Annotated in this window: 37 protein-coding genes and 1 pseudogene (1 of these 38 running past the window's edge); 11 read left to right on the forward strand and 27 right to left on the reverse strand. The window is 35.6% G+C overall.

What is annotated here, in order from left to right; translation table 11 throughout:
- Positions 1–425: 425 nt before the first annotated feature.
- The 9 genes from tyrS to VB264_RS18390 all read right to left on the reverse strand — a co-directional run bounded on the left by tyrS (position 426) and on the right by VB264_RS18390 (position 6,893).
- Positions 426–1,727: a tyrosine--tRNA ligase gene (gene tyrS / locus VB264_RS18350; protein WP_323251666.1), complete on the reverse strand. Its 1,302-nt coding sequence runs from the start codon at positions 1,725–1,727 to the stop codon at positions 426–428.
- 153 nt (positions 1,728–1,880) lie between these two features.
- Entirely contained in the window at positions 1,881–2,543 is a 663-nt protein-coding gene (locus tag VB264_RS18355) for a response regulator transcription factor (RefSeq protein WP_309914665.1), read from the reverse strand.
- A 65-nt stretch (positions 2,544–2,608) separates the two neighbouring features.
- Positions 2,609–3,376, reverse strand: a complete 768-nt coding sequence (locus tag VB264_RS18360; RefSeq protein ID WP_323251669.1) for a sensor histidine kinase — start codon at positions 3,374–3,376, stop codon at positions 2,609–2,611.
- A 14-nt stretch (positions 3,377–3,390) separates the two neighbouring features.
- Positions 3,391–3,531 (reverse strand): hypothetical protein, encoded by a 141-nt coding sequence (locus VB264_RS18365; protein WP_309914659.1) that lies wholly within the window; start codon positions 3,529–3,531, stop codon positions 3,391–3,393.
- A gap of 165 nt (positions 3,532–3,696) precedes the next feature.
- Positions 3,697–4,371 (reverse strand): hypothetical protein, encoded by a 675-nt coding sequence (locus tag VB264_RS18370; RefSeq protein WP_323251671.1) that lies wholly within the window; start codon positions 4,369–4,371, stop codon positions 3,697–3,699.
- A 41-nt stretch (positions 4,372–4,412) separates the two neighbouring features.
- Positions 4,413–4,751, reverse strand: coding sequence for a hypothetical protein (locus VB264_RS18375; protein WP_323251673.1), 339 nt, complete (start codon positions 4,749–4,751; stop codon positions 4,413–4,415).
- A 444-nt stretch (positions 4,752–5,195) separates the two neighbouring features.
- Positions 5,196–5,684 carry a hypothetical protein gene (locus VB264_RS18380; protein ID WP_323251675.1) on the reverse strand — a complete coding sequence of 163 codons (489 nt, stop codon included), beginning with the start codon at positions 5,682–5,684 and terminating at the stop codon, positions 5,196–5,198.
- A gap of 197 nt (positions 5,685–5,881) precedes the next feature.
- Entirely contained in the window at positions 5,882–6,169 is a 288-nt protein-coding gene (locus VB264_RS18385; protein WP_323251677.1) for a hypothetical protein, read from the reverse strand.
- 139 nt (positions 6,170–6,308) lie between these two features.
- Positions 6,309–6,893: a riboflavin synthase gene (locus tag VB264_RS18390; RefSeq protein WP_323251679.1), complete on the reverse strand. Its 585-nt coding sequence runs from the start codon at positions 6,891–6,893 to the stop codon at positions 6,309–6,311.
- 262 nt (positions 6,894–7,155) lie between these two features.
- Here VB264_RS18390 and VB264_RS18395 point away from each other — a divergent pair, with 262 nt between their 5' ends.
- Entirely contained in the window at positions 7,156–7,776 is a 621-nt protein-coding gene (locus tag VB264_RS18395; RefSeq protein ID WP_323251681.1) for a DUF1684 domain-containing protein, read from the forward strand.
- 128 nt (positions 7,777–7,904) lie between these two features.
- Here VB264_RS18395 and tnpA read toward each other — a convergent pair.
- The 3 genes and pseudogenes from tnpA to VB264_RS18410 form a co-directional block, all read right to left on the reverse strand.
- Positions 7,905–8,365: pseudogene (tnpA, locus tag VB264_RS18400) on the reverse strand (IS200/IS605 family transposase).
- Between the two features lie 380 nt (positions 8,366–8,745).
- Positions 8,746–10,557 (reverse strand): acyl-CoA dehydrogenase, encoded by a 1,812-nt coding sequence (locus tag VB264_RS18405; RefSeq protein WP_323251685.1) that lies wholly within the window; start codon positions 10,555–10,557, stop codon positions 8,746–8,748.
- 397 nt (positions 10,558–10,954) lie between these two features.
- Entirely contained in the window at positions 10,955–11,311 is a 357-nt protein-coding gene (locus VB264_RS18410) for a DoxX family protein (RefSeq protein ID WP_407654664.1), read from the reverse strand.
- Between the two features lie 325 nt (positions 11,312–11,636).
- Between VB264_RS18410 and ubiE the strand changes: the two genes are divergently transcribed.
- Positions 11,637–12,359, forward strand: a complete 723-nt coding sequence (gene ubiE / locus VB264_RS18415) for a bifunctional demethylmenaquinone methyltransferase/2-methoxy-6-polyprenyl-1,4-benzoquinol methylase UbiE (RefSeq protein WP_323251687.1) — start codon at positions 11,637–11,639, stop codon at positions 12,357–12,359.
- Positions 12,308–13,060, forward strand: coding sequence for a type IX secretion/gliding motility protein PorT/SprT (gene porT / locus VB264_RS18420; protein ID WP_323251688.1), 753 nt, complete (start codon positions 12,308–12,310; stop codon positions 13,058–13,060). The genes ubiE and porT overlap by 52 nt, the downstream gene beginning before the upstream one ends.
- A 384-nt stretch (positions 13,061–13,444) precedes the next feature.
- Here porT and VB264_RS18425 read toward each other — a convergent pair whose 3' ends face one another.
- The 9 genes from VB264_RS18425 to VB264_RS18465 all read right to left on the reverse strand — a co-directional run bounded on the left by VB264_RS18425 (position 13,445) and on the right by VB264_RS18465 (position 34,854).
- A complete protein-coding gene (locus VB264_RS18425; protein WP_323251690.1) occupies positions 13,445–16,849 on the reverse strand; it encodes a VCBS repeat-containing protein in 3,405 nt (1,134 codons plus the stop codon).
- A 176-nt stretch (positions 16,850–17,025) separates the two neighbouring features.
- A complete protein-coding gene (locus VB264_RS18430) occupies positions 17,026–20,343 on the reverse strand; it encodes an FG-GAP-like repeat-containing protein (protein WP_323251692.1) in 3,318 nt (1,105 codons plus the stop codon).
- Between the two features lie 44 nt (positions 20,344–20,387).
- A complete protein-coding gene (locus tag VB264_RS18435) occupies positions 20,388–22,457 on the reverse strand; it encodes a glycoside hydrolase family 97 protein (RefSeq protein WP_323251694.1) in 2,070 nt (689 codons plus the stop codon).
- A gap of 150 nt (positions 22,458–22,607) precedes the next feature.
- Positions 22,608–25,856, reverse strand: coding sequence for a VCBS repeat-containing protein (locus tag VB264_RS18440; protein ID WP_323251696.1), 3,249 nt, complete (start codon positions 25,854–25,856; stop codon positions 22,608–22,610).
- An 82-nt stretch (positions 25,857–25,938) separates the two neighbouring features.
- Positions 25,939–27,087 carry a DUF4249 domain-containing protein gene (locus VB264_RS18445; RefSeq protein ID WP_323251698.1) on the reverse strand — a complete coding sequence of 383 codons (1,149 nt, stop codon included), beginning with the start codon at positions 27,085–27,087 and terminating at the stop codon, positions 25,939–25,941.
- On the reverse strand, positions 27,084–29,483 hold the full coding sequence (locus VB264_RS18450; protein WP_323251699.1) for a TonB-dependent receptor: 2,400 nt from the start codon (positions 29,481–29,483) through the stop codon (positions 27,084–27,086). The genes VB264_RS18445 and VB264_RS18450 overlap by 4 nt, the downstream gene beginning before the upstream one ends.
- Positions 29,484–29,531: 48 nt before the next feature.
- Positions 29,532–30,113, reverse strand: coding sequence for a hypothetical protein (locus VB264_RS18455; protein ID WP_323251701.1), 582 nt, complete (start codon positions 30,111–30,113; stop codon positions 29,532–29,534).
- 89 nt (positions 30,114–30,202) lie between these two features.
- Positions 30,203–31,735, reverse strand: a complete 1,533-nt coding sequence (locus VB264_RS18460) for a RagB/SusD family nutrient uptake outer membrane protein (protein WP_323251703.1) — start codon at positions 31,733–31,735, stop codon at positions 30,203–30,205.
- A gap of 83 nt (positions 31,736–31,818) precedes the next feature.
- Positions 31,819–34,854, reverse strand: coding sequence for a SusC/RagA family TonB-linked outer membrane protein (locus VB264_RS18465; RefSeq protein WP_323251705.1), 3,036 nt, complete (start codon positions 34,852–34,854; stop codon positions 31,819–31,821).
- 511 nt (positions 34,855–35,365) lie between these two features.
- Between VB264_RS18465 and VB264_RS18470 the strand changes: the two genes are divergently transcribed.
- The 3 genes from VB264_RS18470 (at position 35,366) to VB264_RS18480 (ending at position 42,833) form a co-directional block, all read left to right on the forward strand.
- Positions 35,366–38,374 (forward strand): FAD-binding and (Fe-S)-binding domain-containing protein, encoded by a 3,009-nt coding sequence (locus VB264_RS18470; protein WP_323251707.1) that lies wholly within the window; start codon positions 35,366–35,368, stop codon positions 38,372–38,374.
- A gap of 246 nt (positions 38,375–38,620) precedes the next feature.
- Positions 38,621–41,158 (forward strand): phosphocholine-specific phospholipase C, encoded by a 2,538-nt coding sequence (locus VB264_RS18475; protein ID WP_323251710.1) that lies wholly within the window; start codon positions 38,621–38,623, stop codon positions 41,156–41,158.
- 223 nt (positions 41,159–41,381) lie between these two features.
- Positions 41,382–42,833 carry a hypothetical protein gene (locus VB264_RS18480; RefSeq protein WP_323251712.1) on the forward strand — a complete coding sequence of 484 codons (1,452 nt, stop codon included), beginning with the start codon at positions 41,382–41,384 and terminating at the stop codon, positions 42,831–42,833.
- 886 nt (positions 42,834–43,719) lie between these two features.
- Here the strand turns inward: VB264_RS18480 and VB264_RS18485 are convergent.
- The 5 genes from VB264_RS18485 to VB264_RS18505 all read right to left on the reverse strand — a co-directional run bounded on the left by VB264_RS18485 (position 43,720) and on the right by VB264_RS18505 (position 47,732).
- Positions 43,720–44,850, reverse strand: a complete 1,131-nt coding sequence (locus VB264_RS18485; RefSeq protein WP_323251714.1) for a helix-turn-helix domain-containing protein — start codon at positions 44,848–44,850, stop codon at positions 43,720–43,722.
- 94 nt (positions 44,851–44,944) lie between these two features.
- The gene (locus VB264_RS18490; protein WP_323251716.1) at positions 44,945–45,658 is read right to left on the reverse strand and encodes a metallophosphoesterase family protein; all 714 of its coding nucleotides are present in this window, start codon (positions 45,656–45,658) and stop codon (positions 44,945–44,947) included.
- Positions 45,659–45,662: 4 nt separating this feature from the next.
- Entirely contained in the window at positions 45,663–46,745 is a 1,083-nt protein-coding gene (gene arsB, locus VB264_RS18495) for an ACR3 family arsenite efflux transporter (RefSeq protein ID WP_323251718.1), read from the reverse strand.
- A 2-nt stretch (positions 46,746–46,747) separates the two neighbouring features.
- Positions 46,748–47,359, reverse strand: coding sequence for a low molecular weight phosphatase family protein (locus tag VB264_RS18500; RefSeq protein WP_323251720.1), 612 nt, complete (start codon positions 47,357–47,359; stop codon positions 46,748–46,750).
- A gap of 40 nt (positions 47,360–47,399) precedes the next feature.
- The gene (locus tag VB264_RS18505; protein ID WP_323251722.1) at positions 47,400–47,732 is read right to left on the reverse strand and encodes an ArsR/SmtB family transcription factor; all 333 of its coding nucleotides are present in this window, start codon (positions 47,730–47,732) and stop codon (positions 47,400–47,402) included.
- A 282-nt stretch (positions 47,733–48,014) separates the two neighbouring features.
- Between VB264_RS18505 and VB264_RS18510 the strand changes: the two genes are divergently transcribed.
- Positions 48,015–49,973: a M1 family metallopeptidase gene (locus tag VB264_RS18510; protein WP_323251724.1), complete on the forward strand. Its 1,959-nt coding sequence runs from the start codon at positions 48,015–48,017 to the stop codon at positions 49,971–49,973.
- A gap of 148 nt (positions 49,974–50,121) precedes the next feature.
- Positions 50,122–50,751, forward strand: a complete 630-nt coding sequence (locus tag VB264_RS18515) for an NUDIX hydrolase (protein ID WP_323251726.1) — start codon at positions 50,122–50,124, stop codon at positions 50,749–50,751.
- 96 nt (positions 50,752–50,847) lie between these two features.
- Here the strand turns inward: VB264_RS18515 and VB264_RS18520 are convergent, their stop codons facing one another.
- Positions 50,848–51,324 carry a hypothetical protein gene (locus tag VB264_RS18520; RefSeq protein WP_323251728.1) on the reverse strand — a complete coding sequence of 159 codons (477 nt, stop codon included), beginning with the start codon at positions 51,322–51,324 and terminating at the stop codon, positions 50,848–50,850.
- A gap of 351 nt (positions 51,325–51,675) precedes the next feature.
- On the opposite strand from VB264_RS18520, the gene secA reads away from it, so the two are divergent.
- The 3 genes from secA to VB264_RS18535 all read left to right on the forward strand — a co-directional run.
- On the forward strand, positions 51,676–55,044 hold the full coding sequence (gene secA, locus VB264_RS18525; RefSeq protein ID WP_323251730.1) for a preprotein translocase subunit SecA: 3,369 nt from the start codon (positions 51,676–51,678) through the stop codon (positions 55,042–55,044).
- A gap of 374 nt (positions 55,045–55,418) precedes the next feature.
- Entirely contained in the window at positions 55,419–55,904 is a 486-nt protein-coding gene (locus tag VB264_RS18530; protein ID WP_323251731.1) for a GyrI-like domain-containing protein, read from the forward strand.
- A 418-nt stretch (positions 55,905–56,322) separates the two neighbouring features.
- Positions 56,323–57,671: the 5' portion of a hypothetical protein gene (locus VB264_RS18535; protein WP_323251733.1), read on the forward strand. It continues 982 nt past the right edge of the window; only the first 1,349 of its 2,331 coding nucleotides appear in the window; its start codon is at positions 56,323–56,325; the stop codon falls past the right edge of the window.

Here is a 57,671-nt window from a genome sequence, read left to right on the forward strand (position 1 = left end):
ATAAAGAATCAATAACAAAAAACAACCTGTCTATTAAAAGCTAATTCTATTAATCATTTCTATCAATACATCAAAGAACTCTTTAACCTAAAAATTACCGTTGTAACCCTTAAATCTCGCTAGTAATTATCTTCCTAATTACTCTAACTCTTTCCCTTTTCTCAGCCCGTTGGCGTCGTTTGGGAGTGCAAAGATGCAAGCTTTTTTTTTAATAACAATACCTTAATCAAAACTTTTTTTGAAGTTTTTGAAAAATAATCCGCAACTGTACTGTTTTTCAGGAACTTAAAAGACGAAAAAAAATTAAAAAATTTTAAAGAATTTATTCAACCAATACTTTACCCTTCAGAAATCAACAATCACTTTACAAAAAAATAGCCCTGAAATTACCTTTCAGGGCTGAGTTACTATGTATTTCAGTAGATTTAAGCCACCGTTATCAAGTGATTTTTCTTCCCTTTGCCTACTAATAGGTACTTTCCATTCAATAATTCAAAATTAGCTGAGTGATTTGGATCCGCTATTCTAGTTTTATTAATGCTTAATGCGTTTCCTTGTATCGCTCTTCTGGCTTCACCTTTTGAAGGATAAATTTCAGCATTGGTTACAACTGATACTAAATCTGTCACAGTAGCACTGCTTTCAAAGTCAGTTGTGCTAATAGTTGTTTGGGGTACGCCATCGAACACTGCTAATATATCTGCATCGCTCATTCCTTGAAGTACTTCTAGCGTACCTTTTCCAAAAAGGATTTCAGAGGCTTTCACGGCAATATCATAATCTTTTTCAGAGTGTACTCTGGTTGTTACATCTTTCGCCAATGCTTTTTGCATAATACGCAGGTGCGGTGCTTCGGCATGGTCGGCCTCTAGCTTTTCTATTTCCTCTTTGCTAAGCAAGGTAAATACTCTTAGCAAACGGCTACAATCGGCATCAGTGGCATTCAACCAAAACTGGTAGAATTGGTAGGGCGTTGTCATGGTTCTATCTAACCAAACATTGCCTGATTCAGACTTACCAAATTTTGTTCCATCGGCTTTAGTAACTAAGGGAGTAGTAAGGGCATAAGCTTTGTGCTCAATTTCATCGGCACCTCCTTCTTTACGTCTGATTATTTCTGTACCCGTGGTGATGTTCCCCCATTGGTCAGAGCCTCCCATTTGCAAACGAACGTTTTTATTTTTGTACAGCCAGTAAAAATCGTAGCCTTGTAATAACTGATACGAGAATTCGGTAAATGAAATTCCTGTTTCAAGGCGTTTCTTTACTGAGTCTTTAGACATCATGTAATTTACCGAAAGGTATTTCCCTGCTTCGCGAAGGAATCCTAGAAAACTAAAATCTTTGAACCAATCGTAGTTATTAACAAGCTCTGCTGAATTTTCGCCACAATCAAAATCTAAGAATTTAGATAATTGTGCACGAATACCTTCTTGGTTAAATCGTAGAGTTTCTTCGGAAAGAAATGATCTTTCTGATGCTTTGAAAGATGGATCACCAATCATCCCTGTGGCTCCTCCTACTAATGCTATTGGTTTATGTCCACACAATTGAAAATGTTTTAACAACATAATCGTTGCTAAATTACCGATATGTAATGATGCTGCTGTAGGGTCAAAGCCGATATAAGCGGCTGTCATTTCTTTTTGAAGTTGCTCTTCTGTTCCAGGCATTGCATCCTGAAGCATTCCACGCCAACGAAGTTCCTCTATAAAATTGGTTTTCATTTCTTGATTAATAAGTAGTCTCTCTAATAATTTTACGCAAAGTTAGAGATTGTATATTGATATTTCACTTGTCAGGCTGGGATTCCTGCCATGTAGGGAAAGTTATAGTAAGATAATTATCAATAAAGGAAGGTGGTGGTTTAAAGTATTTTCTTAACAAACGCCATTGCGAACAGCCCATGCTACTAATCCTGCCACATTTTTTGTACCTGTTTTTTCCATTATTCTATTCCTATGTCCCTCCACGGTTCTAGCACTCAAACATAGCATATCTGCAATGTTCTGGGTAGTGATGCCCTGACAAATGTGTTCTAGTACTTCTAGTTCTCGTTCTGAAATACCTGCTTGTAAACTTAAAGGAGTTGGATTCTTTTTCTCAGGCTTATTGATGAGCCTATTATGCATTACTTTAACCAGAAAAGGTCCATAATAGTAGTCTTCATTAAAAACAGTATAAATGGCATTTTCTACTTCATCGGGATGTGCATCCTTTAATAAATAACCGTTGGCACCAATAGACATCAGATGTGAAACAAATTTGTCTTCGTCGTGCATTGAAATCACGATTATTTTCACTTTAGGAAACTGTATTTTTATCCTTTCAGTGGCTCTGATACCATCCAATACAGGCATATTCAAATCCATTAAAACGACATTGGGAAGTGATTGGGGAATATTATCAATCAACTCTTGTCCGTTTGATGCTTCAAGTACTACTTCAAAATCATCATTGTGACTTAATAAAGACACTATACCACGACGAAAAAGAGCATGGTCGTCGGTGACGGCAATTCTAATTTTAGTTGTATTACTCATTAATGGTTAGATTTATATATAAAATTAATGCTAGAAATCGCCATTAAACTTGAATCAATCCCTATTTAAATCGGTACATTGATAATAAAAGTAGAGCCTCGGCCAATTTCTACATCAAATTTAATACGTCCTTTGATAAGACTCATACGACTTTCAATATTTTTTATTCCAATACCCCTGCTAGGTTGATTAATAGCCACTAAATCAAACCCTTTTCCATCATCACTCACTTGCAGAATAAGTAGGTTTTTATCTTCTTTCAAGGAAATTTTGATTTCTTTCGCCTCCGCATGCTTGATGGCATTGTTGACTAATTCTTGGGTAGAGCGGTATAAGGATAACTCTATTTTGGGGTCGTACCTTTTATTGAGATTATCGTGGCAGAATTGAATAGGAAGATTGGTATGGAGGGTCATTTTTTGTGAGAAGTCTTTCAGGGCTTCAATCAACCAAAATTCATCTAAAGTACTGGGCATTAAGTCTTTAGAAATTCTTCTAACATTAAAGAGGGCTTCGTTGAGTAGTTCTTCGGTTCTGACTAAAAGTACCTTTCGTTTAGATTCATTATCAGCAAACTTATTCATTTGCGAAAGGCTCATTCTAGTAGCAGAAAGCAACGCCCCAATTTCATCGTGAAGGTCACCACCGATTTGACGACGTACTACTTCTTGTGAAACCACACTGGCTTCGAGCATTGCTTCATGAAGGGCTTCTTCGTGGGCAGCTCGTTGTATACGTTGGCGTCGGTAATAGAGTATAACAAAAAATATAATTGCCGAAACAGGCAAAAGCATGGCTATTGTACCAAGTATAACGATTTTAACCTCACTCATTCAATTATGCATATTTATAAGCTACCATATTTTTGTTTAATGAGGCGTTCGTGTAACACATACACTAAAACAATAATACTAGTAGCAAATGTAAGCATAATCGTCGTTCCTATTTCGATAATGGCTTTAATTGTAGAGGGGTCTTGCTGAAACATAAACCTATTCCTAAAAGGATTCTAAAGATGAAAAGTAAAACGTAATATATTTTATTCCAGAGTTGTTTGTAAAACTTTAGTTCTTTTTGAAAATAATCACGTCACTGTAAAGAAATATAAAGAGGTACCTTAAAAAATTGACTAAACAGCTCATCCTTATCCAATTTAATTTGAGAATGATTTACTTAACTGAAAAGCTGTTTTACTAAACCATAAACCTACGGCTAAAAGAACTCTAAAAACAAAAAGTAATATATAATAAATACTCCAGAGTTGAAAATATAATACTGGCTCTTTTTGAAAAAGAATTGTATCACTATAAAGAAATATAAAGAGTGTTCCAGAAAAATACAACAAACATCCTACACTTATCCAAAATAAAGGTAATGTGTAGAGTTTAATTAATTGAAGGGTTTGCAACAATTGATAAAAATATATTAAAACCCATGTAATTATTAAAAGACAAGAGATGGTATTAACCGTACTATTAAACTTAAAAAAACCATCTGGCATCATAAATAGATATATACCGACTATTGTATAGATGCTCATTAGAACTAACACAAATGTCTTTAATTTTCTATCTATAAAAGCCTCTCTAAAAATAAAACTGATTAAAAGACCTTCAGACAAAGCAAAGGTATTCAATATAAAATGATTAGGGTAATGTAGTACCCTTCCACAAAAAGTGCCTAAAACCTCACAACTAATTGAAGCTATTACGTACAAAAAAAGTATTTTTAAATCTTTCGTCAGGTATTTTTTCCTAAGAATACAGATTATCAAAGGAAACAATACAGCAGAAGAAGACGTATAAATAAGTATATTGTCTATCTTCATTTGCTTTATTAAAGGTCAACTATTTATTCTTAATTTAATGCCTAAGGTATTTGTATAGATGGCTTACCATACCATAAACCTACTGCTAACAGAACTCGATGAATAAAAGTTAAATAGTCTTTAATATCCCAGTAAATGGATATAGTTCTGTCTTTATTAAAAGTAATGTATTCAGCAAAAATATTGATAAAGAAAATACCAGAAAAATAAATCAAAACTGCCACTGCTATCCAAAACTGAGGATAAATAAATAAATTGCCTATTTCTAAATTATTCAATAATTGATAGAAAAACATTAGTGCTATCGTAATTAAGGTAATATTAGTAATACTTTGAGCAGAAGAATTTATTTTATTATAATCAGCTCCTATGTGCGACAACGTAACTAAAATTAATGCTATACTTACCAAACCTATTAATGCATATCTTAGTGATTTAACCTCTATGATTTTATAAAAATAATATCCCCAAAAAATAATATCTGTGTAGGAAATTGTATTACTAATAAAATGGTTCCTCCAACCATTTAAAGCATATACCCAAGCTAATATATCATAAATACTATGTAGGATACAGTACGTATAAATAACTTTTAACGGGGACAGCTTAACCTCTTTGATATTAATACCTCCAATTATTAAAGGTAGTATTAATATCAATGAAGAAAAATATACAATAAGACTATATCTTAGCAATATCATTTCAATCATGATAGAACATTTATCTTTATCATCACTACCTCATTTCAAGTTGAGAGACAATATGATTAATTATCCTAGTATAAATAACATCTCTAATCTTCATTTAATTAAAAGTATAAGCATTTAAGCCACTTTTTTAGAATTACTTAACTGCAAAGATGGTTTACTAAACCATAAGCCTACGGCTAAAAGAACTCTAAAAACAACCAATAGAATATCATATATAATCCAAAGTTGTTTAAAAAGTATAGCATCTTTCTGAAAAAGAATTGTTTCTCCATAGAGAAATAAAAACAAAGTCCCCGAAAAATACAATAAACAAGCTACACTAATCCAGAATAGAGGTAAGGTAGAAAGTTTAATACTTTCAAGCGTTTGGAGTAACTGATAAAAGTAAATAAAAACCCCAATAATTATTAAAATACACGATATTGTATTGACAGTACTATTAAACTTTTGAATACTTAATATCTCCGTAAAAATTGCAATTGCAATTAGTACAAAAATACTAATTGCAATTAGTGAGAATGCTTTTAAAACCTTTCCAATAAAAACTTTTCGATACATCAAACTAATTAATACACACTCCGTTACAGCAAAGATATTAATCATATAATGATTAGGTCTGTGCAATATATGAGCCCAAATACTTGCGAAAATCTCGATAGTCAAAGAGGCTATTATATATAAGAACACGATTTGCAATTCATCTTTTATATATTTCCTCCTAAGGATGCATATAACCAAAGGAAAAAATACAGAAAAAGAAGAAATATATGATAAAGATTTAATGGTCAGCATTTTATAGATTACTCAAAATCAACTTTACAGTTAGGTGGACAAGGAGGAACGTCTGTAACACATGTACTAGATACTATCTCTCTATCCTTGTTTACTCCACTAATTACTAAACTATGAACATTGTTTTCATCATAGGCATGTTCAATCTTTAGCCCTACAATGTCTGGATTCTCTTCAATTAACTTTTGTAATACGGACACACTTAGGTGGTGTGCATGAACATCGTTTTTCTCTTGATAATTGGCAATTTGTTGTTTAATGTTTTCAGATTCTGGGTTGGTTAGTTTTCCCGCCATTTTTTTATAAATTATTTAAATTGTTAATCGTGGTGTAGTATAAGTTTCAAATGTACAAACTTACTCCTTCCACTACTATAAATATACGAAAAAATGGGTAAAAATACAACAAAATAGGGTATAAATACGCTACGTTTCCTCAAATATTTATCATCTTTTTGATGTATTTTCCAACGATGTCAAACTCTAAATTTACCACATCCCCGACCTGTAAAGTATGGAAAATAGTATGCTCGTAAGTGTAAGGAATAATGGCAACTCTGAAGGTATTTATGCCTGAATTAAACACCGTTAGGCTAGTTCCATTGATACAAATAGAGCCTTTTTCTACCGTTACATTTTGACCATCACTACTATACTCAAAGTCGTATAACCAAGAACCATTTTGTTCGATGATGTTGGTCACTATTCCTGTTTGATCTACGTGTCCTTGAACAATGTGACCATCAAAACGACCGTTCGCTGGCATGCATCTTTCAAGGTTTACTTTAGAGCCTATCTGTAAAGCACCCAAATTGGTTTTCTTCAAAGTTTCGTCGATAGCTGTGACGGAATATTGCTCTCCATCAATCGCTATTACTGTTAAGCACACGCCATTGTGTGAAAGACTTTGATCTATTTTTAATTCGTTTGTAAATGGACAAGTAAGGGTAAATGTAATGTTTGTTCCTTGGCTACTGAGTTCTTTTACTTCGCCAATGGCTTCGATAATTCCTGTGAACATTTTTGTATTGATAAATTGTGGAAAAGTTTTATTTTGGCTTTCGGATGTCGGCTTTCTGTCTTCAGATGATGATTCTTTTTTGACACCTAGCTCAGCCACTAATATTTTATATTTACAACAAGTAATAATAATATGTATTAAATAACTAAAAATCGATGACCGAAAGCTGATAGCCGATAACTTCTATCGATTTCGCAAGTTAATTTACTAAATTTGCTTCTCTATCAAGAACAGGTATGTTCCTATTAAAATTCCTCAGAAAATGTTCAAAAATAAATTCTTCCTTGTTTTTACCAGTGTAATTCTAGTAGCTATCATTATTTATTCGTTTGTAGATTCGCAAGAAAAACCTGCGGAGCTTCCGAAAAGTGACGATAATTATGCAAAAACTATTCAGCAAATAAGACTTGAAAAAGACCAAGCTTTTAAAGAGGAAAAAGAGTCGCCTATTGAAAAAAAGGCAGAATTTAAGGGATTACATTATTTTGAGGTAAATCCAGCTTATAAAGTAGTGGCAACAATGGATATGCTAACGAGCGGACAAAATATAAAAATCAACATGACGGGTGGTGAAACAGAAGAATATGAAGCCTTTGCCAATGTTAAATTTGAGATAGACGGGAAGAAATGTGCCTTGAAGCTATTTAAAACGCCAGAGGGAAACTTGTTTTTACCTTTTCGTGATTTGACTACCAATAAAGAGACTTATGGGGCTGGCAGATATATTGATTTGAAGCTGGAAGATATTAAAGACAAAACGATTAAAATTGATTTCAACCTTTGTTATCAGCCTTATTGTGCCTATAATCCTACTTATACTTGCCCTGTGCCACCAGCAGAGAATTTTTTAAATGTGGCATTGAAGGCTGGGGAGAGGATGTAGAGACATTGGCTTTTATATCGAATATATCTACTATCTCAGATTCTTGAGGAAGTCAGTGGTTAAAGCTGTATTTGTTAATTTGTAAGGGAAATTATAATCTCCCTCAATTATAGAATTCTCTAAATTTATTAGTCAAGCCAGTCGAACAGATATTTATCCTCAAATTCAACTTCAAATTTTTTCAAAAAATTATAATACTCTTCTTTAAATGTTTGTTTTTTATGGTGCGCATCTTGATTGAGAATGTAATCATATACCGCAGAAACGTGTGAATGAGAATATGTAAATGCTCCATATCCTTCTTGCCATGAGAATTTGCCTCTTACTAATCTACGTTCATTAATATAGTTGGAGGAATTGTTTTTTATATCACGAACCAAGTCAGAGATTGCCATTGAAGGTTTTAAGCCAATAAAAATATGTATATGATCGGGCATGCCATTGACGATGATTGGCTTTTGATTTTTACTTTGATGATTCCAGCAATGTATTTATACAAATCACATTTCCAAGTTTTATCAATCAAATTCTCTCTACCCTTTACAGCAAAAACAATTTGAATATACATTTGTGAGAACGTGCCAGCCATATTTTGATTTAGGTTTGAACCATGTTTTATTAGATTGAATTTAATAAATTATTAAATATAGTAAAATCCCGAAGGGATGACAGGATTATAGAAAAAATTAAAAAAAAGGAATACAACCCCAAAGGGGTGTTAGGATTATAGAAAAAATTAAAAAATGTCAACATACAAACCCCGAAGGGGTGACAGGATTCGCACCGACCTATTTATGTCACCCCTTCGGGGTTTAATAATTTTGTTTTTAATTTTTCCTATAATCCTAACACCCCTTCGGGGTTTGGACACTGATTTTTTTCAAATATATCTCAAATCACATTCCACAAAAAAATCCCCACTTAAAAAGCAGGGATATGAGTTTGTTTTGATGTATGTGTAATTTGATACTATTGAAAAACTTGTTGCTTTTCTGAATCGACAGTCAATAATGTTGGATCTGTCAAACGAGTAGCTAGGGTTAATGTTTTTATTAGTTCATAATGATAGAAGAATTTCATCGTATGAATTTTAGATTCATAAAATGCCAATTCACTCCCTTCGTGATTTTGCGTAATTAATGCCTTTTTAGCTACGATACCTTGTTTGAGCCATACCCATGCTACGCTGACGATGCCAAAGAACTCCATGTAAAGGTTTGCATCAGCCAAGAATACTTCGTTATCACCTTTGGCAGCGTTGCTTAATAGATACATCGTTACTTTTTGTAAACGCCCTAATTCTTTTTCTAGCTTTTCGGCATAGGGTTTTAGGTCATCATAAGTATTTGCTTGCTGAATAGTTTGCGTTATTTCATTAAAAAGCAACTGCGGGGCTTTGCCATTATTCATCGTAATACCTCTACCCAAAAGATTCAAGGAATGAATCCCCGTAGTTCCTTCGTAGATTGACATAATCCTGACATCGCGCGCCATTTGTTCTAAAGGGAAATCTTCGGTGTAGCCATAACCACCAAATACTTGTAACCCTTCATTTACTGCTTTGATGCCCATTTCGGCGGGATAGGTTTTGGCCACGGTCGTCATCAAATCAAGCATTAACTGATAAGGTTTGGACTCTTCCGAGGTTTTCCCCAAGGCATGAATCATATCTTGCCAATGATAACATTCTAATAGCAGTCCCAAAGAGCCTTCAACAACGGCTTTTTGAAACAATAGCATACGTTTTACGTCTGGATGGTTAATGATGTACGTCTGTTCTTCTTCTAAATTTTTATTTTTCAATTTTCGTCCTTGTGGTCGTTCTTTGGCATATTCTAATGAAGCATAATAGGCAGCAGAAGCGATGTAAGTCCCTCCCATACCTACACCCAAACGGGCTTCGTTCATCAACTGAAACATATAGTTCAGCCCTTTGTTAGCCTCCCCCACTAAATATCCGATGGTATTGTCTTTATCCCCAAAGGTCAAGTGCATAGCGGGCGTAGCTTTTTGTCCCATTTTATGATAGATTCCTGTAGAAATCACATCGTTATCCACTGTGAAGCTACCGTTTTCCTCTCTAAACTTTGGCACTACAAATAATGAAATGCCTTTTGTGCCAAGTGGTGCACCTTCTATTCGGGCAAGTACAAGGTGAATAATATTATCGGCAATGTCATGGTCGCCAGCAGAGATGAATACTTTTTGTCCTTTGATTTTAAAAGTACCATCACTTTGTGGCTTGGCAGTAGTAATCACATCTGATAATGAACTACCAGCCTGAGGTTCTGTCAAGCACATAGAGCCTGTCCATTCCCCTGTAATCATTCTTGAAGCAAACTTTTCTTTTAATTCAGCCGACCCAAAAGTAAAAATCAAATTAGCCGAACCTGCGGTCAGTCCTGTAAACATGACGAATGCGTTGTTGGCGGCACCCCGAATCATTTCGGTTGCGGCTTCTACCATGGTAGGCAATTGTTGTCCACCATTTTCATAAGAGAAAGTCGCTCCAATCATGCCAGCATCGCCCATGGCCTTTATATAGTCTTTTACGGCGGGATGTACTTTTACTTGCCCGTTTACTAATTGAGGCTGATTTCTATCGGCATCACTATAGGCATTTCGAAGGATTTTCTCAGCAATTTCTTCAGAAGTATCCAAAACCATATCGAACATATCGGGGGTATAGTCTTGAAAGAAAGGATATTTAGTAAGTTCTGCTATTTGCAGTACTTCTTTTAACATAAAATCAAGGTTCCGACGAGAATATTGCTGAGTCATGGCTAATGGTTTGGCTTGTTATTATGCTTGCATACAATAAAATGTAAAAATAATAATATTAAAATTATTATGCAAGCATACTGTTTTAATTTAAGGCATAAAAAAAGTTGCCTGTCTTACGAGGCAACTCTAAAAAGTTAAACGGATTTATCGGTTTAAATTTCTTATTGTTGAGCAATTATTGATGATTGCTTGGTCAGTTTGCTATAATAAAATAGAGTTATTCTATAAATATACTTATCGAGTCGATGAAATAATATCACTTAAATATAAGTTTTTTTATTTTTATAACCAAATGGAATTCAATGATTTAATCGTGAAAGTCGTTCTTTAGAAATATTATTTTTTTTAGCGTTAATACTCCTCTTCTACATTCCTCAAAACAAGTAATATTAACTTATCCTTTGGTGTATAAATAAGCCCACCAAATCAAAAAGAACTGTAAGGGAAGACGAAGCCAAAGAAGCCATTCAGCGATTTTTGAAAATTTCCCCGAAGTCAGCATATACACATTGGCAGGAAAAATAGCGATTAACAGTAATATAATACCCCAAGCTGCCCACGGACGAGTAACAGGAGAAAGCAACCCTAATCCCAACATTATTTCGGCAATACCACTCAGCATCACCATCAATCCATGTGCAGGAATGTATGGTGGCATAATGGCTAAATACATTTTGGGTTTGATAAAATGATTGATGCCTGCAAGGGTATAAAGGAAGGACATCAGGTAAAGGCCTATTTGCTGTATCATCTGGTTTTTGTTTTAGAAGCTGTTTAAACTTTCCGTTTCTTAGGTGAAAGTATTGTGTTTTTGAATTGATTTTTTCAACATTTACGAAGCATAGCATCGCTACGTTGAGTAAATTTTGGAACAAGCTATTCTAAAAGACTTAGTTTAACCGAAAGGGAAAGCTTAAACAGTTTCATCGTAATAATACTCATTATTCCGACAAGGTTTGTGATATATTAGAAACAATATTTTCAAACAAGATGTTATTTCAGGATAGTATGGTAATTTTGTAAAATTATTAAGATAGAATCAATCCGACGGACAAGGCTGTCCGCATAGCAACATAATGAGCGTAGTTCCTTACAAAGAGCAAAGTGCAAGCAAAAAAGAGCAGGTAGCTCAGATGTTTGATAATGTTTCACCCAAATATGATTTCTTAAATCATTTGTTGAGCGGTGGTATTGATATTTTATGGCGTAAAAAAGCCATTAAATTATTGAAAAAATCAGCCCCTAAAACTATTCTGGATATTGCCACAGGGACAGGCGATTTTGCCATTGAAGCATTGGCACTAAAACCTGAAAAAATTGTGGGTGTAGATATTTCAGAAGGAATGCTAAGTGTGGGACGTGAAAAAATAAAGAAACTTGGTGTTGATAATATCATCGAATTACAAAAAGGGGATTCTGAAAGATTAAACTTTGAAGACAATACTTTTGATGCCGTTATCGTTAGTTTTGGTGTGCGTAATTTCGAGAATCTTGAAAAAGGTCTTACAGATATGTGTCGCGTTATGAAAAAAGATGGCACTTGTATTGTCCTTGAATTTTCGAAGCCATCTGCTTTTCCATTTAAACAGCTATATAATTTTTACTTTAAATATATCTTGCCCGTAGTTGGTAAAATCATTTCAAAAGATACCTCTGCTTATACATATCTGCATGATTCAGTACAAGCATTTCCAGATGGAAACGATTTTATCCAAGTATTCCAACGTGCAGGTTTTAACAGAACCCAATGCTTACCACTCACTTTCGGAATAAGTACTATTTATATCGGCAGAAAGTAATACTTTTTGTAGTAATTGCCTGTGTAGCTACGTTGAGCACTATCAACAAAGCACAGGCACAACGTTATGACTACAAGCGTGTTTACGATGAATTTTACGATGATAAAGCCGTACACTTCGGCTTTTTATTTGGTTTTGGTTCATCCAGATTCAATATATCCCATAGCGCAAATTTTAAGGCCCCAGGTGATAGTGCTGTAACGATTGTTTCGCCTGGCAACTTTTCTTTTCAAGTTGGGGGATTAGTAAACCTTAAATTGAATGACCGATTTGATTTAAAATCGGGAATTAATATTGCGTTGTATGGTCGTCAGTTGAATTATCGTTTTACCAATTCTCCTGATTTTCCACCAGAATTACGAGAATCTACTTGGCTGGAAGTACCGATTTTATTGAAATATAAATCGATGCGGAGGGGGAACTCTAGGATGTATGTAGATGCTGGGGTAAAAATTGGGATGGAAACCAACGTCAGAAAAAATGCTAACTCAACCAGAAAACTGGATACTAGAACAGCCGACCTTTCGCTAGAATATGGTATTGGCTTCGAGCAGTTTTTTAAGTACTTTAAATTTACGCCTGAACTCAGATTCTCGCATGGATTAACCAATCTGTTTATTCCACCAAGTGTGAATAACTATGCAAGAGACATCCAAGGATTGAATGCTCATAGTGTTACTTTGTATTTGATGTTTGAGTAGTTTTTAGTTAGTGATTAGTGATTAGAGTTTTTAATTGTGAGTTAGTGAATTAATGTAGTTACCATAAATTCCGAAGGGATGATAGGATTATAACAAATCAATAATAATAACACAAAAACATGAGTCATCCCGAATTTTCTCATAAATCAGTAAATTTTAAAAGATTTCAGAGATTTTTGGATTTATACTCGACCTTACTTTTTGCCTTGATGCAAAAAGTAACAAAAAAATCAAGAATTCCTAAACTCGCTATCGCTCAAACAGTAGGAATTCGTTGTTCATCAATCATAAAAAAGCGGTCGAAATTAGTTTTTCGACCGCTTTTTTATGATTTTGAAATTCGGGATGACTCATGTTTATATTTAAAATTCTAATCACCAATCACTATTTACTAATCACTCCAGAAGACAATACCATCATTTTTTCATTATTCCTTACCACTAAAAACACCTTTTCTTTACCTACCTTAATACTTCTGATGCGTTTTACTTGCCCTTTTATTTGGATGCCGTTCAGTTGTTCAGCCTCAAATTTACAATTGCCTTTGTTAATCAAAACCGTTCCATAATCGGCATCACATCTACCCATCTGGATATTACAATCATAGAAATTCCCAAGCATCAATACATCTGGCAATTTATCGCCATTGGCATCAATGATTTGCGCTGCGTAAAAAGGGGCATACTGTGCTTTCGCAGGAAGCGACTGTAAACTAAAATTTCCTTTGCCATCATTTACCAAAATGGCATTATCAAAATAATTGGCTTCAAAAACCTTAGCCGAAGCTAGTTCACTTTGTCCTACAATATCTGCAATGCTGGCTTTAGCAAAATCTTTGGCTAATAGGAATTTCTTTTTTGTAAACGGAAATTGCTTCTGAGTTTCGGACTTATTGGCAAACATTACTTCTGTACCTCCCAAATAATAGCTCAATACTTGGTCGGTCGTGCCATTTTTATCAAAATCACTCACATACATTCTTATAGGCTCATCAACACTTGCCTTTAATCGACTGTTACGTCCGAGATTGCCTGCCAGAATATCCAAATCTCCATCATTATCAAAATCAAAAGGCATCACAAAATTCCACCACCCTTTTTCAGTAGTCAGCATTTTCTTGACAAATTTTCCTTGTTGGTTTTCCATCTCACAGATTCCGTCCCATTCCAAGGCTAATAGTAAATCTGGGTCACCATCCTTGTCTAAATCTTGTACCACTGCATTTTTCACCAAACCTATGGTCTTCAATTCTTTCGCATATTTATCAGTTACATCTGTAAATTTTCCTGTGCCATCGTTTTGCAAAAGGTACGATTCGGGAATTTTCCCATACGAAAACGGCACCGACCTAGCACCTATAAACAAATCTATTTTACCATCTTTGTTAAAATCAAGCGGAGTAACTACTGAAGCCGATAGGGCAATATCTTTACTAAAAGCATCTTCTTTTATGGATAAATTGCCTTTGCCATCGTTCAGATAAATTCTAGGAAACAAGAAATTAGATTTACCATCAAACTCATTTCCACCTTCGGCCACTACCAAATCCAGATGTGTATCATTGTTTACATCTGTCCAAATAGCATCTACTTCTTCATAAACACTATCTTTTTGGAAGGCTGGCTGAATACTTTCTCTGAATTTCCCATTAGTATTTTGTAAGAATAAATGAGGTAATGAATTTCTAGCAGAACCTATAAATATATCCTCTAAACCATCATGATTAATATCTGCTACGGCCAAAGCAGGGCCTTCTGCCGACATTTTATGCGGAATTAGGGCTTCACGTTCAAATTCATTAAACTCGTTTTCTTGATGTTTTACATCTAAATTCAGGTCATGGGCTATATCGGAAAACGTGGAGGTTTGAGATGATTTACGTTTAAAATGTTCGTAATCAAATACTGGCAGATTTTTCCGATAAGTAATCGATAAAGAATCCTTTTCAGAATTAAGGTTAATTTTCTGATAGGTTCTATCTGGCCAAATCAGATACGTAGAATCTATATCAGCTTTGTTTCCTAACCCGATATTCAACGGGATTTCCATGCTCGCTTGGAAAGCCCTAACAGGAAATTTCTCGTAAGCTATGGTCTCTCCTCCTTTTTTGAAAACTAATACTTTTGCTCCGATAGCATTCAGGTTTTTCTCCGAACCTTTCAAGTAGACACGTACATGAGCATTATTTGGAGCATATTCATTGGCTTTGTTTTCGTAGATAAAAGCCTTTTGATTGATATTATTAGTAACAATATCCAAATCGCCATCATTATCTAAATCTGCATATAACGCTCCGTTTGAATAGGAGTTTTGATTATTGCCAATCATGGCCTCGGCATCACGATATTCTAAGGATTTATTATTGATAAAAAACTTGTTCGGAATTTTGATTTCGGGTAATTTATCAGTCAACAAAATATCGTTTTCATCTAACGTTTTTAATTCCATCTTGCGTTGAATTTCTTCATTCGAAATAAAGTTGATGTAATCAATATCATTCATCCGCTTAGGAATACCATTGGAAACGAATAAATCTTTTTGTCCATCGTTGTCAAAATCGACGAACAAAGGCGACCAAGACCAGTCTGTAGCATAGACTCCTGAAAATAATCCTATTTCTGAAAATGTGCCATTGCCATTATTCAACTGCAAATTGTTTTTAGAAAACTGGTAGTTATAGCCATAACTCAGTTTATAACGAAAGGTATTATAAGAATCCTCTCCCTCCGACCGCTTCAAAATCTCACGGTCATACGGAAGCATATCTAACGAAATAATATCTGAGTAATGATCATTGTTGATATCGGCTAAATCAACCCCCATCGAAAACTGACTGGTGTGCATCATCGAACTTTCTATGCTTTCCAGAAAAGTACCATTTTTCTGATTGATGTATAAATAATCATTTTCATGAAAATCGTTGCCGACATACATATCTGGATAACCATCAAAATTGACATCGCCCAAGCCTATACCCAAGCCATAGCCTAGGGCATCTCTTTTTACGCCTACTTTTTCCGCTACTTCTACAAATTTACCATCGTCATTTCTAAAGAATTTATCACCTGCCAAAGGATGGTAAGTACCTTGAAAAGCCTTTCTAACACCAAAAGTACCATTTTGATGGACAGAATGATTGAGTTGGAACATATCCAAATCGCCATCCAAATCATTATCAAAAAAGGCAGCTTGTGTGCCAAAACCCACTAAATCTAAGCCATATTCTTCCGCTTTTTCTTCATAAACTGGAATACCTTCTTTAGTGATTTCTTTACAAACAAACAGTAAATTATGCCCCTGTAAGCTCTCGAAATCTCCCACCTGACTCACGTAAATATCCAATTTACCATCTTGATTAATATCTACGACAGATACTCCATTCGACCAACCTTTATCACCTTTAAAATTTGCTTTTTCAGTAATGTCTTCAAACTTCATTCCTCCTCTATTCAGGTAGATTTTATTGTCTTTCAAGTTGGCTGTGAAGCATAAATCCACCAATCCGTCATTATTAAAGTCCCCAGCCCCAACGCCTCCGCCATTATAGAAATACATGTAGGTAAATATGTTTAGGTCTTTAGTAGGCGTAAGATCATTTGAAAAATCTATTCCTGTTTTTTCAGCTTCCAATAATTCAAAAGCATAAGGCTCTTTTTTGGTGCAGGAAGAGACGATGGTTAGGAGTAATAGGAATGCGATTAATTTAATCCGTAATGGCGATGCTAAAAATGAAATGATATTTTTATAAAATAGCTTTTTTAATAATGTTATTTCGCCAGTCTTTATCACTAGCGAGGGACTTAAGTCCCTCGCTAGTGATAAGAATTTGAACTTAACACCTCTACTCTCCGAAGAAGAAAGACTACAATTAAGGTTCTTTATTAGCTTTGATAGAAATGTAAAAAAATATATTTGTTTATTATTACGTTTTATCATCATTCTTGGATTTATAACAGGGTAGCGGATTACTTAAATTTAAAAATCTTCGGCACATCATTATTCAACAACGTCAAGAAATTTACTTTACCCTGAATCTTGATAGGACTGATTTGTTTTACTTCCCCATTCATCACGAAACCGCTTTGTTGGTTTGTTAATGCCTTGAATTGTCCTTTGCCTTTGTTCAATAATACATTACCACGACTAGCATCAATCATCCCTAATTGCGGAATAAAACCTGTGTAATTACCTCCTAGCATAATATCTTGCAAACCATCATGGTTGATATCATAGCACTCAATGGCATTTATGCAAGATAACTGTACTACCTCTGGCAATTCTACCAACGTAAATTTCCCCTTACCATCATTAATCGCCACTACCGATTTACAATACTTTACTGTTTTCACCAAGGCATTTTCCAATACATCGCTTGGGAATAAATCTGTAATAGCCTTTTTGGCATATTCTGAGTGTCTCAAAATTTGTTTTTTCAAGGCTGGGAATTGCTCTGCCATTTCTCTTTTTAGAAACACGGGCTTATCTTTTCCTTCAATAGTCTTCGTCATGATTTTATCGACTGTACCATTGTTATCAAAATCTTTTACCCAAATTTTCAGCGGAGCATCTAGCGAAGCTTTTAGGGTGAAATTCTCGCCCATATTCCCCAATATCAAATCATTATCACCATCATTATCAATATCTGTCACTTTTAAAGCTCCCCAGAAACCTGTGTATTCTTCTAGTCCTGTTGCTAATTTCTCTAGCTTTTTTCCTTTCAAGGTAAAAATCAGTGGAGACATCCAGTCGCCTACTACGATTAGTTCTTTCTTTTTATCTCCATTGACATCTTCCCAATAAGCATCTCGAATCATTCCTAATTCCGTCAATTCAGGATTGACTGCCTGAGCAATGTTTTTAAACTCTCCTTTTCCATTATTTTCATAGAAGAAACTCGGAGGGTTTTTACCATATTCCATTGGGTAACTTCTACTTCCTACAAACAAATCAACATCACCATCGCCATCAAAATCATAAGGAGCAATTATAGCAGTATTGGTAGTATTATGAGGAATCGCTCTGGAATTGAAAGTAAAATTCCCTTTGCCGTCGTTTACATAAAGTTTGTCAATCAATTCTCTTTCGCCAAAATGTACTTCGTTTCCTCCACTTCCAACATATAAATCTAAATCGCCGTCTTTATCAGCATCAAAGAACAATACAGCTGTTTCTTCAAAATAGGCAAAATTGTTAAACACTTTTTGAGGAGATTTCTTGAAACCAGCAGATGTTTGAAGATATAACTGACCTGCTTGGTCTTTAGCTCCACAGATATATACATCTTCTAAGCCATCGCCATTTACGTCTCCAATAGCTGCTTTGGGGCCTTCTTTAGATAATAAGGCTGGTAAGTTTTTTTCTTGATAAAAATCTACGTATTCATCTTCCTGATGTTTATCAAAGCTTGAATTGACCGCCTCAAAATATCCCGCAGGAGTAACCGCTTTAGCTTTCGTTTTTTCAAGTTTAGCATTTTTGATAGAACAGGTAAGCAGTTGATCAACCTTAGGGTTTTTCACAGTACTTACTCGTAAATCTGGCCAAGTGATTTTGATAGAATCTATTTTAGTAATGTTCCCCAACCCAAAGGTTAAGTTATATTCCGTACTTGATTGAAATCCTCTTGAAGGAATCACTGAGCGAGTTTGCACCATCCCTTTGGTATATACATCTGCTTTAGTACCTATCGCAAAAGTATTTTTCCCTTCTCCTTTAAAATTAAGTTTTAGGTAATGGCTTTTTTCAACTTTTTTGTCAGCATTATTTCTATAGACAAAACAAGGCATATTTACATTGTTCACTACTAGATCTAAGTCGCCGTCATTATCCAAATCTGCATAGGTAGCTCCATTTGAAAATGAAGGTTCAGCCAAACCAAACTCTTCGCCTTTTTCTTCAAACTTCAAGGTTTTGGTATTATGAAAGAAATTATTGGGAATAGGCACTGAAGGAATTTTTTCTATGATGGTATTAATATTTTTCTTCACGCCACTAGCTTCCATTCCTTGAATCAATTCGTTGGCAAAGAAATCGATAAAATCTTGGTCTATTACATCATTATAAATTCCGTTGCATACATAAATATCGTTGTAACCATCATTATCAGCATCAAACATCAAAGCACCCCAACTCCAATCGCTCCCTGCTACGCCCGCATAATTAGCGATTTCGCTAAAAGTACCGTCTTGATTATTCAATTGAAGACTATTCTGCTGAAACTGATTATAAAATCCTCTGTCTTTTTTCAGTTTAAACACATAATGATTATCAAAAGAAGAAGTCGTTTTCAAACGGTATTCTTCTCTTGGAAGCATATCTGTGGTAACAATTTCCGAGAAACCATCATTGTTTACATCAGCCATATCTGCACCCATCGATGCCAAGCTAATGTGTTTCATCCGTTGCTCTATTTCTTCTTTAAAAGTACCGTCATGTTGATTGATATAAAGGTAGTCTTTCTCATAAAAATCATTTGATACATAAATATCAGGGTAATTATCATTGTTAGCATCGCCAATGGTTACTCCCAGACCAAAGCCAATTAAACTACTATAAATACCTGCATCTTTTGAAACATCATGAAAATGTCCATCATCATTACGCATCAGCTTGTCTCCTCCGCCTTTCAAGAAATCTTTTACTGGCCAATCTTCCGCACGCATATCGCGGTTGTTGGCATAATTGAGGGTATTTACAGGAATAAAACTGTTGTTAAGAATATAACAGTCAAGGTCGCCATCCATATCATAATCAAAAAAGGCCGCATGGGTAGTATATCCGCCTTCATCTAAGCCATATTTAGCCGCCGATTCTGTAAAGGTCAGGTTTCCATTGTTGATAAAAAGTGCATTTTTTTGCTGTTTCACAAACTTTTTTACCCCAGCATTACATACATAAATATCTAACAGACCATCATGGTTAATATCCACCATTACCACACCCGTATTCCATTTGTCGGCTTCTTCAATTCCTGCTTTGGCAGAAATATCTTCAAATTTAAACCCTCCCTTGTTGAGGTATAATTTATTACTCCCCATGTTCGAAGTAAAAAATACATCTTGCAGTCCATCATTATTGATGTCGCCCACGGCTACCCCTCCACCGTTATAGAAATTTCGATAATTGAAAATGTTGAATTCTTCGGTATTTTCAATCTTGTTATTAAAGCCAATTCCTGTGTCTTTCTCATCCATCAGCTCGAACAAAGTATTTTTGTCTTTGCTTGAACAAGCAAGGCATATGTATAAAAAAGTTATAAAAAATAATCTTTGAAAAATTTTCATTGATAATAATGTTTTTGGATATGTTAGATGGTTAAACGTCAAACTTATTTGAATATACTGATTGCACAGCCTCCGCCTTTTGCTAAATTAATGCTTAATATACTATTGCTATCTACCATTACTTTTTCGATGATATAAGCCTCTGGATTGGTGTTCCAGTCGGCATTGGGTGCATCACGATAAATAATGGCTTGATACTTCGTTCCTTTGTCAAGGAAATTGAAGTTGATAGTTGCTTTATGGGTATTTTCATCACTTACAGCTCCTACAAACCAATTGTCTTTCCCTTTTTGTTTACGCGCAATCGTGATATAATCCCCTGGTTCTGCCTCCAGAATTTTAGTATCGTCCCAATCCACAGGTACATCTTTAATAAATTGTAATAAATCAGGATGAACATTGAAATTCTCAGGTAAATCGCCCGCCATTTGCAAAGGACTATACATGGTTACATACAACGCCAATTGTTTGGCGATAGTCGTTCTTACCCTAGTTTTGCGTTCGGGTACAAACTGATTCAAGTGCATTCTGAAAAACCCTGGTGTATAATCCATCGGGCCACCCATCAGTCTGGTAAATGGCAAAATGGTTTCGTGTTCGGGTACTAAGCCTAAGGTTGGGGCATTGTTAAACTCGTTTCCACGGGCAGCTTCATTCGCTAACCAGTTTGGATATGTTCTATGCAAACCCGTAGGACGCACAGACTCGTGTGCCTCTAACATGATTTTATAATCTATCGCTTTGTCCGCTACTCTGTTATAATGATTCACCATCCACTGACTGTCATGGTGTTCACCTCTCGGAATAATTTTACCTACATAGCCTGTTTTTACGGTATTGATGCCCTTTTCGTTCATCAACTGAAAGGCTTTGTCAATTCTTCGTTCATAGTTAGTAGCCGAACCTGATGTTTCATGATGCATAATTAGTTTTACACCCTTTTGTTTAGCATAGGCTAGCAATTCGTCTAGGTTATAATCAGCGTATGGCGTTACAAAATCAAATACTTCTTCTTTCCAATTCCCAAACCAGTCTTCCCAACCTTCATTCCAGCCTTCTACCAAAACGCCATCAAAGCCGTTTTCTGATGCAAAGTCAATATATTTCTTCACATTAGCTGTATTAGCACCATGTTTTCCACTGGATTTTTCCCAAGTCGCTTTTCCTACGTGCATTTCCCACCACATACCAATAAATTTCTGTGGCTTTATCCAAGATGTATTTTCGATTTTAGAAGGCTCGTTCAGATTCAAAATCGTTTTGGATGCCAAAATATCTGTAGCCTTATCGCTGATAATGATGGTTCGCCAAGGGGTTTTGGCAGGCGTTTGCAAATACGCTTTGTTACCTACTGCATCAGGAGTAAGATGCGTAGTGAGTTTAAAATTCTTTCTATCAGCCAGTAGATGCATTACTGGATAATTCACCAAAGCGGCCTCGTGTATGTTTACATAAATTCCTTCTGGCGTTTTCATCATCAAAGGCGTTTGGATAGCATTATCCGCTATTAATGACTGTAGGGCTATATCTTTTTCCTTATGTGCTGCCGCAAGTGCGTGTATATCACTAAACTTGGTGGTATTATACAAATATTCATTGGTATCATAGTCTCCCGGAATCCAGAAGGTTTTGTTGTTTCCTGCCAAATTAAACTGTGTTAATTCTTCATCAACCACAAAATGTTTAAAGTTAGCTTGTTCAGGAAATTCATAGCTAAACCCTACGCCATCATTAAACAGTCTGAACACAATTTGCACAAGTACGTTACCTGCATTGACCGATTTCAGATTCAATTTTACTTCTTTGTAATGATTAGTAATGGTTTTGACTTCGCCCCAAACGGGTGTCCACGTATCATAATGGGTGGAGGTATCTACAGAAACAATCTTGAAATGATTGAGTAATAAAGCAGGTTTGCTTAGCCTAAAACCTAGTGAAGAAGGTTTTATAATAGCATTATTTTTAAGGAGAACACTGTATGTAACTTCTCCGTTTTGCTGAAGCGTAACATTTAGTCTAAGGCGACTATCGGGCGAATTTACTTCGATTGTTTTTTGTGCTAAGCCTATAAACGAGACGCAAAGCACCATCAGAAATGTGCCTAAATACTTCATTGAATATAATTTTATTATTGATAAAAATGGTTAACTTTTTTTGCTTTATGCGATAGGCTGTAAGCTGTAAGCAATTGTAATTTAATTATTTATGTCGTTATAGCCGTAACGCGCAAAAAGCCTAAAGCTTATAGCCTACTGCTTATAGCTTTAAAGCTTAAATACTCTCAACTTATCGTTGTTTACGCCAACAAACAGAAATTTATCTACAGCTTTGGTTTCTCTAACATCGCCTCGTAAGTACAAACCTGATTTTGTAACGGGCAGGGTTGTAAAGCTAAAATTGCCTTTGTTCAACAAAACTACGCCATAATTGGCATCTACCTTACCAATTCTCAATCTAAATTTACTGTTGTTTCCTGCCAACAATAAATCTTTCTTTCCATCATGGTCAATATCTTCTATCGAAATAGCGTATACGGGTGCATATTGTGCTTGAAGCGGTAATTCATGAGCAACAAACGTACCTTTATTGTTTTCAAGGACGATGGTTTTTAAATTAACGATTTCCTTCTTATTTGCTTTTGCTAACTGATTAGCATCAAAGAAATCCTCCATTTTAGCTTCCGAGAAAACCTGATAATTAGGAAACTTCTTCTTCAAGGCTGGAATCTGCTCCGCCATTTCATCTCTTGAACAGGCTGGATACGGTTGCCCTTGAATATAATAATTCAAGAAGAAATCCATTGTTCCATTCTGGTCAAAATCATCATATATTAAAAAGGCTGGTTCCGCTTGAGATGCCCTTATTTGGGTATTTGTTCCAAGATTTCCCAACACCAAATCTTCATCACCATCGTTGTCTAAATCTGCCTTTTCGATTCTGTAGTTCCAACCAGAAGGTATGCCCAAACTTACCTGAGTAAAACGAAAGTTCTTGTTATTCTTTAATAATACTGGCGACATCCACTCTCCTACTACAATTATTTCATCAAAACCATCTTTGTCTGTATCTATGATAGTAGCATCTGTCACCAATCCTAAAATGCCTAAAGACACTTTGGTAAAATGCGCCTTCCCATCATTTTTCAATAAGAAACTTTCTTCCTCCGTTGGAAATCTATTGGGTTTGATATGCCCACCTACAAATAAATCGATGTCACCATCTTTATCAAAATCAGCGGCTTTTACACATGAGCTATTGGCTTGGTCTTCAAAAGAGATACTCTTCTGAAAATTACCTTTCCCATCATTTATCCACAGCTCGTCGTTTTGTTCTTCATACTGAGCATTCCCGTAATTGCCATTCGTAATGTACAAATCTGGAAATTTATCTCCGTTAAAATCTGCGATTACGGCATCCTGATTAAACTTTGGGGCAAGATTCGGCAATTCTTTTTTAGTAAAACTGCCGTTAGTATTTTGTAAGAAAAATGCTCCAGCCTGTAGTTTTGTACCACAGATAAATATATCCTTTTTCCCATCTGCATTCACATCTCCTACTGCCATTCTTGGCCCAGTGTATGAATAATGAGTGGGCAACATTACCTGTCTATCAAAATTATTAATCGGATTTATCTCTGGGAAAAATACTGGCGATTCAGTCGCAGTGAATAAAACATCTTCTGTTTTTGATACTGGTTTAGATGCCGTTACAGCATTTTTCTCCTCCACTACCAACGTTTGATTTACTACAGGATTTGTAATTTTCTGTGATTTGCCATTACTCCACACAATGATTACTTCTAAAGGCTTTGTTGTTTCGGCTATGCCAAAAAGCAAATCCGTTATCACACTTGACTGAAACCCATGGGTCGCTGTGACTTCTTGAACCTGTACATTTTCACCTGAACGGATACTTACTTTAGCGCCAATGCCAAAAGGATTTAGCACATTCCCTTTTAAGTGAATTTTCAAGAATTTAGCATTAGTATTTTCTTCAATCCTTCTGTTGTTGTAGATATGGGCTATTTCATTTAGGTTATTCGTAATGATTTCTAAATCACCATCGTTATCTAAATCTGCATAAATTGCCCCGCTTGCTACTGTGGGCGTATCGAAGCCCCAGTTTTTTTGCTCGTTAGAAAAAGTGAGGTCATGATTATTCCTAAAAATATAGTTCTTCGTTTGGCTCGTGGGCATTTGTTTTAAATGCTCTAGCATAGGCTTTTTAACACCATTTTCTTCTTGTTCGCTAAAGTATTTAATAAAATCGGCATTGGTATAGTCTTTCCCCAGCCCATTGCTCACGAAAATATCTTTGTAGCCGTCTAAATCAAAATCTGCCAAGAGCGTTCCCCAACTCCAATCTGTATTCGATACGCCTGATAATTGTCCAATTTCAGCGAATGCTCCATTTCCCAAATTCATTTGCAACATATTGCGCATATTCTCATGCCAAAAGCCATTTCTCAACTGTGCATCGTAGGTATTCCAACTATCCGACCATAATAATAATTTTTGGCGGGCATTGTCTTCTGGCAACATATCCAGTGTAAAAATATCTGGCAATTCATCATTGTTCACATCAGCAATATCAACGCCCATCGCAGAATAGGCAGTATGCTCAATTCTATCTCTCAATTCATCTTTGAATGTTCCATCTTTCTGATTGATGTATAGGTAATCATCTTCTACATAATCGTTGGTCACATAAATATCTGGATAACCATCTTGATTCACATCCGCCACAGAAACGCCTAAACCAAATCCCAAAGGGTTGCCCTTGATACCTGTTTGGATAGAAACATCTGTAAAACGGGGTGCTTCCCCTAGTTTAGTATCATTTCTGAATAATTTATCTCCTGCGTTTTCATCTCGTGCATTCCGCATTACAGCGGCCTCTTTGCGTTGATACCCTCCTAAATTATGATTGATAAGAAAGCAATCTAAATCACCATCCAAATCATAGTCCAAAAAAGTAGCCTGCGTTGAATAGCCAGAATCGGCTAACCCATATTCCTCCGCTTTTTCCGTAAAAGTAAGGTTATGGTTATTAATAAAAAGTTGGTTTTTACGTAAATCAGTATCTCTAAGTCCAGAGTAACACACGTAAATATCTAGCCAACCATCGGCATTAATATCAACAATACTTACGCCTGTTTTCCAACCTCCCTTTCTTCCCGTTACGCCCGCTTTGGTCGTAATGTCTTGAAAACTCAGCTTATTATCTTTAGTTGTGTTGAGGTATAATTTATTGTCAACTTGATTGCCCGTAAAATACAAATCCGTTAATCCATCATTATTAAAATCTCCAGCAGCTACCCCACCACCATTATAAAAATATTCGTAATTCAAGATATTTTCCTTCTCAGATTCTTGAACATTATTAGCGAATTGTATGCCAATTTCTTCAGCATTTACTTGTTCAAAAAGTGTTTTATCTTTTTTACAAGCACTAAAAAATAGTAGACATAAACACCCTATCGTAAAGGAATATATATTCTTTTTTTTGTTCATATAAAATGTCAAGTATTTGTTTATCAGCACTGTTGTTTTCAACAGAACTGATTGCTAATGACTCAAAGCAATAGCTACTTAGTTATTCTTTAAAAGCCTCTGGCTCAGTCTTGGTTCTGTATTTTCCTTCTACACAGTAAGCCTTGGGACCACTGATAGCACCTGGTGGAGGAGGCAATACTCTTCCCTGATAAACAACCAATACAGGCGAGTAATTTAAAGTGCCTATTTGTCTATCCACATAAATAATCTTTTCTTGTGAACCAAACACCTGAAAAGCACCAAGAATTTTCTCGTTAGGGTCGCTCAAGGAAACCATATTCGGACTAAATTGTGTTTCGGCTGGTACGTCAAAAAGTGTTCCAGAACCTTGGGTAACATCTTTGATACTCCTAAAATACCGAAACATCTTTTCAGAAATAGCTCGTTGTTCTATTTTCAGATAATAGATACTTTTATTGTTGTATGGCACACGTGCAATCGGATAATTGGTTACCTGCTGTCCATTCATTAGTTTATCCGACAATATATTATACGTTTCATTGAACGAAATATCAAAACAGGTTTCATTACATCCATAATTTATCAACTCTGGAAAAGTTTGCCCTTGTGGAAAATTCTGTTCTATACTACATTTCTTAAGAGAATAGTCATAACCACGTTCGCAACTGGCACAAAAGACGGTACGTTCATAATGCGTCCATTTCCACTGATAATAATTATCAGCTTCGGGCGAATCCTTGAAATCAAGCGTTACATCGAATCCTACACTGCGGGAATCCGTTAATGGGTAATTATCTTTTACGCTAAATTGATACTTAACGGTATCAATGGCTGGTGCAGCTTTTAATATTTCAGGACTAGATTCATATTTTTTCCCATTGGACAAATTAATGTGTAAGGTATAAGCATTGCCCACAACTCCCTGATAAGTAGCCGAAGTGACATAAATACCATTATCGGTTTCGCTAAGTGTCTCTCGTCCTCCTTTATCGTCAGTAATAAATACTTGTGCATTTTTTACAGGCACATTATCCACATTAATCTTAATGCTAGGCGACGAAAAAGAAAGTACTACTTTATGTGGTCCTTTTTGGTTCGACAGCGTAGCCTCTACCGTCAGAAAAGCGGCACTATCTATCTGTTCAAAGTCTCGTATTTCAGTAATACAAGACCAAAAACCCACTGAAAATAGTAAAAAATATATGATAAAACGCTTCATAGCCATCATTTGAATTTGAAATTATAAGCTAAAGAAACCAAAGGACTTGCAAAAACACTTAGCTGATATACCTTTGTTCCATCTTTACCGTTGGTAAAAAATACGGAATAAGGGTTCGAACGTCCGTAAATATTATATATTGTAAAAATCCAACTTCCCTCCCACCGTTTCTCTTTCATACTTGGGTTGGTAATCGTCCAAGAAAAATCTAGGCGATGATAATCAGGAATTCTATCATTATTTCTACTCAAATACAAAGGCAACTGTTGACCGTCGAGTGTATAAGTACCTGCTGGCGACGAAAACGGTCGACCAGTATTATAGGCAAAAATAAACGAGAAACTATTGTGTTTATCAGGCGTGGCATTAAACACAATATTAACAGTATGGGGCTTATCATAATTAGCAGGATACCAATTACCTCCATTAATTCGCTGTTCTGGATATTGCCCTGTAGTTTGTATAAACGACCTCGCATAAGTATAACTAATCCACCCTGTTACCTCTCCTTTCTTTTTAGTAATCATCAATTCCGCACCATACGAACGCCCTTTACCTTTCAGTAGTTGTGTTTCCAAGGTTTGGTTCAACTGTAAATTCGCCCCCGACACATAATCTACTACATTGTTAATGTTACGGAAATAAGTTTCTAAAGATGCTTCCCAAACATTATCATTCCATGTTTTGAAGTATCCAATAGAAGCAAAATCGCTTATTTGTGGTAATACGTTTTCATCTGAAATTTTCCAGCGAGAAGTTGGTAAAGGAGTGGTATTATTAGAAATTAAATGTAAAAACTGTTGCATTCTATTATATCCAAACTTGAGGCTAGTAGTAGGGTTAAACACATACAGCATCGTTAATCTTGGTTCAAAGCCTCCGTAGCTTTTGGCAACACCACTTTTTAGTTCTGTCGAAATCAGCGACACGGTAGATTTTGGTTCGCCTTCCAAATACTTCCTTACTTCAATAGGCCCTATATTCAAAAATTGGGTATAACGCAGGCCATACTGAATGGTTAATTTATCATTCAATTTATATTCATCATCGGCAAAAATGGCCAATTCTAATGCTTGTTCTTTTTCTAATTCAACTTTTGAGATTTTCGATACAATGTCTCTGTTCAAGCTCCCCGGGCTTAAATCATATCTAACAGCACTAAAGCCAAAATTAGCTTTGTGTTTTTCAGTAAAGGCGTAATCGAGGTTAGCTTTGAAGTTTTGGTACTGGATACTATTCTTTAAATCTATTCGGTTAAGTGAATCGGGTGACTCTGTAGTTGTTTTATAGTGACTAAAAGCAGCTATCAGTTCAAAACTTGCTTTAGGACTGATGTAATGATTCCACTTCAAAGATGCATTCTGATGCCCATACCTAAATTGTGATTCTTTGGCAATTACGTTTTCTAAACTAAATAATGAATCTACTCGATAATAATCATGACTTAGGTAAGTCATCAACGAGATGGTATTGTTTTTATTAGGCTTATAAAACACCTTAGTAGCTATGTCATAAAAATTGGCTCTGGTATTTTTGATGTTATCAGGGGCAAATACTTTGAACCAAAAGTCATTATAAGACACCCGTCCTACAGCTAAGATAGACAATTTGTTTTTTACGATGGGTACATCTAACAATAATCTATTAGATATTGGTCCTATTCCGCCTTCGATTTTAAATTTATCTAGGCTTGGGTCAAGCATTTTAATATCCAACACTGAGGCTGTTCTCCCCCCAAAACGAGCAGGTACTCCGCCCTTGTATAGTTCTAATTCTCGGATACCATCTGAAGCAAAAATTGAAAACAATCCAAAAAGATGGGTTGGGTTGAAAATGGGAGTATCATCAATGAAAATCAAATTTTGGTCAACAGCTCCACCACGCACGTTCAAACCATTTGCGCCTTCCCCTACCGACGACACCCCTGGCAAGGTTTGAAGGCTACGCAGAATATCTACTTCGCCCATCATAGCAGGAATTTTCTTGATACCTTTCATGCTGAGTAAAGAAACCCCCAACGAAGGCGTAAGGATATTTTTTCGGGTGGCAATACTAGAGACAATAACTTCTTCTAATTCCTTAGTAACATCTTGAAGTTGTATATCAACTACTGTATTTTTATTGAACTTAACATATAACCTAAAAGGTTTATAGCCCAGATATGATACCTTCAATACATATTCGTCTTCAGGAATACGAAGAAAATAATTACCCAGTGAGTCCGTTAAAATACCTGATTTCTTAAAATCTATCGAAATAATAGCGCCTACCAAAGGCTTACCTGTTAGTGCATCTGTTACATTTCCTTTTAATGAATATACTTTTCTTTGTTGTGCTAGTAGCGTACTTGAGAAAAGTATAAATATCAACAAAACAATAAACTTATTAGGCTTTGCTAAAATCATGTCTAAAACAATATTTAATATGCTTGACGATGAAAAGTTATAATCATTTTAGTAGTTACTGTAGAATGCTTTTTTCTCATCAATATCCAAGAAATCGATTTTAGGTTGTTTACAAACTACCAACCCTTGAACATCATAAGTTGGGCTATCAATATCAATTTTAGGGTACTTCTTTGCTTTGCCCTCAATTTTTATTATTATTTTTTCTTTGGTAAGTGATTTAAAAGTAATTGTTCCTTCTGACATCAAATAGCCTTCGCCAAGCTTATTTGCTTTATCCTTTATTCTACCAAACATTACGTTAGAGTAACTACTGGCTAGTTTTATAGGTATTTTAATGGGTCTGCCTTTATACCAGTCTATCCCACTAAAATGTATCATCGTATTTCCTTCAAATTGATCAAAGAAATTGATTGTAAAAGAGCGTTCGACAATTTCTAAATGTCCAGTAAAGACACTTTCAGCTTGATAGAAATTTGCTCCATTTAATTTAAAGATAAACTTAGATTGATTATTCTTTAATGATTGATAAATTTCTTCTTCTCTTTTATCAGCAGAGCAAGCCATTAAAAAAAAGCAAGGAATGAATACTATAAATACTTTAGATAATAAATGAATACGTTTAATCATGCTATTTTAAAAATTTATTGACAGATGAGATTAATAAAAAAATGCTCGTATGTACGAGCATTTTTTTATTGCATTAAAATTCAAATCTTCTAGTAACCAAAGTTTTGCGTCAAGTTAGGGTTAACTTCCAATTCTCTTTGTGGAATTGGAAATACAACACGGTAATCAGGTGAAGTAGCTGTACGGTTATCAACTGGTGCTAAGAATTTACCAAAACGAATTTGGTCATTTCTTCTCCAGCCTTCCCAGTACATTTCACGTCCACGTTCTGCTAATAAAGATGCTTCTGTTAAAGTAGCTAATGGATCAACGCCACGAGTAGTTCTCAAGCTATTAACAATTGTTAAAGCTCCCGAAGTATTTCCACCTCTAAACAAAGCTTCAGCTTTCATTAATAAAACATCTGCATAACGGAAGAATACATAATCATTGGCTGGTGAATCTATATCAGTGATATCTGGTGTGTATTTAATTACACGAATACCTGCTCTTTCATTGGCATTTTTAAGGTCAACTTCAGGCGTGAAAACCAATGGTTTACCTTCTCTATCCAATAATGTAACACCATTTAATCCATATTGTTGTCCAACCAAGAACCCAGCACGAACACCGCCTTTATCAGTTAAGCCTGGAATCGCTGCACCTGCACGGCTATCTTTCTGGTCAAAACTGTTATAGAAATCAGCTAAAGTAGTAAAACCATTCCATCCACTAGGAATAGTACTATAGTGAGACGTCATATAATAACGGTTTCTTACAGAAGAGTTATTCAAAAGACTAGCTCCTTTTTCATTCGGAATCACGAAAATCAATTCTTTTGATTTTGTACTATTGTCTGGGTGGAAATTGTCAAAGTAGTTCGCAGTCAAACTGTATTTTCCTGAATTGATTATAGCATCAGCATACGTAACCACAGCATCCATATCAGCTTTAGCAAAAGTAAACGGACCAGCTGGCTTAGTTGGATCTTGTGCAAATACAGCTTTGTTCAAATATACTTTAGCCAAAAGGAATGAAACTGCCTCTTTAGTTGCTAAACCTGTATTTGTTGCAGAAGCATTATCCAAATCACCAATTACGGCTTTTAAATCAGCAATAATTTGATCAGTCGCTTGAGTACGTGTTAATGCTAATGGTAAATCATTTGGCTTAGCTAAATCTTTAAATGCTACTTTACCAAAGATATCTACTGTATAAAACATATAGAAAGCACGTAAGTATTTAGCTTCAGCAACTTGTTTTTTAGTTGATCTAGTATCAGCAATAACTTCATTAGCTAAGGCATGACCTTTGTTTAAATTATTCCAAGCATTCAATACATCATCACTTTGGTTTGTCCAAGTATGCGTATGAAGATTTCGCCATCTACCATTATCATCCCAGTCAGCTCCTCTAGTTGGGCCTTGCATCTCATCAGATGGATGTTCTGTCAAAGCATAGATTGCAGCTTGGTCAGTGAACGTTCCTAAACTTTGATAAGTTGCTTTAAGTAATAAGTCAACTGCAGTATTCGATCTATCAGTACGATCAAGCACTGCATCATCTAATGAACTACACCCAATCGTTCCAGTCATTAATACAGTGATTAATGAAGGGATTAATATTTTTCTTATATTTTTCATTTTTGTATTTCAGATTATAAAATAATAGTACTATTGCAATAATTAACAAAACTCTTTTATTGCAAATTAACACTAAAATATTCTTAGAAATTAGCACTAAGACCAATAGTAAATGCTCTTGCTTTTGGATATGATATATAATCAATACCTAAAGTAGGAACTCCATTTCTAGTAGCCGCTGGGTTCGTAATTTCAGGATCTAAACCAGTATAGTTAGAGATTAACAGTAAGTTTTGTCCTGTTAATGAAATATTAAGCGATTTAGCATAGCTATTTGCTGGCAATTTCACAGTATATCCTATTGACAAGTTAGATACACGAATAAAATCAGATTTTTCTAGAAAAAACGTAGAAGGCACTGGAGCATCTCCATAAGCTTGACCTGTCGTACTTGAAACTGTCTGATATGTTACGTTATTCCCTTGTTTCAATGAAGCTCTGTTCAATACAGCGTTGGCAGTATTGTTGTAAATATATCCACCCGACTGACCGTTGATGAAGATACTTGCATTCCATGCACCATAAGTAAAGTTGTTAGTTAAACCCCAAGTCATAGTAGGGAATGGACTTCCTTTGTATGTTTTCTCAGCACCTAAAATAGTATTACCATTAGCATCATATCCTTTAAAATCCTGTAAGAAGAAACCATATAATGGATACCCTTGAGTAATTGGTTGAATATAAGCACCTGACAAACCTTGTCCGTATAAATTACCTGTTTGTATTGTTGTAGCACTCAATTTAGCTACTTCATTTTTCAAGAAAGTACTGTTAACCATTACTTCCCAATCCAATTTCTTACCTGATAAGATTTGGTAATTCAAACTAAATTCAACACCTGTGTTTCTAATATCAGCAGGAATGTTATCCCATCTGGTTGTAGCTGTTTCAGGCTGAGCTGCGGCAAAAGGGAACAATAGATTATCAGTACTTTTATTGAAATAATCAACCGTACCCGATAATTTACCCTTCAATAAAGCAAAGTCAAGACCTACCCCATAAGCAGTAGTTGTTTCCCATTTAATATTTGGGTTAGGAACATTTTCTTTAGATACATTTCCTCCTCCAGAATTAGGAGCATAAGTAGCCACAGAAGTATTAGTTGGGAACTCTTGGTTACCAGTAATACCATAACCTGTTCTTAATTTTAAATCAGAGAAAATCTCTTTTGGAATAAATGATTCGTTAGATAAACGCCAAGCAGCACCAAAAGATGGGAAATAACCGTATTTGTTATTGATACCAAATTTAGATGAACCATCCACACGAAGGGTAGCTGTTAACAAATATTTGTCGTTGTATGTGTAATTTACACGTCCAAAATAAGACTGTAACTCACTTTGTCCTTTACCTGAACCTCCTGTATATGCCTTATTTGTTCCACTATTATCAACAAAGCCAATATTATTTGTTAAATCACTACCAGGAACAGCAATAAAGTAATTTGCTTGTACATAATTGCTTTGGTTTTCGAATTTCTGATATGAGAAACCAGCAAGAGCATCCAATTTAGATTTTCCTAATACAGTTTTGTAATTTAAAGTATGCTCGATAGTAGTAGTAGTGACATAACGGTTAGCAATTCTAGCATAACCTTGGTTACCAGCAATACTGTTTGCAAAACCTATAGCACCTGGTAGAACCGCTGTTCTACTTACTGCATCTGAATTATCTAAACCAAAGTTAGCTTTGTAAAATAAATCTTTAGTAATGTTCCATGTTCCACTGAAGTTCATCAAAGTTCTTCCTGTATTAGCACCAATGCTGATTTGATTCAATAAAGCAACTGGGTTACGGAAAGCAGGCGTACCATTTGTAAAGAATGAACCGTCAGCATTGTAGATAGGATACGTAGGGTTTGTTTGAATCGCTCTACTGATTACGTTACCTTCAAAACCGATGTCACCACCAATCGCAGCACTTTTATCTTTGATTCTTGAAGTAGTCATTGCTACTGCTAAAACCACTTTGTTATCAAACAATTTGTGAGTAGCATTGATACGAGCAGTAAGCTTGTTCATTGCTGTTCCTTTTACTGTACCTTGCTGGTCGTTATAACCTAAAGAGAAGAAATAGTTAGTATTATCGTTTCCACCACCATAACTCAAGTTATAGTTTTGTGTGATAGCTGTACGATAAACTTCTTTTTGCCAGTCTGTAGTAGCACCACCATTAATCAATTTACTAGAAACATCTAAGCCAGCAGCTGTAGCATTTTTCAAGAAATCAGTTGGTGACATTACATCATAATTCTTGTAATTATTTGAAATAGAAGTATTTGCCGAGAAGTTCAAATTACTTTGTCCAGACTTTCCTTTTTTAGTTGTAATCAATACAACACCGTTTGCACCTCTAGAACCATAAATAGCTGCCGCAGAAGCATCTTTCAATACTGAGATATTTTCAATATCGTTAGGGTTGATAAAGTTCAATGGGTTTTTAGCGGCTGCATTACCGAAACCAGCACTACCGTCAGCACCATCAGTTGTACTTGAACCATCCAAAGGAATACCATCTACAACATATAATGGACCATTACCAGAACGGATTGAAGTGGTACCACGAATACGGATGTTAATACCAGTACCTGGTTCACCACTGTTTGGTGTCATTTGAACACCCGCAGCACGACCTTGTAATAATTGTTCTGGAGAAGCGATAACACCTTTGTTGAAATCTTTAGAAGTTAAAGCTACAACACCACCTGTTGCATCCTTTTTAGTAGTTGTACCATAACCTACTACCACTACTTCGTCTAAAGCTTTCGTTTCAGAAACTAATTTTACGTTCACTTCAGATTGGCTTCCTACTGCAATTTCTTGCTTTGCGAAACCAACAAATGTAAATACCAATGTTGCATTGCTAGGCACAGAAATTTTATAAGCTCCGTTAACATCTGTTTGAGTACCTCTACTTGTACCTTTTACTGCAACTGATACACCTGGCAATCCTGAACCGTCTCCTGATTCTGTTACTTTACCAGTTATAGTCCTATCTTGAGCATTTACGCCCATAGATACAAACATAGCAACAGCCATCATAACTACTTTAACTAGCGAGTTTGATGCTGCACCTTGTCGCACAGAGCGACAGAACCATCTGTAAAAATGATTATTCATAAGGTTTTGTTAAGATTTGAAAATGGTTAATGAAATCAAGAGAAACTTCACATAGTTTTATGACGAACGAAAGGAATGCTACCGAGTTAATTAAGTTTCAAAAAGAATGGATGTAAAATATGAAACTTTGGTATTTTCGCAATAAAAAATGTAAAATTGCTCTAATAAATCACTGCAAAGTAGAGGAAAAAGTTTCTATAATTCAATTTTTTTAGGAAAAAATTTAATTATCTGTTTTTTAATTTTCATCATAAAATTGTACTTATACCTATTTAAAAAACTCAACCAATATCATTGTTCTTGACAAAACTGTTCAAATAAAGTGCTTAAAGGCTCTTTTGTTAAAAAATGTTAAATTTTCAATTGACATTCTATTAATGTATTTTTGTACTTTTTCAATACAAATATCTTAATAAAATATTTTTCTAAGTTTCAAATTGATTTTATTGGTAAATTTGAAGTCTGAAAAAAGAACTTAGAAAAACTATATTATTCTTTGTAAAATCCAAAAATGACCAATCCAAACATTCTTACTCAACTTGCCAGTCAATTAGAAGGTGAACTCTATTTCGATACCGTCATGCGTACACTCTACGCAACTGATGCTTCGGCCTATAGAGAAATGCCCCAAGCTGTGGCACTTCCGAAAACGATTGAAGATATTAGAAAATTAATAAATTTCGCTCGTGACAATAAGACCTCCATTATTCCACGAACAGCTGGTACTTCGTTGGCGGGCCAAGTAGTTGGAAACGGCATCGTTGTAGACGTCTCTAAGAATTTCACTAAGATACTGGAAGTCAACAAGGATGAACATTGGGTAAGAGTACAACCAGGGGTAGTACGCGATGTACTGAATATAGAACTTAAAAAACATGGTCTGTTTTTTGGACCAGAAACATCCACTGCCAACCGTGCCATGATTGGCGGGATGGTGGGTAATAACTCTTGTGGGTCAAACTCGGTAGTGTATGGTTCTACCCGCGAGCATTTAATGGAAGTAAAAGCTATTTTAGCGGATGGAACTGATGTGGTTTTTAAAAGTGATAGCTTAAACGAGTTTAATGCTCTTGTGGAGTCAGCACGAAGTAAAAATGGGTCGGCTACTTTGGTGGATAAAATTTATTTGAAAACCAATCAGGTACTTTCAGATGAAAAAAATCAGGCGGAAATCAAGAATGAATTTCCGAAACCAACCATTGAAAGAAGAAATACAGGCTACGCCTTAGATATGTTATTGAATTGCGAGCCTTATACTGAAGGAGGCAAACCTTTCAATTTCTGTGAATTGATTGCTGGGTCAGAGGGTACACTTTGTTTTTTGACAGAAATCAAATTGCATGTAAACGATTTACCTCCTAAAGAAATAGGGTTGGTTTGTGTGCATTTCAATAATGTGGAGGAGTCTTTAAGAGCTAATTTGATTGCCTTAAAATACAAACCTTCAGCTTCGGAATTGATTGACCATTATATTCTGGAATGTACTAAAGCGAGTGTAGAGCATAGTCAAAACAGATTTTTTGTTCAAGGCGACCCAGGGGCTTTATTGGTAGTAGAATTGCGTTCGGATAATAAAGAGGAAATTGAACAACAAGCTAAAGCGATGGAAGCAGAAATGCGTGCGGCTGGTTTGGGTTATCATTTCCCTGTAATATATGGCGAAGATACCAAAAAGGTATGGAATCTTAGAAAAGCGGGATTGGGCTTATTGTCTAACCTTCCAGGGGACGAAAAAGCCGTCGCTGTCATTGAAGATACTGCGGTTGATGTAAACGATTTGCCAGATTTTATCCGTGAATTCAATGAGATTCTGACTGCTAATAATATGTATTCGGTACATTATGCCCATGCAGGTTCTGGCGAAATTCACTTACGTCCGATTATCAATTTAAAGACTGTTGAAGGGAACAAGCAATTTCGTTTAATAGCTGAGCAAATTGCTACTTTGGTAAAAAAATACAAAGGTTCGCTTTCGGGCGAACATGGCGACGGACGTTTGCGTGGTGAATTTATCCGCCAAATGGTGGGTGAACATAACTACGAGTTGATGAAGGAAGTAAAGCGTACTTGGGATCCATACAATGTGTTTAACCCCAACAAAATTGTGGATACACCGCCCATGGATACTTTTTTACGCTATACTCCGGGGCAACAAACACCTGAGTTTAAAACTACCTTCCGTTTTCAAGACCAAAATATTTTACAACATGCAGAGCAATGTAATGGCTCAGGCGATTGTAGAAAAACGCCTGCTTCGGGCGGAACGATGTGTCCTTCATACATGGCAACACGTAATGAAAAAGAAACTACCCGTGCTAGAGCCAACATTCTTCGTGAGTTTTTAACGCATTCGGACAAAGCCAACCGTTTCAATCACGAAGAAATCAAGGAAGTATTTGATTTATGTTTGGCTTGTAAAGGCTGTAAAGGCGAATGTCCATCAAATGTGGATGTAGCGAAATTGAAAATGGAATTTTTGCACCAATATTATAAAGAAAATGGTGTACCTATTCGTAGTCGCTTAGTGGCGAATTTCTCATCGCTTTCAAAGGTGGCATCTTATGTACCATGGGCTTATAATTTTATTTTTGATACGCCTGCTCTTCGTAAAATTGCGAACACTGTAGTGGGTTTTCACCCTGACAGAACGATGCCTTTGTTGGCAAATACTACTTTGAAGAAATGGGCTGAGAAGAACCTCACCCCCCCTGCCCCCTCTCCTTCAGAGAGGGGGGGAAACTCTTCGATAAAAACTCCCCTCTCTGAAGGAGAGGGGGCGGGGGTGAGGTTAAAAACTGTTTACCTCTTTATCGATGAATTCACTAATTATAATGATGTTGAAATCGGTATTACAGCTGTAAAATTGTTAAATCGTTTGGGTTATGAAGTAATTATTCCTAACCATGCAGAGTCTGGCCGTCCTCAGTTATCAAAAGGCTTGTTAGATGATGCTAAGAAATTGGCGAATAAAAACGTTAGCCTTTTAAAAGATGTCATTACGGCAGAAACTCCTTTGATAGGTATTGAACCGTCGGCAATTCTAACTTTCCGTGATGAATATCCTGATTTAGTCGATGATGATTTAGTGGATTCAGCAAAAGCTTTAGCCAAAAATGTTTTTATGATTGAAGAGTTTTTAGCCAAAGAAATTGATGCAAAGCGTATTTCTAAAAAGGTATTTACTACCGAAAAACGTTTGATTAAACTACATGGGCATTGTCAGCAAAAAGCATTGTCTAGTTTAGTGCCAGCGAAGAAAACCCTTTCGTTGCCAGAAAACTATGAAGTACAAATTATTCCTTCGGGATGTTGTGGTATGGCGGGTTCTTTTGGTTATGAGAAAGAACATTTTGAATTATCAAACCAAGTAGGTGAACTAGTACTTTTCCCAACCATTCGTCAGCAAGGTGAGGATGTAATCATTGCGGCTTCTGGTACAAGTTGCCGTCACCAAATTCATGATGGTACTGGCAGAACGGCTAAACATGCCGTTGAGATTTTGTTTGAGGCTTTGGTGTAGAGATTATTCTTTTATCAACCAAAATCAATTATTTATAATATGTAGCGGTAGCCCTTGCGGTTACCGTTTGCATTTTAAAGGGTTTTCTATTTCCTTAACAAAGCAATAATATACCAGTACAGTTTAATCCTCGTCTCTACTTTATCTTTGTAGCCATATCAACTTATCTATTTAACAGAAGCGGTTTGGTGAATCTTTTCAGATTCCCGACATACGAATTCTGATAGTCAATAACAAAATCAACACATGGAATCAAGAAGAGAGTTTATCAAAAAAGCGTCAGTATTAGCCAGTGGAGCAAGTTTTCTAGGGATGTTACCTGCTTCTATTCAAAAAGCTATGGCCATTAACCCTGCCGAAGGAAGTACTTTCTGGGATGCCGAGCATGTCGTGATTTTGATGCAAGAAAACCGTTCGTTCGACCATTGTTTTGGTACTTTACAAGGAGTCCGTGGTTTTAACGACCCACGTGCTATCACTCTCCCTAGTAAAAATAAAGTATGGTTACAACAAAACGAAAAAGGTGAAACCTTTGCTCCTTTTCGCTTAAACCTGCGAGATTCTAATGCCACTTGGATGAGTTCATTACCACACTCTTGGGAAAACCAAGTGGATGCTCTGAACGGTGGTAAAAATGACAAATGGCTTCATGTAAAACAATCTGGACATAAAGAATATAAAGATTTACCCCTGACACTGGGTTATTATAATCGTGAGGATATTCCTTTTTATTATGCTTTGGCAGATGCTTTTACGGTATGTGATCAAAATTTCTGTTCTTCGTTAACAGGGACAACGCCTAATCGTTTATACTTATGGACGGGTACGATTCGTGAGCAACAAGATTTTTCTTCAAAGGCAAACGTTAAAAATGAGGACGTTGATTACGGCAAATGGGCTAAATGGAAAACGTTCCCTGAACGCTTGGAAGAAAACGGTATCTCGTGGAAAATATATCAAAATGAAATCAGTTTGCCTACGGGCCTAGAGGGTGAAGGCGATGCTTGGTTAGCTAATTTTACGGATAATCCTATTGAATGGTTTGAGCAATATCAAGTAAAATTTTCGCCAGAATACTATCGCTATATTCAGGAGGTAGTGAAGTTTTTACCAAAAGAAATTGAAAAACTGACTAGCGAAATCCCTACGCTTGCTGTGGGTAGCGATGCTTTGAAAAAAGCTGAAAGGACTTTGGCACAGAAGAAAATGTACTTAAAAATTGCTCAGGAAGATATTGTTAATTATACACCAGAGAATTTTGCAAAGCTTTCTGCTTTCCAGAAAAACATTCACCAGAAAGCATTTACTAATAACCGCAACGACCCACATTTTCACGAGCTTACGTCATTAGAATATACTGATAATGGTACAGCCCGAAAGCTAGAAGTTCCTAAAGGAGATGTATTGCATCAGTTCCGACAAGATGTAACTAAGAACCAATTACCGGCTGTCACTTGGCTAGTTGCTCCTGAAAACTTCTCTGACCACCCTGGTGCTCCGTGGTATGGTGCGTGGTATTTATCAGAAGTGATGGATATTCTTACGCAAAATCCTGAGGTTTGGAAGAAAACCATTTTCATTTTATGCTATGATGAAAACGATGGTTATTTCGACCATATTCCTCCTTTCCTTCCTCCACATCATAAAATAGCTAATACTGGCAAAGTATCTTCGGGCATTGATGTGTCGGTAGAACAAGTAAATATTAATGATGAGAAAAAGCGTGGTTATAAAAATCCAGAAACCGAAACACGTGATGGTGCTATCGGTTTAGGTTTTAGAGTACCTTTAGTAATCGCTTCGCCTTGGAGCAGAGGAGGCAATGTATGCTCTGAGATATTCGACCATACTTCTATACTACAGTTTTTAGAGAAATTTCTGAGTAAAAAAACGAAGAAAAATATCAAGGAAGAAAACATTTCGGAATGGAGAAGAACCATCTGTGGAGATTTAACCTCGGTGTTTAAACCTTACAATGGCGAGAAAATAGCGCTCCCTACTTTTGTTGAAAAAGAACCTTTTATTCAAAGCGTACATAAAGCTAAATTCAAGAATGTACCATCTAATTTCAAGGCTTTATCGGCTACAGAAATCAGCGAAGCTAATACAAAAGGCACTGCATCTGACTTAATGCCTAAACAAGAAAAAGGTATTCGTAAAGCTTGTGCTTTGCCTTATGAATTATACGTAGAAGGTAGTTTGAGCGCTGATAAAAAATCCTTTGAGATTACTTTTTCGGCTGATAATAAAGTATTTGGTACAAAATCAGCGGGGGCTGCCTTTATAGTTTATGCTCGCCAATCGTTATCCCAAAAAGATGAATTACATACACGCAATTACGCTGTAAAGGCTGGCGATATATTAAAGGATAGTTGGCAATTAAGTGATTTTGGTGATAATCAATATCATATAGAGGTCTACGGCCCGAATGGTTTCTTTAGATGTTTTAAAGGGAATGCGACAACTCCTAAGGTTGAAACGACACTAACGTATCAAGGTACTAAACCAAGTTTGACAGGAAATGTTGTCTTGACAATAAAAAATACTGACGCACAAACGCTTCGTTTTGTCATTGAGGATATGAGCTACAAGACAGGCAAAAAAGTAGTAGAAGTAGCCAAAGGCAAAACGGTATCTGTTCCTTTAGATTTAGCAAAAAGCCATGCATGGTATGACATTTCAGTAAAAATTGAAGGAAACCCAACTTTTGAGCAACGTTATGCAGGACACATTGAAACTGGGAAAGAAAGCTATACCGACCCAGCTATGGGGCAGGTAATATAGGCTTTATTTACTGATGCGAAACCTGTCCAACATCAATATATTTATAACGGTAGCCCTTTCGGTTACCGTTTTTATTTGTCGGCAATCGCAAGGGAGCCAACAGTTTTAAATTTATCCAAATAATGGATGACAATAGAAAAGTCAGGCGTAATGCTAAAAAAACTATTACATGTCTTAATTTTAAGGAAAATTCAATAGCTGTAGTATTACCCTCTGAATCATTATGAAAATCATAAAACTCTTAAAAATTAGCTCGCTGGTTTATTTATTGATTCCTACTTACCTCTTTTTACTGACATGGGTAAAGCTTGAAGTTGGTATCACTGCTTGCTTAATAATTAGTGTCTTTGGTTTTCTGTATCTTAAAAATCTTCAATCTTATGATTTTCGTACCCTGAAAAATCCACTCTCTTGGCTTACGGTTTTTGGGGCTTTTATCCTTGCTTTGCTTGTTAATTTATTGGTGGGTATCGGTGAATTCAGAGAGCAATCGATTGATTTCATGGCGAATAACCTAAAATACCGCGACCTTGTCCAAAACCAATGGCCTTTGTATTATCCAACATTTAAGGTTTATATGTGCTATTATCTGGGCTATTATTTACCTACAGCAGGCTTGGGCAAAATCGTTGGATTAGAATATTGTCGGTATATTTCTTTAATATGGAGTACCATTGGTACTTTCTTGGTATTTGCGTGGGTAAGTACTTTTCTAGATAAATATAGAATTATGGCTATTGCTGTAATCGTCTTTTTTTCAAATGCTTGGCTATGTTATAAAGTCATTTATTGGCTAGATTTTCAATCTTATATATATCCCCCCTATCATGTAAAACTAAATGCTTTCTGGCTAATGCGTCCGCCTTTTTGGGATGGATTTTCTTTAGCACCACAACATATTTTGCCTGCTTGTTTGGGAGCTTGTTTTATGTTAGAAGCCAACTTTGTAAAGAAAGTAAATTTAGATGAAATCTTATTGATGTTATTAGCCACCATGTATTGGAGTCCGTTAGCAAGCATTGGCATTTTCCCTTTTGTGCTGTACTATTATTTAAGTAATTGGTCTGTATTCTTTCAATGGAAAAGCATTTTACTGAAGATAATGTTAGTAATAGCTTTTAGCCCACTAATGATTTACTTTCTAAGTACACAAGGTGTAAATCATGGTAATACCTTATTTATGTGGCAAGCGGGGATTAATCAATGGTATTGGTGTTATCTCTTTTACATCGTTTTCAATTTCTTGACGTGGTATTTTTTCCTAAGACAATTCGAGCATCCTTTCAAAAAGATGGTAGGGGTTTCATTGTTGTTTCTCATCATTATTCCCTTGTATCAAATCGGTATTGCTAACGATTTAAACATTAGGGCTTCTATTCCTGCTATGCTCATTCTTACGGTTGCTATTGCTTATGTTTTTGTGCATCACCGTAGTCCTAAAATATTTTATTGGCTGGGCCTTGTGTTCTTTTTGATTAATACCTTGCCTACTTTACATCAAGTTTACAAAAGTATGTTGCCTTCAAAACCACAAACAACTATCGTAAAAGCGGACTATCATCAGCTACATAATATGTTGTCTTTTCAAGCCGTAATGTATGGCGATAGCACGGCTGTTTTGGAATACTCTTTGAAGAATGGTTCTTTTTTTGAGAAGTGTTTGTTGAAGAAGTAGGGGTATTTTAAATATATTTCCCTTAAAATTTTCGATTCTTCATTTTCTATTAGCTGGTGACTTAAGTCACCAGCTAATAGAAAATGAATTTTGAGAATATAATATAAGTCCTTCTCCATCAGAAATATCATTGCTAGTTTAATTTCAAGCAACCATAATATTTTCCTAAAAAAACAAAAAACTCCCGCTCAAGTGAACGAGAGTTTTAGAAACCTAACCACTAAATATTTAAAATTTTACTGAGCATTTAAAGACGCTAATCTTAATTTGAGCGATTTCTTTTTGCCCTAGATTGTAGTTGATGCTACTTTTCTATTGTCTTTATTAACTTTTACTAGTCCTATTTCTCTTTGACTATCCTCGTCTGTATTATCCATTAGAAGTGTCTGATAGTTTTCTATTTATACAGAAACCATAAAGCGTTTATCTGTATTATCGCTTCTTCACTAGTACGATAAAAAATATCTTTAGGTGACAGGTGTAATCCAATTATTTTTTATTCTTTCATCTACTTTATTGTATTTATCAAAAAACGTGCGGATTAGTAATTGAGTTATCTAGAACAGGGGGCGGATTTGTGTAAAGGATCGATATTTAGGATTTATAGAAGTGGAATATCACTAGCATCTGGGGCAAAGGTAGAAATTGGGTGTAATAACAAAAAAATAAAAGAGTCCAAACTTATAAATCTGCACTTATTTATTGAGTGAGTTAGTGAATGAGTGAGTTGTGAGTTAGCGAATTGTGAGTTATTGGGGTGGGAATAAATTAAATAAAACTAGTAGATAATAATCAAAAACATTACCTACTAAAAATCACTAATCCATAATTATAATAACTCACTAATTCACTAACTCACAACTCACTCATTCACTAACTCACTAACTTACACCCGTCTTTCTTTACGGTATTCCGCTGGGGTTTGGCTTGCGTATTTTTTAAACACTGCATAAAAAGATGACTTTGAATTGAAACCACATTCATAACCTATTCCTTCCAAAGTAAGGTGTGTATATTCAGATATTATCAATTTCTTTTTGGCTTCTTCTACACGATAAGTATTCACAAAATCGAAGAAGTTTTTTTGAAAGTGCTGATTCAAGATTTTAGATAATTGATAGCTAGGAATCCCTAAATCGTCTGAGAGTATCTTAATAGTAAGTTCAGGATTCAGATAAGGTTTATTAACCTCCATAAACTGGAGCAAAGTATTGATAAAACTATCGTCGAGCGTTGGCATGGCTACAACGACTTTTGTTTCATCCAATTTTGGAATTCCTTTTTGATGTATTTCTTCTGAAAAAGTTTCTAATGTAGTAAACAGCTCTGGATGAGCATATGCTTTCCAAGCAACAAAACTTAAAATTGGTAATTGCATCAGTGGCACATAAGGAAAAAACTTGATACTTATCAAGCCATATCCCAAGGGCAATACGAAGTGGAAAATCATCAAAAAAAGTAAAATATTAAACAGCCAAACCAGTCTTAGTTTTTCGATATTCGAGAAGTAAGTAGTTAACGCCAATCGGTATTTCAATACTGCTACCAAACTAGCTACCAAATAAGCAACATTTGAAAGATATAACAGTAAATGGTAAGGTCTATTGACAGGATGTTTATCAAGCTTGATCAGTGCTACATACTGATGAATTTCGTTAGAAGGGATAAAAAACAGTTTACCATAAAAGAAAATAGTAGCGACAATAGCAGGTACAAAATGTAGATAAGTAGTGCCTTGGTATTTTATTGTTTTGCCTGTATAAGTCTTTACAAAAAAGTATAATAATACACCCCAAAGAAACCGAAACCCTGCGCTAAAATGAATAAAGTAAGGAATATGATTAATAATATCAGACAGTCGGAAGGCAAAAAAATGCAAATTGCTTATGGCTTGCAATAAAAAAAGTAGGCCTAAATAAAGATTACTTTCCGCATTGTTATGTCGGTTTTTCAGAAAGAAAACAGCCAAGCCCAGCAAAAAGAAAACACTCCCAAAGCCAATCCAATTAAAAAGCATTTTGTTCAATCGATTTTAAAACTCAGTATTTCAATAAAGCCCAAAATCAAATTTACACAAATTTTGTGTTTTATGATGTATTGATACGGAAAGCTCAAAAAGCTCCCCGTAATCTATCTGCCAGTTCATTAGGCAATGGGCTTTGTATAAGTGCCTCCGCAGCTTTTTCTACGTCATATTCCACACGCTTAAAAGCAACTTCAATCTCTGATGAATCGGGATGGATTGTTAATAGTACATAACACCCCCTGATATCTCCATCTTTGGGTTTGCCTAAAGAACCAATGTTGATAATATGCTTCTTCTTACCATCTCGCTCTATTACCCGATGATACGGTTTATGCGAATGCCCAAAACATAAAATATCGGCCTTGGCTTCTACCATGATGGCGTCTACATCATCTTCATCCATATCTGGCAAGATATACTCCGTAATACTTCTCGGACTAGCATGTACCATCAGCATTTGTTTTTCTGTGCCTTGAATAAAGAACGACAGTCGGATATGATGTGGTAATGACAATAGATATTCACGATGCTGTTTTTCTATGATATCATAGGCATACTTGCTAGCCGTTATTTCACTTTCAGATTCAAAAGGTAGCGTAACTTTTATGTCATGATTGCCCGCTAGCGTAGCAATTCTTCTTGATTTAATGGCTTCAATTACTTCGTTTGGCCAAATATGGTATCCTACCAAATCGCCCAAGCAATAAATGGTATCAGGCTTTTGCTGTTCTACATCAGCAAAAAAAGCATCTAAGGCAAGCACATTGGCATGTATATCACTGAATAAGGCAATTTTCATACGTTTATGATTGTAGTTGAGCTTCCGTTGAATAATATTTTTTCCTAAACCAAAAGGCTAAATTTACCAAGGCAATCAGTGCGGGAACTTCTACCAAAGGACCTATTACTCCTGTAAAAGCCTCACCACTGTTAATCCCAAAAATACCAATGGCTACGGCAATAGCCAATTCAAAATTATTGCCTGTAGCTGTAAAAGCGATAGAGGTACTTTTGGAATAATCTGCCCCAAATGTTTTACCCACAAAAAAGCTTAGGACAAACATGATGACAAAGTAAATCACTAAAGGAATGGCTATTAACACAACATCAAAAGGGATTTTCACGATTAATTCGCCTTTTAAGCTAAACATTATTACTATTGTAAAAAGTAAGGCTATCAAGGTAATGGGTGAAATAAAAGGCACATACTTTGTTTGAAACCATTCCTCTCCTTTGATTTTTATCAAAACATATCGACTAATAAAGCCTGTCGCAAAGGGAATCCCCAAATAAATAGCTACGCTTTCGGCAATTTGCCCAATGGTAATATTTACTTCAAGTCCCGTTAAACCAAAATACGGGGGCAGAATAGTAATAAACACATACGCATACACACTGTATAAAAGTACTTGGAAAATACTATTGAGGGCTATTAGACCTGCGGCATATTCTCGGTTTCCTTCCGCTAATTCGTTCCAGACCACCACCATGGCTATGCATCGAGCCAGCCCTATCAGGATTAAGCCAATCATATAGGCAGGGTGTTCTCTTAGAAAAGTAATGGCTAATAAAAACATCAAGATTGGTCCAACAAGCCAATTTAATATCAAAGAAGCTGTTAGCACTTTGGTATTTTTGAAGACTTCGCCCATGTTTTCGTATTTTACTTTGGCCAAAGGTGGATACATCATCAGTATCAAGCCAATTGCCAAGGGTATATTGGTCGTGCCATGAGAGAACGAGTTAATAAAAGTTGCTGTTGATGGAAAAAAATAGCCCAAGCCTACGCCTATCCCCATTGCTAAGAATATCCAAAAGGTGAGATAACTATCTAAAAAGCTCAATTTTTTACGTTCAGCTACGGGAGCACAATGATTGGCAGACATATTTATTGAATATTTGAAAAGACAAAAAGAGTTTCTTGGGCAATCTGACGCGACCGTTCTTCATATTTAGCCTCTTGAAGTGGTGTATTATCAAAAGCCTTGGGGTCATCATAGGTTGTACCTATTCGCAGTTCTACGCCATGGATAAAAGGACAGTTTTCTTCTGCATCCGAGCAAGTCATGATGGCAGCAAAATGTTCTTGTGGATTTACGGCATCATTATATACTTTTGAAAAACAAGTAGTGCTTTCATTTTCACTAAACCGCACGGTATAAACAGGATTGTTAGTATTGTCACTACTTTCAATTAAAAAGCCTGTTCTTTTCAGTGCATTAATAGCATTGATATTAAAAGCCGTGGCTTCTGTGCCACCAGAATAGGTTTTCACATTTTGCACACCATAATAGGATGCCGAAACGGCTGCCCAAATTTGCCCGAAATGACTTCTTCTTGAATTATGAGTACATACATAAACCAATTGGATAGGCTGGTTAGCATCTTTCTTAGCTTGAATGTATTTACTAATTTTTAGCAACAAAGTTTGTCTTTGTTCAGGAATAGTATCGAATGAATTAACTAATTCATCGCATAGATTTTTGATTGGAGGATACATTATTTCAAAAATTTTAAGCTATTAACAAAGCACTAAGCTATTAACAGCAAGATTGGGTTTTGGGAGTATAACCATCGAAAAGGGCATTCAAAATATCTTGAAATTTCTTCCATGTGTTCTCGTCGATACAATAACAAATGGCATTTCCTTCGATATCGCCTTTAATTAATCCAGCATTCTTTAACTCCTTTAAATGTTGTGATATGGTTGCTTGTGCCAAAGGCAATTCGTTTACGATATCTCCGCAAATACATGAATCTACCTTTATTAGATAGTCCAGAATGGCAATCCTTGCAGGATGTGCGATAGCTTTAGCAAGCATTGCTAATTGGTTTTGACGTTCCGTGAAGTGGTCAGTTTTGGTCGCTCCCATGTTTCTTATTTATTTATCGCAATATTACGATAAACATTTCAAAACAACAAATGAGATGCTAGGAAAGAAGATAAAATAATAATTTATTAACCTATCAATTATCATTATGAACCAACATTTGACCAATTAATTGTCAGATAATACACAACCATGATTATTTATGCGCTATTCATTATAAACTTTTGCAGTTTTCTATTTTTAATGAATATCTTGCACAGCATATAACATAGTTTTTATATTGAGCGTTGAATATTATATAGATTACCATAAATTCCTTTACAAATGAAAAAACTACTTTTAGCAGCTTGCTTACTCTTTGGGTCAGAAAGTTTGTTTTCACAACAAAAATCAAACTATAGTCAGTACGATTTGTTCAACCCTTTGTTCAATTATACGCTCTCTACTCCCACTAGAAGTGGAACAGGGGCACCTGGGACTACATACTGGCAAAACTCTGCTGATTATAAAATCAATATAGCTTTAGACGACGAAAAAAATATAGTTGAAGGCGATGTAGAGATTACCTACAAAAATGCTTCGCCTGATAAATTGAATTTCTTGTGGTTACAATTAGACCAAAACCAATTCAATACTAAATCACGCGGAGGACTTACTACGCCTATCAATGGTGGTCGTTTTGGTAACACAAGTTTTGAAGGAGGTTATCAAATAAAGTCGGTAACTATTGATGGCAAACCTGCTGACTTTTTAGTAAACGATACCCGTATGCAAATCAAATTGGCATCGCCACTGGTTGAACGTACAGGTCTTACTAAAATTAAAATCTCATATTCTTTCCCTATCCCCAAATATGGCTCAGACCGTATGGGAACCCAAGAAGTAAAAAACGGGACTATTTACGAAATGGCTCAGTGGTATCCGAGGATGTCTGTTTACGATGATATTGAAGGCTGGAACGTATTGCCATACTTAGGTGCTGGCGAGTTCTATTTGGAATATGGCAATTTTGAATATGCTGTAACAGTACCTGCTTCGCATATAGTAGTGGGCTCTGGCGAGTTGACTAATCCAAATGAATGCTGGACTGCTGAACAAATCAAGCGTTTTGCAGAAGCATCTAATAGTGATAAAACTGTAACAATTTTGGGCAAAGATGAAGTAGGAACAAGCACATCTCGCCCGAAAAAAGAAGGAAAAATTACTTGGAAATTCCGTTGCACGAATGCGCGTGACGTAGCCTTTGCTAGTTCAAAATCATTTATCATTGATGCCGCTAAAATCAATTTGCCAAGTGGTAAAAAATCATTAGCAATGTCTGCTTATCCAGTTGAATCAGCAGGCGATAAAGCATGGGCACGCTCTACTGAATATGTAAAAGGTTGTATTGAATATTATTCTAAATGGCTTTATGAATATACTTACCCAGTAGCAACCAATGTAGCAGGGTCTATTAGTGGTATGGAGTATCCGGGTATTGTATTCTGCGGAATGCGCGACCAAACCGAAAGTCTTTGGGGTGTAACAGACCACGAATTTGGACATAACTGGTTCCCGATGATTGTAGGCACTAACGAACGCAAGTTTGCTTGGATGGACGAAGGTTTTAATACTTTTATCAATTTTTATTCGACTGACAATTTCAATAACGGAGAATACAAAGGCAATAAAATAGATATGCACCAAATGTCGAAACAGCTTTTCAGAGAAACTGCTGAGCCTATCATGAATATTCCTGATGTTATTCAACCAAACGGATTAGGCTATGAAGCTTATTACAAACCTGCTATTGGGCTGAAACTATTGCGTGAGCAAATACTCGGACAAGAACGTTTTGACTATGCTTTCCGTGAATATATCAAACGTTGGGCGTTTAAGCACCCAACTCCTTATGATTTCTTTAAGACGATTGAAGATGCTGCTGGCGAAGATTTATCTTGGTTCTGGAGAGGTTGGTTCTATGAAACTTGGAAACTAGACCAGTCTGTAAAAGATGTACAGTATATAGAGCAAGACCCTAAAAACGGTGCAATTATCGTTATTGAAAACTTAGAGAAATTAGCAATGCCTGCCGTAGTTGAAATGGAAATGGTAGGTGGAACAAAGGAACGAGTTACACTACCAGTAGAAATTTGGCAGAGAGGCGGTACTTGGACTTTTAAAACAACTACCAACTTACCACTAAAATCGGTAACAATAGACCCCGACCACGTTTTCCCAGATTTCAATTCAAAAAACAATACTTGGAAGCCACTGAATTATAAGGCTCCTAAGCCGAATTAAAAATGTATAAAAAAGGGTTAGCCGATTGGTTGACCCTTTTTTATACATTTTAGTAAATTTATAATGACGAAATTTCAGTATGTGCAATTTTTGCACATTGCTTTTTCTGATATTAATTTAATAGCCCAAAACAAACCCTTACTTTATTATGCAAAACACAGATTGGCTAGCAATGGCTAAAAGAATTCAGGCAATTGCTCAGGCTGGATTATTTTATACAGAAAGTCCTTATGATAAAGACCGTTACCAAGAATTATCTGACCTCAGTGTGCAAATTTTAGAAAATTTGACAGATGAGCCTATCGAAAAATTTGGGGCTTTGTTTACGGAAGAACGAGATGGATACCAAACACCTAAAGTAGATATAAGAGCAGTAGTCTTTAATGAAAAGGGCGAAATTCTGATGGTAAAAGAAAGAGTAGACGACCGTTGGGCTTTGCCAGGGGGCTGGGCTGATGTTGGTTATACTCCTTCGGAAGTAGCAGTAAAAGAAGTACGCGAGGAAACTGGATTGGATGTAAAAGCTGTTCGTTTATTAGCCGTAATGGATAAGAAAAACCATCCACATCCACAGGAAGCTTGGTATGTATATAAGCTATTTATTCTTTGTGAGAAAATAGGTGGTGAGATTTTAATCAATACAATGGAAACTTCAGATATTCAATATTTCGGTATCGAGAACCTCCCTCTCCTTTCAGAACCTAGAAATGTGCTTTCACAAATTGAAATGATGTTTGAGTACAAAGATAATCCTGATAAGGAAGTGTACCTTGATTAGTTTTTTAGCTATGAGCTTTGAGCTATCAGCCTTGAGTTTTTATATTTTTAATTAATGCAAAAACTCAAAGCTCATTGCTCACGGCTCATAGCTTTTCTAATACTTCAACACAATCGTAGTATCATTCTTAAAATATCTTTTTACCGTCACGTCGAAGCTTCCCGCTTTTTTAATTAACGTATTTTTCGGCATCATCAAATCCCCTAGCCCAGCCTTCTCGTCTCCCAAATCTACCGTTTTTACTTCTCCTTTGGCATCAATTATTTGAAACATATAGTGAATCTCATTATCTGGAGGAATAATATTGACCCATTTTTTGGCAACTTTCCCATCCCAAGCCATCTCTTTTATATCAGAAACACCTTGATATACTCTGTGTGTATCGTTTTTACTTCTAACGTAGTCTATCGCATAAATAATGATTACCACACCCACAATCAAAGGGGTTAATTTACTTGATAAAAAACTCGGATCTTTGGCAGAAGAATTACTTGATCCGCCAAGCATATTGCCAATTAAAGGCATTTTTAATTTTGGGCGAGGTGGACGACGACGTGGAGATGCTTGTTCCATTATTTGCTGTTGTTTAATATCAAAGGTTAAATATAGATAATATATCCTAAAAACTATATTTTTAGTTCATTATTTTAATGAGCAAAAAATATTAAATAAATAAAGCTCCCTTTAGCTTATTGTATAACCGCTAAACATAGTTTTTGTAAAACACTGATTATAAAGGCATTATTTTTGAGGGATATGCTTTTAAGACTTTATAAAGTACCAATCTGCAATATTATTATACAGAAATTGTTTTTAAAAGCGTTGAATGAACTAAATTTGTAAGTATTCTATTTTTAGTTTGTAATACAAATGATTGAGAAAATTAATTCAATCATTACTTCTAAATGATTAAAACCCAATACAATGATAAATTCAATCACAAAAGCAGTAACAAAACTGTTTGGTACAAAATCAGATAGGGACATCAAGGAATTGATGCCTTACGTGATTAAAACCAATGCAGAATTTGCTACTCTTCGCAATCTTTCAGACGAACAGCTCCGTCAACAAACCGCTGACCTAAAGGCTATTATACAGAAAAACCTTGCAAAAATTGATGCCGAAATTTCTGATTTAAAATTAGAAGTAGAAGCTAACCAAGAGATGTCTGTTGATGCTAAAGAAACAATTTTCAATCAAATTGATAAATTACAGCTTGATCGTGATAAACAACTAGAGGTAGTATTGCTCGATATTCTTCCGAAGGCTTTTGCCGTAGTGAAGGAAACCGCCCGAAGGTTTACCGAGAATAAGAAACTGGAAGTAACCGCTACGGTTCACGATAAATTTATTGCTGCTAAAAAGAAAAACGTTGAGATTGTCGGTGAAACGGCCATCTGGCATAACAAATGGCTTGCGGCTGGTAATGAAATCGAGTGGAACATGATTCACTACGATGTTCAGCTAATTGGTGGCGTGGTACTTCACCAAGGTAAAATCGCGGAAATGGCAACGGGTGAAGGTAAAACATTAGTTTCTACTTTACCTTGTTATCTAAATGCTTTAGCTGGGCAGGGTGTACACTTAGTAACTGTAAATGATTACTTAGCTAAACGTGACTCTGAGTGGAATGCTCCTTTATTTGAGTTCCACGGGTTAAAAGTTGACTGTATCGACAAACACGACCCTAATACAGAGGAACGTCGTCAGGCTTATTTGGCAGATATTACTTACGGAACTAACAACGAATTTGGTTTTGATTATCTACGTGACAATATGTCACGTACTCCAGAAGAGCAAGTACAACGCAAGCACCATTTTGCCATGGTCGATGAGGTCGATTCAGTATTGATTGATGATGCGCGTACGCCTTTGATTATCAGTGGGCCGATGGCCCGTGGTGATGAGCAAGAGTTTGATGCCTTCAATCCTTTGGTGGCTCGTATGGTAGACCAACAAAAGAAATTGGTACAAGATTTCTTGGTAGAAGCTAAAAAATTAATTGCTGCTGGTAATAAAAAAGAAGGTGGTTTAGCCTTATTCCGTGCTTTTAGAGGTTTACCAAAATCTCGTCCAGTGATTAAATATTTGTCTGAAACTGGTATCAAGCAAATCTTACAAGAAACAGAGAACATCTATTTGGCAGAAAATCAGAAATTGATGCCAGAAGCAGATGCTCCGTTGATGTTTACGATTGAGGAAAAAAACAACCAAGTGGAGATGACTGAAAAAGGTCTGAACTTCATGACACGCATGGTTGAAAACCCTGATTTCTTCGTTATTCCTGACTTATCAGTTGATTTGAATCAAATTGAGCAAGCGTTAGGTATTACAGAACAAGAACGTTTGATTAAGAAAGAAGCTTTAATTCGTGATTATTCTGCTAAAACGCAGCGTATCCATACGGTTAGCCAATTACTAAAAGCCTTTACATTATTTGAAAAAGATGTAGAATATGTATTGGATGAAGGTAAAGTAAAAATTGTAGATGAATCTACAGGTCGTATTATGGAAGGTCGTCGTTATTCAGACGGTTTGCACCAAGCCATTGAAGCCAAAGAAGGTGTAAACATCGAAGATGCTACACAAACTTATGCAACGATTACTTTACAGAACTTCTTTAGAATGTACCACAAACTTTGTGGTATGACGGGTACTGCCGAAACGGAAGCAGGTGAATTCTGGACGATTTATAAATTAGACGTTGTTACGATTCCGACAAACCGCAAGATTTCTCGTTTCGACCACGAAGATAAAGTTTACAAAACCGTTCGTGAAAAATACAATGCCGTTGCTGATGAAATTCAAGAATTAGTAAATGCTGGTCGCCCTGTGTTGGTAGGTACAACGTCTGTTGATAACTCTGAATTATTAAGCCGTATGCTTACGATTCGTAAAATTCAACACAATGTATTGAATGCCAAACAGCACGCTCGTGAAGCAGACATCGTTGCAGAAGCTGGTCAGGCTAGTAAAGTAACCATTGCTACCAACATGGCGGGTCGTGGTACGGATATTAAATTATCACCAGAAGCTAAGGCAGCAGGTGGTTTGGCGATTGTAGGTACTGAAAGACATGAGTCACGAAGAGTTGACAGACAGTTGAGAGGTCGTGCGGGTCGTCAAGGTGACGTAGGTTCTTCTCAGTTCTTCCTTTCATTAGAAGATGACTTAATGCGTAAGTTCGGTTCAGACCGTATCGCAAAAGTGATGGACAGAATGGGTATGGAAGAAGGCGAGGTAATTCAGCACTCGATGATTACTTCTTCAGTAGAAAGAGCTCAGAAAAAAGTAGAAGAAAACAACTTTGGTATTCGTAAGCGTCTATTAGAATATGATGACGTAATGAACTATCAACGTAATGCTATTTATAAGCGTCGTCAGAATGCTCTTTTCGGTGAGCGTTTGGCGTTGGATATTGCCAATAATACGTATGATGTATGTTCTGAAATCATTCAAAACAACATTAGTTATGACGAATTAGAATTACGTTGTATCGAAATTTTAGGCATTGAACCTCCGTTTACACGTGAAGAAATCGGCAGATTAAATACACAACAACGAACTACACGTTTGTACGATGCTGCTGAGAAGCATTATCATATTAAAAACAAAGGTCTGGCTGAAAAAGTAGTTGCTTTTGCTAATGAAGCCATCACGCATGGTTATGCTGGGATGCAAGTACCTTTGATGAGTGGCACGATGATGTCGCAATTATTTGCTGATGCTCAAGAAACTATCGATACCAACGGTCGTAAATTGATTCAGGAAATGGAAAAATCAATTGCTTTAAGTTTGATTGACCAAGAATGGAAAGAACATTTACGTGATATGGACGATTTGAAACAATCGGTTCAAAACGCAAGCTACGAGCAGAAAGACCCATTGTTAGTGTATAAATTTGAAGCTGTTAAGTTGTTTGAACGTTTCTTGAGCAGAATCAACTTAGATACAGTAAGTTTCTTGATGAAAGCAGATATGCCAGAAGCTCAAGAAGCTGAAGCACCAGCACCGCAACGTCGTCAGGCTCCACAGCCTAAACTACAAGTACAAAAAGATGAAGCTATTTCATCTTTATTGGGTGGTTTAGCAGGTGGCAGAGGTGACGAAAATGATTATCATGACCCAAGTGCTCAGGTAGTTGAAAAAGTTGCTCCACGTCAAGCAGTAAAAATTGCTGACCGTAACCAAAGAGTGACTGTTCAATATCGTGATGGTTCAATCAAAGAGAACATCAAATACAAAACAGTAGAACAAGATGTAGAAAAAGGCATTGCAGTAGTAATTGCATAATGCTATTTTGATAAAACTCCTTGTAAATGCCTCAGTCGAAAGATTGGGGCATTTTTTTGTAGTGCAGCCGCTTGGTTTTTACCGAGTGACATCTATTCGCATAAGCCCTCTGGGCGAACTGTGAGTTCGGTATTATTTTTTAGGATATGATTCTACCCAATACTTAAATTTTAATCCTATTTCAAAAGTACTTTTGGCATTGTTCAAGAATTTGGGTAGTTTGCTTAAGCAAAAAATCAGTAATCACCTTCCAAAAAGATGACAATCAAAGAAGCAATCTTAAAAAGTTTAGAAGACATTGGTACTGATTTGTCTTCCACAAAACAAATATTGGTTTATTTATAGGTTGAAAAGTAAACCCTAAAGTATAGAATATGACTCCAAGAATAGAGACCTTATTAGAAAAGAAATTAGTTGGGAAAGGCATCCAAATGTCTTTTGCTGATAATAAAACAAGGATATTATGGCAAAGTTTTATGCCAAGAAGAAAGGAAATACACAATGCTTTAGGCAACGATTTATATTGTTTGCAAGTCTATACGTCATCTCATGATTTTATCAATTTCAATCCAACCGCAGTTTTTGAAAAATGGGCAGCGATGGAAGTAAGTGATTTTGATAACATCCCAGAAGGCATGGAAACCTTTACGCTGAAAGGTGGGTTGTACGCTGTATTTATCCACAAAGGAGCTGCTGCAACTGGTCCACAAACTTTTCAATACATTTTCGGAACTTGGTTACCAAATTCTGAGTATGATTTAGACGACAGAGTCCATTTTGAAATATTGGGCGATAAATATATTAATGATGACCCGAATTCTGAAGAGGAAATTTGGATACCTGTTAAACAAAAAGCTTGAATTGCTAAAGGTGAATAATTAAATAGATATTTTATCAAAGCTAATAAACCAACTTTATAAAGGCATCAGGAATGTGTTTTCTTGATGCCTTTTTTTATTCTGAAAGTAAAAATGTTAATGAAGAAAAATATTTTAGGTTGAATAATTTTGAAATTATAGATTAATGGTAAATGTATTTGAATGAATAAAAACACATTATACATCTTATATGCCATATAATCCTCTTTTATCAACTAAAACAAGTTTGAGTTTCTGATTTATAAATAAATGTTTACTTTAGGAATCTAAAGAAGAACTCAAATATTGTGCATATTAGTCTAAAATCTAAAGGTTATGGGTTAAATAACAACTAATAAATAGTAAAGTTATTAAGAATCAACATTGTAAATGTATAATTAATAAAACATCAATATTAAATATGAAACAACTCGACTATAAAAAAGTTTTCTCAAAATTAAGTCACATAAAAGCATTATCTCACGATGAAAAATTTGATCAAATAGTACAAAATTTAATAACTCATACTCTCACTAATATTTGTGAAAAGAATCCCAAAAATGAAGTAGATGTAGAAAATAAGATAAAGGAAATTTATGGAATTTCAATCCGAAATAGTGTAATTACTTCTAATATTGATAAGTTGCTAGACAAAAAGGAAATTATAAGAGATAGAAACTCTAGTGAATATTTTGTTACTCCTGAAATATCAATTAAGTTAAAGAAAAGATTAGATGATGCTAACAATTTAGAGAATAACGTAAGGTTAGAATGGTTTCAAGAAATAAAAAAATTCATAAATGATATTTCTGATGAGGGTCTAGAAAAGTTATGGGATTTATTAAAATTATATTTAAGCAATGTCTTTGAACAACATGGAATGCAAACATTAAATTTTTTGAATCCTAATATTCGTATAAACGAAGATGACCAAAAAAGTCTTGTTGTTATTGTTGAGTCAATTTTAAGAGAAAATGGAAATCCTTTTACAAAAGAAATATTGAGCTCATCAATTAATCAATTCATAATTAATGCTAACGAAATAAGAGCAAGTTATATTTCTCAATTAGCCGATGCTACATTTACAAGTTTTGCATTAACCTCTGATGCAGAAACCGTTAATTTTTTAAATAAAAGATATAATAAGCTTGACCTTTTTCTAGATACAAATTTCATATTTGGCATACTTGATTTACATAAGAATAGTGAAGATGCTTCAGCAAGAGAAATATTAGAAGAAGTTAAAAAAAATCGTTTACCTTTTAAACTCACCTATCATCCTGAAACTCTCGCTGAATTCAAAAGAGCATTTGATGCTAGAGCGTTATATATTAGGGCTACTAAATGGACTAGAGAATCTAGTAGAGTTGCCATAATTGTAGATGGGCTAAGTCCATTAGAAGAATTATTTCATAAGCAAAACATTGAAAATGAAATAGATCCCGCTATTTTCTTAGAAAAATATGACCATGTGGACTTAATATTAAAAGACCTTGGGTTAATTGAATATATTCCACGTAAAAGCACTGATAATGAATTAGTTGATATTGAATGTGATATTGAAGCTTATCAAAAATTTTATGATGAGGTCAAAAATAGAAAACCAAAATCATTTTCAGGTTTTAAACATGATGTTATTGCCTTAACAGAGGTAAGAGCGTTAAATCCCAAAAAAACAAAATTCTTAGAAAGTAATGCTTTCTTTATAAGCTCCGATTTTATTTTAGCAAAATTTGAGAGAACACACTATAAAAGAAGTTGGGAAATTAA

Source organism: Arcicella aquatica, assembly GCF_034928825.1.
In the GTDB taxonomy this organism is placed as follows: domain Bacteria; phylum Bacteroidota; class Bacteroidia; order Cytophagales; family Spirosomataceae; genus Arcicella; species Arcicella aquatica.

Bases quoted from the DNA above. Each gene is read 5' to 3' on its own strand.
- tyrS (WP_323251666.1), bottom strand. From the start codon at position 1,727: ATGAAAACCAATTTTATAGAGGAACTTCGTTGGCGTGGAATGCTTCAG.
- VB264_RS18355 (WP_309914665.1), bottom strand. From the start codon at position 2,543: ATGAGTAATACAACTAAAATTAGAATTGCCGTCACCGACGACCATGCT.
- VB264_RS18360 (WP_323251669.1), bottom strand. From the start codon at position 3,376: ATGAGTGAGGTTAAAATCGTTATACTTGGTACAATAGCCATGCTTTTG.
- VB264_RS18365 (WP_309914659.1), bottom strand. From the start codon at position 3,531: ATGTTTCAGCAAGACCCCTCTACAATTAAAGCCATTATCGAAATAGGA.
- VB264_RS18370 (WP_323251671.1), bottom strand. From the start codon at position 4,371: ATGAAGATAGACAATATACTTATTTATACGTCTTCTTCTGCTGTATTG.
- VB264_RS18380 (WP_323251675.1), bottom strand. From the start codon at position 5,684: ATGATTAATATCTTTGCTGTAACGGAGTGTGTATTAATTAGTTTGATG.
- VB264_RS18385 (WP_323251677.1), bottom strand. From the start codon at position 6,169: ATGGCGGGAAAACTAACCAACCCAGAATCTGAAAACATTAAACAACAA.
- VB264_RS18390 (WP_323251679.1), bottom strand. From the start codon at position 6,893: ATGTTCACAGGAATTATCGAAGCCATTGGCGAAGTAAAAGAACTCAGT.
- VB264_RS18395 (WP_323251681.1), top strand. From the start codon at position 7,156: ATGTTCAAAAATAAATTCTTCCTTGTTTTTACCAGTGTAATTCTAGTA.
- VB264_RS18405 (WP_323251685.1), bottom strand. From the start codon at position 10,557: ATGACTCAGCAATATTCTCGTCGGAACCTTGATTTTATGTTAAAAGAA.
- VB264_RS18410 (WP_407654664.1), bottom strand. From the start codon at position 11,311: ATGATACAGCAAATAGGCCTTTACCTGATGTCCTTCCTTTATACCCTT.
- ubiE (WP_323251687.1), top strand. From the start codon at position 11,637: ATGAGCGTAGTTCCTTACAAAGAGCAAAGTGCAAGCAAAAAAGAGCAG.
- porT (WP_323251688.1), top strand. From the start codon at position 12,308: ATGCTTACCACTCACTTTCGGAATAAGTACTATTTATATCGGCAGAAA.
- VB264_RS18430 (WP_323251692.1), bottom strand. From the start codon at position 20,343: ATGAAAATTTTTCAAAGATTATTTTTTATAACTTTTTTATACATATGC.
- VB264_RS18435 (WP_323251694.1), bottom strand. From the start codon at position 22,457: ATGAAGTATTTAGGCACATTTCTGATGGTGCTTTGCGTCTCGTTTATA.
- VB264_RS18440 (WP_323251696.1), bottom strand. From the start codon at position 25,856: ATGAACAAAAAAAAGAATATATATTCCTTTACGATAGGGTGTTTATGT.
- VB264_RS18445 (WP_323251698.1), bottom strand. From the start codon at position 27,087: ATGATGGCTATGAAGCGTTTTATCATATATTTTTTACTATTTTCAGTG.
- VB264_RS18450 (WP_323251699.1), bottom strand. From the start codon at position 29,483: ATGATTTTAGCAAAGCCTAATAAGTTTATTGTTTTGTTGATATTTATA.
- VB264_RS18455 (WP_323251701.1), bottom strand. From the start codon at position 30,113: ATGATTAAACGTATTCATTTATTATCTAAAGTATTTATAGTATTCATT.
- VB264_RS18460 (WP_323251703.1), bottom strand. From the start codon at position 31,735: ATGAAAAATATAAGAAAAATATTAATCCCTTCATTAATCACTGTATTA.
- VB264_RS18465 (WP_323251705.1), bottom strand. From the start codon at position 34,854: ATGAATAATCATTTTTACAGATGGTTCTGTCGCTCTGTGCGACAAGGT.
- VB264_RS18470 (WP_323251707.1), top strand. From the start codon at position 35,366: ATGACCAATCCAAACATTCTTACTCAACTTGCCAGTCAATTAGAAGGT.
- VB264_RS18475 (WP_323251710.1), top strand. From the start codon at position 38,621: ATGGAATCAAGAAGAGAGTTTATCAAAAAAGCGTCAGTATTAGCCAGT.
- VB264_RS18480 (WP_323251712.1), top strand. From the start codon at position 41,382: ATGAAAATCATAAAACTCTTAAAAATTAGCTCGCTGGTTTATTTATTG.
- VB264_RS18485 (WP_323251714.1), bottom strand. From the start codon at position 44,850: ATGCTTTTTAATTGGATTGGCTTTGGGAGTGTTTTCTTTTTGCTGGGC.
- VB264_RS18490 (WP_323251716.1), bottom strand. From the start codon at position 45,658: ATGAAAATTGCCTTATTCAGTGATATACATGCCAATGTGCTTGCCTTA.
- arsB (WP_323251718.1), bottom strand. From the start codon at position 46,745: ATGTCTGCCAATCATTGTGCTCCCGTAGCTGAACGTAAAAAATTGAGC.
- VB264_RS18500 (WP_323251720.1), bottom strand. From the start codon at position 47,359: ATGTATCCTCCAATCAAAAATCTATGCGATGAATTAGTTAATTCATTC.
- VB264_RS18505 (WP_323251722.1), bottom strand. From the start codon at position 47,732: ATGGGAGCGACCAAAACTGACCACTTCACGGAACGTCAAAACCAATTA.
- VB264_RS18510 (WP_323251724.1), top strand. From the start codon at position 48,015: ATGAAAAAACTACTTTTAGCAGCTTGCTTACTCTTTGGGTCAGAAAGT.
- VB264_RS18515 (WP_323251726.1), top strand. From the start codon at position 50,122: ATGCAAAACACAGATTGGCTAGCAATGGCTAAAAGAATTCAGGCAATT.
- VB264_RS18520 (WP_323251728.1), bottom strand. From the start codon at position 51,324: ATGGAACAAGCATCTCCACGTCGTCGTCCACCTCGCCCAAAATTAAAA.
- secA (WP_323251730.1), top strand. From the start codon at position 51,676: ATGATAAATTCAATCACAAAAGCAGTAACAAAACTGTTTGGTACAAAA.
- VB264_RS18530 (WP_323251731.1), top strand. From the start codon at position 55,419: ATGACTCCAAGAATAGAGACCTTATTAGAAAAGAAATTAGTTGGGAAA.